The sequence below is a fragment of the Streptomyces sp. NPDC060031 genome, assembly GCF_042736805.1.
Classification (GTDB): Bacteria; Actinomycetota; Actinomycetes; order Streptomycetales; family Streptomycetaceae; genus Streptomyces.
The window spans coordinates 1-55,969 of record NZ_JBHWVM010000040.1; the positions used below are offsets into that span (position 1 = coordinate 1).

Genomic DNA, 55,969 nt, shown 5'->3' on the forward strand with positions numbered 1-55,969 from the left:
GGAAGCGGTCGGGCCGTTCTCGTACGCCGAGGGCGCCCTGGATCAGGCGGCCTTGGTCTCCCAGAAGATGCGGTCGATCTCGGCGATGAGTTCGAGGGCCTTCTGGCCGGTCGCCGGGTCGTTCGACGCCTTGGCGGCCGAGAGGGCCTTCAGGGTGTCGTTGACCAGGGTGTGCAGCTGCGGGTACTTCTCGAAGTGCGGCGGCTTGAAGTAGTCGCTCCACAGCACCGAGACGTGGTGCTTCGCGAGCTCGGCGCGCTGCTCCTTGATGGTGATGGCGCGCGCGCGGAAGTCGGCGTCGTCGTTGGCCTGGTACTTCTCCTGCACGGCCTTGACGGACTCGGCCTCGATGCGGGCCTGGGCAGGGTCGTACACGCCGCACGGAAGATCGCAGTGGGCGGAGACCTTCGCCTTGGGGGCGAAGAGGCGGGAAAGCATGGAGTTTGTCCTCCTCGTGATCGTCTTCTCAAGGGGGAGATTACTCCGTGAGAAAGACGATTTCGCGGTCGCCCCCAGGGGCTTAGGACAAAAGTCCAGCGCCGTGTCGGCACCGGTGAGCGAATGTACGGGAACGTGCGGCAGCATGCGGGAGAGAGGAGGAGGTCGGACATGGTGGAGAACAGGCGCTCGCGGCCGCGGTTCGAGGTGCTGGAGGTGACGGGTCCCTCCATGGTGCCGACGCTGCTCCACGGCGACCGGCTGCTGGTCCGCTACGGGGCCCTCGTGCGACCGGGGGACGTGGTCGTGCTGCGCCACCCCTTCCAGCAGGACCTGCTGGTGGTCAAGCGGGCGGCGGAGCGCCGGCCGGGCGGCTGGTGGGTGCTGGGCGACAACCCGTACAACGAGACCGGCGACAGCACCGTCTACGGGGCGGTGCCCGCGGAACTGGTGCTGGCGACGGCGGTGCTGCGCTTCCGGCCGCGCGCGGTGGATCAGCGCTCGCTCAGGGCCCGGGTCTCCTGGGCGGTGTCGGCGCTGCGGCCGCTGTGGGCGGACGCGTCGGCCTCCAGCCGCTTGCGGGCGCGGTAGGCGGCGACGTTGGCGCGGGTGGCGCAGCGGTCGGAGCAGTAGCGCCGGGAGCGGTTGGTCGAGGTGTCGAGGTAGGCGTTGCGGCACGGCGGTGCCTGGCAGAGGCCGAGGCGGTCGGGGCCGTGCTCGGTGAGGTGGAAGGCCAGCCCCATGGACGCGATCGCGGCGTAGCCGGCGGAGGCGTTGGAGGGGTGGTCGGCGAGGTGGATGTGCCAGTGGGGGCCGCCGTGCTCGCCGAGGGTCTCGTGGCCGGAGACCTGGGGGCTGACGGGGAACTCCATGAGCAGGGAGTTCAGCAGGTCGACGGCGAGGACGTGGTCGCCGCTGTCGGCGGCCTCGAAGACGGAGCGCAGCCGGCCGCGGACGTTGCGGAAGCGGGTGACGTCCGTGTCGGTGACGCGGCGGGCCATCTGCACGCTGGCGCCGAACAGGCCGCGGACGGCGTCCACCGAGGTGAGCGAGTCCTTGTTGCGGGCCGGCTCCTCGGTGTTGACCAGACGCACGGCGTAGTCCGAGTAATGGGCCAGTTCCACTTGTAGTCCTTACGGCTGCGGATTAGTGTTTCCGGTAACGGCTGATACGTATTCGAGGGTATTACGCGTGGAGGGGTGCAGGATGGCAGACGCGGTGACTGCTGCGACCGGGCGGAGCGCCGAGGCGGCTGGCGGACACGACTGGCAGGCCTGGCAGGACAGCTGGGACCGCCAGCAGGAGTGGTACATGCCGGACCGCGAGGAGCGGTTCCGGGTGATGCTGGACATGGTCGAGGCGCTGGTGGGACCCGCCCCCCGGGTACTGGATCTCGCGTGCGGTACGGGAAGTATCACGGACCGGCTCCTGCGGCGGTTCCCGGACTCCACCAGTACGGGAGTCGATCTCGACCCCGCACTGTTGACCATCGCCCGCGGCCACTTCGCGGGGGACTCCCGGGTCACCTTCGTGACGGCCGACCTCAAGGACCCGCACTGGCGCGCGGCCCTCCCGTACGACACGTACGACGCGGTCCTGACGGCCACCGCCCTGCACTGGCTGCACAGCGAGGACCTGGCCGTGCTGTACGGGCAGCTGGCGCCGCTGGTGCGTCCCGGCGGGGTGTTCATGAACGCCGACCACATGCCCGACCCGGCCACCCCGCGGATCAACGCCGCCGAGCGCGCCCACCGGCACGCCGGCATGGACCGGGCCCGCGAGGCCGGTGCGCTCGACTGGGCCGACTGGTGGGCCGTGGCCGCCGCCGACCCGGCGCTCGCCGAGCCGACGAAGCGCCGCTACGAGATCTACGGCGAGCACGCGGACGGCGACACCCCGCCCGCCGACTGGCACGCGGCCACGCTGCGCGGGGCGGGCTTCGCGGAGGCCCGTACGGTCTGGCGCTCCCCCTCGGACGCGCTGGTCCTGGGCCTGAAGTAGGAGACGGCCCCGGACGTGGGTGAGGGGCGGTACGGGAATCCGTACCGCCCCTCACCCGCGTACACGCGGCGCCGGCTAGAGCACCTTGGACAGGAACGCCTTCGTGCGGTCGTGCTGCGGGTTGCCGAGCACGTCGCGCGGGTTGCCCGACTCGACGACCACGCCGCCGTCCATGAAGACGAGGTTGTCTCCGACCTCGCGGGCGAAGCCCATCTCGTGGGTGACCACGATCATGGTCATGCCGTCCTCGGCGAGGCCGCGCATGACGTCCAGGACGTCACCCACCAGCTCCGGGTCGAGCGCCGAAGTGGGCTCGTCGAAGAGCATCAGCTTCGGCTCCATGGCGAGCGCGCGGGCGATGGCCACGCGCTGCTGCTGGCCGCCGGAGAGCTGGGTGGGGTAGTTCCCGCCCTTGTCGCCGAGGCCGACGCGGTCCAGGAGGCGTACGGCGCGCTCGCGCGCCACCGCCTTGGACTCGCCCTTGACCATGACCGGGGCTTCCATGACGTTCTCAATGGCCGTCATGTGCGGGAAGAGGTTGAAGCGCTGGAAGACCATGCCGATGTCCCGGCGCTGGGCCGCGACCTCGCTGTCCTTCAGCTCGTAGAGCTTGTCGCCCTTCTGCTTGTAGCCCACCAGCTGGCCGTCGACCGAGAGCCGGCCGGCGTTGATGCGCTCCAGGTGGTTGATGCACCGCAGGAAGGTCGACTTGCCGGAGCCGGACGGGCCGACCAGGCAGAAGACCTCACGGGGGGCGACCTCAAGGTCGATGCCGCGCAGGATGTGGGCGGCGCCGTACGACTTGTGGACGCCTTCGGCCTTGACCATCGGCTGGGCGGTCACTTCGCCACCTCCGTACGGCGGAACATGTTCAGGTTGGCCTTCAGCCGCTGAAGCGGCGTGGGCGGCAGGCTGCGCAGCGAACCGCGGGCGTAGCGGCGCTCCAGGTAGTACTGGCCGACGCTGAATACGCTGGTCAGAGCCAGGTACCAGATGGAGGCGACGAAGTACATCTCGATCACCGCGCCGGCCGTGCTGCCGATGTTGGAGCTGGCCCGCAGGAGCTCGGTGTACTGCACCGCCGAGACCAGGGACGAGGTCTTCAGCATGTTGATGAACTCGTTGCCGGTCGGCGGGATGATCACGCGCATCGCCTGCGGGAGCACCACGCGGCGCATGGTCTGCGTCCGGGTCATGCCGAGCGCGTGCGAGGCCTCGCTCTGGCCCTCGTCGACGGACTGGATGCCGGCCCGGACGATCTCCGCCATGTAGGCGCCCTCGTTCAGGCCGAGGCCCAGCAGGGCGACCATGAACGGCGTCATGACGTCGACGGTCTCGTTCTTGTAGATCGGACCCAGGTTGATGTACTGGAAGATCAGCGGGAGGCTGAACCACACCAGCAGCTGCACGTAGACCGGGGTGCCGCGGAAGAACCAGATGTACAGCCAGGACACGAAGCTCGTGACCGGGTTGTTCGAGAGCCGCATCACCGCGAAGAGGATGCCGAGCACCAGGCCCAGCGCCATCGAGGTGATGCTGATGATCACGGTGTTGCCGAGACCGGCGATCACCGAGGGGTCGAACAGCTTGTCGCCGACCGTCGCCCAGATGACCTTGCCCTGCGAGAAGGCGTAGATCAGCCAGCCGAGGAGCACGGCGACGACCACGGCGCTGATCCAGCGGCCGTAGTGGCGTACGGGGATTGCCTTGATGGCCTCGTAGGGGGTGCCCGAGGCGCCGGGTCCGGCCGGCGGAGTCGCGGCCGGACCCTTGTCGATCTTGTCAGTCACAACGACTGCCCTTCAGTGGAGCGCTCGGGCTACTTGCCTGCGTTGACCGTCGCGGACTGAACGGCGCTGTCCTTGACGTTCCACTTCTCCAGGACCTTGGCGTAGGAGCCGTCCTTGATGGTGGCGTCGAGAGCTTCCTTGAGGGCGTCGCGCAGCTGCGTGTTCTCCTTGGAGACCGCGATGCCGAAGAGGCCCACGTCGCTCTGCTGGCCGCCGACCTCGAAGTCGTTGCCGCCGCCGGAGGTCTTCGCGATGTATGCGGCGACCGGGAAGTCGTTCATGTCGGCCACGGCGCCGCCGGCCTTGACGCGGGTCTGGGCCTCGGCGTCGGTGTCGAAGGCCTCGATGGTGAGCTTCTTGTCACCGCACTTCTCGGCCTGCGCCTTGAAGGTGTCCTCGTAGATGGTGCCGCGCTGGACGGCGACCGTCTTGCCGCACAGGTCGTCGAGGGACTTGATGTTCTGCGGGTTGCCCTTCTTGACGATGAGCGAGACGCCGGAGGAGAAGTAGTCGACGAAGTCGACGCCCTTGCCGATCTTCTGGCCCTTGTCGTCCAGGCCCTCCTGGCGCTTCTTGTTGTCGCTGATCGACGACATCGCGACGTCCTGGCGGCCGGTCTCCAGCGAGGTGATCAGGCCGTCGAAGGTGCCGGAGGTGAACTGGAACTTCACACCGAGCTGCTTGGCCAGCGCGTCGGCGATGTCGGGGTCGACACCGACGATCTTTCCACCCTCGGTGTACTCCATCGGGGCGTACGCCGCGTCCGTGCCGACCTTGATGACACCGGCCTTCTGGATCTTCTCCGGGAGCTTGGAGAACAGCGGCGCGCTGTTCGCGTTGCCCGAAGGGGTCGAGGAGGAGTTGTCGGTCTGGTCGCCACAGCCGGTGAGGATCAGGGCGCCGGCGACCGCGATCGCACCGGCCGCGGCGATCCGGGACCGGGCGGCGGTCGTACGACGGGTGGTGCTTGCGGTCATGAGCTGGTTCCTCCGGGCTGGTGGAAAAGCATCCGAGAACGGTCGCGGCACGCACCATCGAGTGTCGCGACCTTGTGTGATTACGGCATCTTGCCATTCGGACTGACGCATTCAGGCTGCCCATCAGGTCAAAATCAGATAACGGACACCCCCGGCCTCCCAACAGGACTGCGGACAAGGCCCCTCCAGACCGCACAAACCCGCGTGACCAGGGCTTTTGGGCTCACTATTTGCGGCGCGTCTCGCCCATTGGACAGAGAGGTTTGGACTTTTAGCCAAAACCGGGACAAGCGGCCTATGGTCGAGCAGGAATCGACTCGTCTGGGTGAGCGTTCTTCAGGTAGAACAGATCCTTACACCCCTCATCCGGGGCTCAGGGCGCGCGTGCGGCGCGCCCGCGCGTACGAACCTCCCCTTCGCGGAGACGGGCCAACCGTCGATGCGGAGTACGGACGCGGTGCCCGCCCACCCCTTAACCAGGAGTGGCCACCCTCAACGATTCAAAGGACTTAAGGGGTCACACAAAGTGGCAGCGGAGATCGTCAACCCTCGCAGCGACAGCGTTACGGACAACAACCCGGACGCGGTGTTCGCGCTGCACCGGGGCGGCAAGATGGCAATCCAGGCCACTGTGCCGGTCAACAACTCGGACGACCTGTCCCTGGCGTACACGCCCGGCGTGGCCAAGGTGTGCACCGCCATCGCGGAGCAGCCGGAGCTCGTCAACGAGTACACCTGGAAGTCCAACGTGGTCGCCGTCGTCACCGACGGCACGGCCGTGCTCGGACTCGGTGACATCGGACCCGAGGCCTCCCTCCCCGTGATGGAGGGCAAGGCCATTTTGTTCAAGCAGTTCGGCGGCGTGGACGCGGTGCCCATCGCGCTCGCCACCAAGGACACGGACGAGATCGTCGAGACGGTCATCCGTCTGGCGCCGTCCTTCGGCGGGGTGAACCTGGAGGACATCTCCGCTCCCCGCTGCTTCGAGATCGAGCGTCGGCTCCAGGAAGCCCTGGACATCCCGATCTTCCACGACGACCAGCACGGCACGGCGATCGTGACGCTGGCCGCCCTGCGCAACGCCGCGAAGCTCACCGGGCGCACGCTCGGTGACCTGCGCGCCGTCATCTCGGGCGCCGGTGCGGCGGGCATCGCCATCGCCAAGATCCTGGTCGACGCGGGCATCGGCGACGTGTGCGTCACCGACCGCAAGGGCGTCGTCTCGGCCGATCGCTCCGACCTGACGGACGTCAAGGCGGAGATCGCGGGCCTGACGAACAAGACGGGCCAGAGCGGTTCGCTGGAGAAGGCCCTGGCCGGCGCGGACGTCTTCATCGGCGTCTCCGGCGGCACGGTCCCGGAGGCGGCGGTGGCCTCGATGGCGAAGGACGCGTTCGTCTTCGCCATGGCCAACCCGAACCCGGAGGTCCACCCGGACGTCGCGCACAAGTACGCGGCGGTCGTGGCCACGGGCCGTTCGGACTTCCCGAACCAGATCAACAACGTGCTGGCGTTCCCGGGCATCTTCGCGGGCGCGCTGAAGGTCCGCGCCACGCGGATCACCGAAGGCATGAAGATCGCCGCCGCCGACGCCATCGCCGGTGTCGTGGGTGACGAGCTCGCCGCCGACTACGTGATCCCGTCGCCCTTCGACGCGCGCGTGGCCGAGGCGGTCGCCGCGGCCGTCGCGGCGGCGGCCAAGGCCGACGGTGTGGCCCGCCTGGCCTGAGCGCCGAGCAGAGGTGAGCTGAGCTGTACGGGTGGAGGTCCGGCCGGAGCGATCCGGCCGGGCCTCCTTCGCATTCGGACGGTTGGCGCACCCTCCCCGCCCCCGAGCGGGGAGGGGTCGTGCCGTCCGGAATCGGAGAATGCGGAAAGATGACAGGCTCATGACGAGCGCGCCGCATGGCTTGAATGTTACCCCCGATCGTGGATCGTTCTCGACGTTCCGCTTGTGACTCGGGAGTAGGCAAACCAACTGGTACACCAGGTAGTTGAGGACCGTACGACTCATTCCGTTCGGGCACCCCGCCGGACCGGGGCCCCTGGCCGACTTGGGCTACCGGACGGTAGCCTCTGGCCGCATGTTCGCTGCATATGCCGCCCGAATCGACCGTGACCAGCCGCTGCGCGGCCTTGAGCTGGGCGAGCGCCCGGCCCCCGAGGCCCGTCCCGGCTGGGTGACCGTGAACGTCAAGGCCGCCTCGCTCAACCACCACGACCTGTGGTCGCTGCGCGGAGTCGGCCTCGGCGAGGAGAAACTTCCGATGATCCTCGGCTGCGACGCCGCCGGGATCGACCAGGACGGCAACGAGGTCGTCCTGCACTCGGTGATCGGCCAGAGCGGCCACGGGGTGGGCCCCGACGAGCCCCGCTCGATCCTGACCGAGCGCTACCAGGGCACCTTCGCCGAGCAGGTGACCGTCCCCGCCTGGAACGTCCTGCGCAAGCCCGCCGAGCTGTCCTTCGAGGAGGCCGCCTGCCTGCCGACCGCCTGGCTGACCGCGTACCGCATGCTCTTCACCAACGCGGGCGTCCGCCCCGGCGACTCCGTGCTCGTGCAGGGGGCCGGCGGCGGTGTCGCGACCGCCGCGATCGCCCTGGGCAAGGCGGCCGGCCTGCGGGTCTTCGCCACGAGCCGGGACGAGGCCAAGCGCAAGCGGGCGGTGGAGCTCGGCGCCGTGGAGGCGTACGAGCCCGGCGCGCGGCTGCCGCAGCGGGTGGACGCGGTGATCGAGACGGTCGGCGCCGCCACCTGGTCGCACTCGGTCAAGTCCCTGCGGCCGGGCGGCACCCTGGTCATCTCGGGCGCGACCAGCGGCGACCGTCCGGCGCACGCGGAGCTGACGCGGATCTTCTTCCTGGAGCTCAAGGTGGTCGGCTCGACCATGGGCTCGAAGGACGAGCTGGAGGACCTGCTGTCCTTCTGTGCCGCGACGGGCGTCCGGCCGGTGATCGACGAGGTGCTGCCCCTGGGCCGGGCCCGGGAGGGCTTCGAGAAGCTGGAGTCGGGCGACCTGTTCGGCAAGGTGGTCCTGACCGTCTGACGCCCCCGGATCCATGCGTCAATCGGGGTTGACACCCTCCCGCGTGTCAACCTACATTGACATGCATGACGGAAGCCACCGATCTCGCCGAACGGGCCGGGGACCGCGACCCGCGCGTGGGCCTGCGTGCCGTGGCCGCCCTGCGCAGACTGCTGGAGCAGCTGGAGGGCGTACAGGTACGCAGTGCCCGCGCGCAGGGATGGTCCTGGCAGGACATCGCGGCCGAGCTGGGCGTCAGCCGGCAGGCCGTGCACAAGAAGTACGGGAGGCTTTGATGTTCGAGCGCTTCACCGCCGCTGCCCGTGACACCGTGACGGGCGCGGTCACCGAGGCCCGCCGGGCCCGGGCCGCCACGGTCACCGAGGAACACCTGCTCCTCGCCCTGCTCGCCCAGGGCGTGCTGGACCCCCTGGGCGTGGACCGGGCCGCGATGAGCGCGGACCTGGCCGCCGCCCGCCGCCGGGGCGGCATGTCCCGGGCGGACGAGGAGGCCTTGGCCGGCCTCGGCATCGACCTCGGGGAGATCGTCTCCCGGGTCGAGGAGACCCATGGCGAAGGTGCCCTGGCCTCGGCGGCCCCGCGTCGGCGCACCCTGGGCTCCTCGCTCCGCTCGGCCCTCGGCCGTCCGGAGTCCGACACCCGTCACGTCCCCTTCGCCCAGGGCGCGAAGAAGGCGCTGGAGCAGTCGCTGCGCATCGCCCTGGGCCGGGGGGACCGCCACATCTCGACGCTGCACCTGCTCCTGGCGCTCCTGTCGCGCCCGGGCACCCCCGCCGAGGTCCTGGCGGACCACCGGGTCACCTACGCGACGGCGGAAACGGGCCTGGCGGCCTGACCGGCCTTCGCCCGTGCTGTGGCCGGAGAGGTTCGCCGGCCACAGCACTAAGGCGTGCGCAGGGCGCCGGTGAGGCGGGCCGTCGCGGCGGCCAGGTGGGCGCGGGACTCGGCCAGCTGGGCCGGGGTCACGCCGTGGTCGCGGGCCGCGTCGCGGACCTCGTCGCGGAAGCGGTCCAGCAGCCGGTCCAGGTCCCGCACCGGATCCCCGGTCGGGGTCAGGTCCTCGGCCCAGTCGGCGGCGGGGGCCGCCTCGGGAGTGGACGCGGTCGGCGCGGAGGTGCCCGCGGCGCCGCCGAGCCAGGCTCCGGCCAGGCTGCCCAGGACCCCGCCCGACTTGGCGAACTGCTCCTGGAGCTGGCCGGCGATGCGCTGGACCTCCTCGCGGGCCCGTTCCTGCGCCTCCTTGGCCTGACGGCGGGCCTGCTGGGCCTCCTCGCGGGCCCGGCGGCTCTCGTCCTTCGCCCGCCGCGCCTGCTCCTTCCACTCCTGCCTGGCCTTGCGGAGCTCCTCCTTGGCCGCCTTCCAGGACTCGTCCTCCACCTGCGTCGCCGACGCGCTGGCCGCGGCCCGCATCTCGCGCCGCAGGTCGCCCGCCGCACCGCTCACGTCGGCGCGGATCTCGGCGGCCAGTTCGGAGACCGAGTCGCGGATCTCCAGCTCCAGGTCGGCCAGTTCACCGCCGCGGTCGGCCAGTTCGGCGCGGCCCGCCTCGGTGATGGAGTACACCTTGCGCCCGCCCTCGGTGGCGTACGTGACCAGCCCCTCGGCCTCCAGCTTGGCCAGGCGCGGGTACACCGTGCCCGCGGAGGGCGCGTACAGGCCCTGGAAGCGCTCCTCCAGCAGGCGGATCACCTCGTACCCGTGGCGCGGCGCTTCGTCCAGCAGCTTGAGGAGGTAGAGGCGGAGGCGGCCGTGGGCGAAGACGGGCGGCATGTCAGAGCACCTTCTTGTCGAGTGCGAGCGGGGTTTCGGCGGCCGGGGCGTCGGCCTGCGGCCGGCGGAGCAGCGCGATCGAGCCCGAGACGGTGGTGGCGCGCAGGGTGCCGGTGCCGGCCCCCAGCGTGCCGGTGATCCGCTTGGTGCCCAGCTGGCCGGAGACCCGCAGGTCCTCGAAGGCGTTGGAGACGCCGCCGGTGGCGGTGTTGGCCTCGACGCGGGTGTCTGCGGGGTGCGGCAGCCGGATGGCCACCTGGCCGGAGACGGAGTTCAGGACGATGTCCACCGGACGCGGCTCGGCCTCGTCGAGGGTCAGGTCGATGAGCATGTCGCCGCTGACCGAGTCGGCCCGCACGCTGCCGCCCGCGCCGTCGACCACGGTCAGTCCGCCGGAGACGGAGTGGAAGCCGAGCTTCCCGGTCACGGACTGGGCCTCGACGCCGCCGGAGACGGTGTGCGTCTTGACCTTGCCGGACAGGCCGACCAGCGTGGCGTCGCCGGAGACCCCGTTGACGTCGGTGTCGCCGCTGATGCCGGAGACGAAGACCGTGGCGCTGACGGTGGCCAGCTGTACGCGGGCGGCGGCCGGGACGGTGAGGGTGACGGTGGCGCTGCGCTCCCAGGCCTTGTGGCCGGAGTCGGAGGCGGACCAGGCCTTCCACGGCTTGCCCTCGAACCACTTCTTGAGGCCCTGGGAACCATTCCAGGGCAGGTCCTCGTAGGAGACGGTGAGGACGCCGTCCTCCTGCACGACGTGCAGGGGCGGTCCGTCGACCTCGGCCACCTCCAGGCGGGCCGATCCCTCGTCGGCACCGGCCGCGGCGACGACGTTGACGGTGCCGCCGGCCACGCGGACGTGGACCTCGGTCACCGGCTCCTCGAAGGTGATCTTCTGCGGTTCGGCGACCGACCACGTCTTCTGCTCAGCCATGGTTGCTGATCCTCCTCGGCGTAAGGTCTCGACGCACGCAACATATCGCGTCTTCTGAGGAACACGATATATCGCGGTCGGGGGAAGTCAAGCGGGATGGCGCATCCCTTTACGTCCGACTTACGATGCTCTACGGCGATTTGCCATAGCGTGTGGGCATGCCGATCTCCCAGACCACGGCGGGCGGCCTGCTGCTCTGCCGCACCGAGCCGCTCGTCGCCCGCCCCGCCGCACACCTGCTGCGCGAACGCCTGCTGCTCGCCCCCGCCGGCGAGTGGAGCGCGCTGGTCCCGGAGGGCAAGCCGTGGATCGGCGGTGAGGAGTCCGTGGCCGAGGTGCTGTCGGGCTGGGGCTCGGCGCTCGCGACCGGCGCCAACTGGCCGGTGCTGAGCCTGTGGTGGGAGGGCGGCCACACCGGCTTCGCGCTGGCCTCGGGCTTCCGGCGCCCCGCGGTGTACGAATGGGACGCGGCGGGCCGACCGGTCGGCGAGGCGGACGCCATGCGGGTGCTGGCGGTGCGGCTCGGGCTGGACCCCGTGCTGGACCTGGAGGACCTGGAGCGGCTCACCCGCCCCGACGACGCCGCGGACGGCGCCGCCCGGCTGCTCGGGCTGATCGCGCTCCTGGCCCGGGCCGGCCTGGCACTGCCCGCCGGACTGGCCCCCGGCGAGCCCGCCGACCGGCTACGGGAGGCGGCCCGGGTCGCGCCCGGCACCGAGACGGTGGAGTGGTCGGGCTGGCGCGACGCGGTGCGGGCGGAGCTGGACGTGCTGGAGGGCGGCCCCCTGGGCCCGTGGGTCCGCGGCCCGAAGGCCCGGCGCCTGGGCGCCGCCCAACTGGCGGCGGGCGCCCCCCTGCTGCTCTGGGCGGCCCACCGCCGCAGCCCGGGCTGGCTGACGGCGGGCGCACTGCTGGTCACCCACGGCGCGCTGTCCCTGGCGTACGACCGGGCCCGCACGCCGCGCTGACGAACGGCCTGACGGGCGGCCTGATGAACTGCCTGACGGGTGGCCTGGCGGGCGGCCCGGCGCGCGCCGCCCGCCCGGGGCCCTCCCGATGACGAAGGGGCCCCGCCGCGGGCAGCGGTGGGGCCCCTTCGTCGTGCCGGGCGCCGGGGCCCGGGCCCCGGCTACTCGTCCTCTTCCTCGTCGTCGTCCAGGCGGGCCAGCCAGGTGGCCAGGCGTTCCACCGGGACCTCGAAGTCCGGGTTCAGATCGACGAAGGTGCGCAGCTGCTCGGCGAGCCACTCGAAAGTGACCTCCTCCTCGCCGCGCCGCTTCTCCAGCTCCTCGATGCCGCGATCGGTGAAGTACAAGTCGGGCTCCGTGCCGTACAGGCGGTCGTGATGGGGGTGTTTCCCGCCAGGATAATCCGCCGTGCGAAGACACCTCCCGCGCTCTGCCGCCCGGCGCTAGCCTTGATGGCCACACAGGGCGAGCGGGGGGCGGGCCAGGGGATGCCGGACGGGCGCTCGGAGGGGTCCGCGCGCGCCTACGAGCTCCTGGAGCCCCTCGTCCGGGCGGCGACCGTACGCGTCCACGCCCCCTCCGGCGGGTATGACAGCTCTGGCAACAGCTGGTCCGGACCCACGTGGGGGAGCGGCTTCTTCATCGCCCCCGGCTGGGTCCTGACGTGCGCGCACGTGGTCGGCGAAGGGGGTGCTGCGGTGCGTCTGGTCGGGCGTGAGGTCGCCATCACCTTCCAGTCCGGGAGCGCCGCCGGGAACGGCGCCGCCAGCGGGACCGTCGCCGGGCGCGTGGACTGCGTACTGCCCGAGCGGCTGGAGGGCCGGCGCCCCGGCCGGCGGGCCCTGTGGGACCTGCCCGACCTGGCGCTGGTGCGGGTTCTGGCGCCGGTCTCGCACGCCTGCGCATGGCTGACCGACCGGCCCAGGCCCCGCCTGGCCGAGGTCGCCTACTTCGGCTGCACCGAGGACCTCGGCACCCCGGAGATCACCGGCCGGACGACCCGGCTGCGCGGCTCCGCCGGGAACGGCGCGGCGATCCGGCTCGGCGGCGAGGACGAGATCGAGCCCGGCATGTCCGGCGGCCCGGTGGTGGACCTGGCCACCGGGGAGGTCGTCGGCGTGGTCAAGGCCCGGCGCCACACGGGCGGGGGCGGGCTCGCCGTGTCGGTGGTGCAGTTGCGGACGCTGCCGCTGGTGCCGGCGACCGGGCAGGTCGGGACGTACCGCCGGGTCATGCAGGCCCACGACCTGTACCACTACGACGAACACCGCAGCGATCTGAACAGCCGACGCACCTGGACCGACGTGCACGACGAGTTGCCGGCGCCGGACGCCGACCCGTTCGGCGCGCGCGGGCGCCTCACCGCGGGGGAGCGGACCACGCTGTGCGGGCTGCTCGCCGAACTCCCCGCGCCGGGCTCCTCGGAAGCCGTACGGGCCCTGGTCGAGGAGGCGCGCGGGGAGGAGCCGGACCCTTCGGCGCCGGCCCCGCTGAGCTGGCGCGACGGGCTCGGCCTGCTGCGCGACCCGCCCGGCGGCGAGGGGGAGGCCGCGGCGATGCTCCGGTACGCGACCGGGGTGAGCGTGGCCGTCCACCGCGAGCCACCGTCGCCGGGCGCCGACGAGGAGCTGTGGGACTGGGTACGGACGACCGCGGAGCGGCTGTGGCGCAGGCTGCGGCGGGAGCTGGCCGAGCGCCGGGCCCGGGGCCTGGCGGAGGCGGCGGCGCGCCGGCGCGCCTCGGCCGCCCGAGCCGTCCACCACGCCCACGGGGCTCCGCCGCGGGCCGCCGCAGCGCTGCCGACCGGGCCCTCGGTACTGCTGGAGGCGTGGGCGCACGGCTGGGAGGACGTGTACGACTGGCGGGTCTCGGTGCTCGCCGGGCCGGGCCGGGTGACCCCGGTGGAATCGGGCGTACGGGCAACCCTGGCGGCCCTGCCGGAGGCGCTGCGGGCGCCGCTCGCCGAGGCCTTCCGCCGCTGTGACACGCACGAGGCGGCGGCCCTGCTCGAAGTGGCCGTGGCGCCCGAGCTGTTCGGGCTGGCGGTGGACGAGTGGCCGGGGGCCGGCGGGGTGCCGGTCGGGGTGCAGCGGCCGGTGGTGCTGCGCCACCCCGCGGACGGCCCCGACCCGCAGGAGGCGGCCCGGCGCTGGACGCGGGTCCAGGCGGGCCCGCTGCCTGACGAGCGGGCCGACTGCGCGGGCGGACGGCCGCGCAGCCCCTCCCCGCGGTGGCTGGCGGGGCTCGCGGACAACACGGTGCCGGTGCACTGCCGGGCGCCCTGGCTGGAGCCCACGCTGGGGTCGCTCCTCGCGGTACGGGCGGCCGGGTACGGGGTGGCGGTGTGCCGCCGGCCGCCACCGGACCCGGGGGCGTCGTGCGAGCCGTACCACCGGGGGCTGCGCGAGGAGTTCACGGAGGCGGGCCGGGGCGCGCTGCTGCCGCAGCGCTTCCAGGCGCTGCGGGGCCGGGTGCACGGCGCGGACCCGGACGCCTACTGGGCGGCGGGCGTGGCGCTGATCTGGAACGACCCAGGGCGGCCGCTGCCGGAGGACGAGCCCCTCCAGGGAGACCTGTGAGGGGGCCGGGGCCCGCGCCGGGCCGGCCCGCAGCGGGGCACCTCCGGGACCGACTTGAGGGGAAGGAGCACGCGTGAACGAGGAATGGCTCATCTACCGCGGCGTCGGCGAACCCCACGACGGGATCGACGCCCTGCCCGATCCGCCGCCCTGGCGGGACTTCGACGGCGGACCCGTCGGGGAGACCGGGGCGGCCGCCGCACAGCCCGACGGGAACGTGGCGCGCCGGCTCGGGGCGCACCGGCAGGCCGCCGAGATGCACCGGCCCGAGCCCGAGGAGCTGGAGGCCATCAACGCCGCGCTGTACCTGCGCAGGCCGCTGCTGGTCACCGGGTACCCGGGAACGGGGAAGTCCACCCTCGCGCACGCCGTCGCACACGAGTTGAAGCTCGGGCGCGTCCTGCGCTGGCCCGTGGTCTCGCGGACCGTGCTCCAGGACGGGCTGTACCGGTACGACGCCATCGCCCGTCTCCAGGACGTGCAGCTCGCTGCCGGCTCCGCCGCCGAGGGCCGGGCCGACCCCCCGGGGATCGGGAAGTACATCCGGCTCGGGCCGCTGGGCACGGCGCTGCTGCCCACCGAGCGGCCGCGCGTCCTGCTCGTCGACGAGCTGGACAAGAGCGACATCGACCTGCCCAACGACCTGCTGAACGTCCTGGAGGAAGGGGAGTTCGCCCTTCCGGAGCTGGAGCGGGTCGCCGACACCGAGCCCGAGGTGCAGGTGCTCACCGACGACGGGGCGAAGGTGACCGTCCGGGGCGGTCGGGTGCGCTGCCGGGCCTTCCCCTTCATCATCCTGACCAGCAACGGCGAGCGGGACTTCCCGGCCGCCCTGCTGCGCCGGTGCATCCAGCTCAAGCTCGGGCAGCCCGGGGAGAAGCGGCTCGCCACCATGGTGCGGGCGCACCTGGGCGAGGAGGCGGCCCGGCTGGGGGCCGATCTGATCCGGGAGTTCCTCAGCCGCTCGCAGTCCGAACTGGTCGCCGCCGACCAGCTGCTGAACGCCATCTACCTCACCCACCACGCCGCGCCCCCCACCCGGGAGGACCTGGCGGACCTGCTCATCCAGCGCCTAGACCGCCCGAGGTGACGGGCCGTGCCAGCTGCCGGGCCCGGCATCCGCGAACTGGCCGCCCTGCTCAGGGCCGCCGGGCTCGACCCGTCCACCGAGGAGATCGCCGACGCGCTCTGGCTCGCCGGCCGGACACGCCCGCCGGGCGGCCGGCCGCCGGACGCGGATCCGCCCGGACGGGAGCCGGCCGCCGAGCCGGACGAGGCGCGGCCCGGGCCGGAGCCCGTACGGCCGCCACGGCCGCCGGCCGAGGATCCGATCGGCCTGTACGCGCCGGAGGCCCGCCCGGGAGGCACGCCGGACCCGGCGTTCGGGTCCGGCTCCGGCTCCGGGGCCGGTCCCGGCGGCGGACCGCACGCCGCCGACCCGCCGGAGGCCCTGGACGGCGTGCCCGTACGGGTCCCCGCGGCGGCCGCGCTGCCCCGGATCCTGGACGTCCAGCGGGCCCTGCGCGCCCTCCAGCGCCACCGCCCGCCCTCACCGCCCGGCCGGACGGTGCTCGACGAGCCCGCCACCGCCGAGGCCAGCGCACGGGCGCTCGGGCTGGTCATCCCGGTGTTCCGGCGCGAGAGCCGGCGCGAGGCGACCGTACGGCTGGTGATGGACGCGTCGCCGTCGATGGCGGTGTGGCAGGACATGTTCGAGGAACTGCGCTCCGTGTGCGAGCGGTTGGGCGCCTTCCGGGACGTGCAGGTGTACTACCTGCACCGGCTCGCGGACGGAGGGGCGGCCGTCGGGCGCGGCCCGCTGCCCGGCGCCGGGACGGCCTCCGGGGACCAGCTGCGGGACCCCACCGGGCGGGCGCTGACCATGGTGGTCTCCGACTGCGCCGGGCCGGTGTGGCGCGAGGGCCAGGCGCAGCGGCTGCTGTACCGGTGGGCCGAGTGCACCCCGTGCGTGGTCGTGCAGCCCCTGCCGCAGCGGCTCTGGAGCCGCAGCTGGCTGCCCACCGAGCGGGGCACGCTCTCGCGGGCCGAGGGCGGCGGGAAGCTGAGGTTCCGCCCGGACCGGCCGCCGCGGGCCGGGCGGCCCACCGGCGGCCTGACCGTGCCCGTCCTGCCGCCGAGCGCCACCGCTCTCGGCGCCTGGGCCCGGCTCGTCGCCGGGCTCGGCACCGGACCCGTCCCCGCCGAGGTGGGCCGGGTCCTCGCCCGCCACCCGGCCGCGACCGCGCCGCCGCCGCGGGCCGCCCGGCCGCCGCGCGAACTGGTGCGGCGCTTCCGTGCCTCGGCCGCGCCCCGGGCCGTACAGCTCGCGGTGTACCTGTCGGCGGCCCCGCTGACGCTGCCCGTGATGAGGCTGGTGCAGCGCACGATGCTGCCCGACTCGGAGCCCTCGGACCTGGCGGAGGTGCTGCTGAGCGGGCTGTTGCGGCGCACCTCCGAGGCAGGCTGGTACGCCTTCGTTCCCGGGGTGCAGGACGTACTGCTGGGGCCGCTGGGGCGGGACGAGGCCGCACTGGTCCTCAAGCACTGCTCGGAGTACGTGCTGGCGCACTTCGGGCGGGGCGTACGCAACTTCCCCGCGCTCGCCGTCTCGCAGCTGACCGGGGCCCCCGCGCCGGCCGAGGACGCCGACGAGCGGGTCCCGGCGGCCCGGCTGCCGCAGGCCTTCGCGCAGGTCTCCGCCAAGGTCGTACGCCGCTACCTGCCCGGCCCGCCGCCCGAGGGCCCGGCGGTGGCGGCGAGCAGCCCGCCGCCGCCCGGCCGCGACCAGGCGCTGCGGACCGCGCGGGAGCGGCTCGCGGAGCACGACCGCAGCGGGGACGCGAGCGGCCAGCGCCCGCTGTACGAGGCCGTGACGGTACTGCGGCGGGCGGTGGCCGCCCCCGCCGGACCCGGTGACCCGCCGGGGGAGGCCGAGACCGAGCTGGCCGGGGCGCTGCTGCGGCTGTGGGCGCTCCAGCGCGACCCCGAGCTGCTCGCGGAGGCCGAGCGGGCCCTGGCGGGACTGGGCACCCCCGGGGCGCGGGCGGCGCTCGGCCGGGTCCTGTACGAGCGGGCCCTGGCGGCCCCGGGGCCGTCCGCCCTGGGCGACGCCGGGCTGCTGGCCGCGGCGGAACGGGAGTTCGCCGCCGCCGGGGCCGTGGCGGACCTCGACCCGGAGCTGCGGGTGGACTGCGCGGTACGGCGGGCGCAGGCCCTGATCCGGCTGAGCGGGCTGCGGGAGGACCCGGGGCCCCTGCGGGAGGCGCGGGCCGCGCTGGAGGCCCTGACCGGCCCCGATCCGGACCCGGATCCGGATCCGGAATCCGCCGCCGACGCGGACGCCGGAGTCGACCCCGCGCTGCGGCTCGCGCTCGGCCGCGTCCTGCTGGCGCTGCTGGCGCACACCCCCGAACCGGACGCACGCACCGCCCTGGCCGTGCGGGCAGCCGACCACCTGACCGTGGACCCGGCCGCCGGGCGGGGCGCGCGGGCCCGGGTCCGCGTCGAACGGGCCACGGCCCTGCGGTACCTGCCCGGACGGCTGGAGGAGGCCGCCGGGCAGCTGGAGGCCGCGCTGGCCGAGGCCGCAGGAGACCCCGAACTGCGGGTGTCGGCGCTGCTCTGCCTGGCGCGGGTGCACCGGGCCCGCCACGAACGGGACGCGGACCCCACGGCCCTGGAGGACGCGGCCGGCGCCTACAGCCGGGCCCGGCGGCTGATCCCCCGGGACGGGGACACCTTCGGGGAACTGCTGCCCGAGTGGGGCGAGGTGCTCCTGGCCCGCGCCGGGGCCGCCGAGGCCGACGGGCGAGCCTTCGCCTCCACCGCGGTGCGGGTGCTGCGCGAGAGCCGGGCCGCGGTGCCGCAGTCCGACCCCCGGGCCGCGCACCGGCTGATCCGGCTGGCGGCCGGGCTGCGCCTGCGCCACACGTACGAGGGCGACCTGGTGGACCTGCGCGAGGCGGAGTACCTGCTGGAGCTGGCCGTCCGGCAGAGCCGCAACCCCCTGGAGCAGGCCGGGGCCTGGCGCGACCACGGGGACGTACAGCAGCAGATCCACGCCCAGACACGGGCGCTGGAACGGCTCGACCGGGCCGCGGACTCCTATCGGCGGGCGTGGCGGGCTGCGCTGGACACCGACCGGGGGGAGTGGCGGGACACCGCCGTCGAGCTGGCCGCGCGGGTGCAGGAGCTGCGCGGGGAGGTGCTGGAGCGGCTCGCGCGGCCGCGGGCGGCGCTGGACGCGTATCGCTCCGCGCTGGAGTCGTGGACGCGGCTCGGCGGGGGCGCCGGCACCCGCGCCGCCGCCGTCCGCGCCCGCATCCGCGCCCTGGAGCCGCCGTGACCGCTCCCGGATCCCCGCGCCTCTTGGCTGATGCCGCCAGCGGCTGAGGGGCGGCATCAGCCAAAATCCAGCCCCGTCGGCGTTTGAGGCGCGGGGTCTGGGGCGGGGCCCCAGTAGGGGCGGGGCCGCCGCCGTTTCCGCTTACCCCCCGGAGGGAAAAGGGCGCACATGGTGACCAAGCATCAGGAAGCGGCGGCAGCGGCCCCCGAGTGCCCCGGGCGGTTACCGGACCTCTCCGGGCTGGACCTGGCCGCACTGCGGGGGATCGAGCACCCCGTGCTCGCCCAGGTGATCGAGGGCATGGTCGAGCGGGTGACCCACCCGGCCGAGATCCTGAACGCCTTCGACTCCGGAGTCGTCTGATCTGTCTGCCCTGAAAGGAGTTGACCACTTTCCGCCGTTAGCGCGGGCCCCGGCAAGGGCAGGGATGGACCGTCCCGGGGGAGGGAGGTACAGGCGATGAGGCAGACGAACACGAGTCACGCGCGACACGCCCCCTGGCCCTACACCCGGCTCGACGTCCCCGCCGCCCGGGCCGGCGGCCACCGGCCGTACCCCATACGGCAGTTCGTCCTCAAGACGCGCAGCCGCTGTAACCTCGCCTGCACCTACTGCTACGTCTACGCCATGGCGGACCAGGGCTGGCGCGCCCAGCCCACCGTCATGACCCCGGCCACCGTCACCCGCGCCGCCGCCCGCATCGCCGAACACGCCGCCGCCCACGACCTGCCCCGCGTCGACCTCGTCCTGCACGGCGGGGAGCCGCTGCTCACCGCCCCCGCCGACCTCGCCGCGCCCGTCGAGGCCGTGCGGGACGCCCTGCGCGCGGCCGCCCCGCGCACCCGGGTCACCGCGACCGTCCAGACCAACGGCGTCCTGCTCACCCGCGGCCGGCTCGCCGCGCTCGCCGCCGCCGGGATACGCGTCGGCGTCAGCCTCGACGGCGGGCTGCCCGCGCACAACGCCCGCCGCGTGGACCACGCCGGGCGCCCCGGGTTCACCGCCGCCGCCCGGGGCCTGCGGCTGCTGGCCCGCCACCCCGAGAGCTACGCCGGGGTGCTCTGCGTCGTGGACCTCGCCCAGGACCCGGTGGAGACGTACGAGTCCCTGCTCGCCTTCGCACCGCCCGCCCTCGGCCTGCTGCTGCCCCTGGCCAACTGGAGCACCCCGCCGCCGGGCCGGAGCCCGCGCGAGACCCCGTACGCCGACTGGCTCCTGGCCGTCTTCGAACGCTGGTGGCACGACGGGCAGCGGCGCACCCGGATCCGGATGTTCGAGGAGATCATCGCCCTGCTGCTGGGACTGCCCGCCGCCACCGAGACCCTGGGCCTGGCGCCCGCCGCCACCGCCGTCGTCGAGACCGACGGCGCCATCGAGCAGGCCGATTCGCTGAAGTCCGCCTACGAGGGCGCCGCCGGCACCGGGATGGACCTCGCCACGCACAGCTTCAACGAACTGCTGGAACACCCCGGGCTCGTCGCCCGCCAGCTCGGCCGGGACGCCCTCGCCGCCGCCTGCCGCTCCTGCGAACTGGTCGAGGTGTGCGGCGGCGGCCACTACCCGCACCGCTACCTCGCCGGCGAGGGCTTCCGCCAGCCCTCCGTGTACTGCGCCGACCTCCAGGTCCTGATCCGGCACATCGCCCACGCGCTGCGCGACGCCACCCGGCGGGCCGCGTCGTGAACCCCTTCACCGTCACCTCCGCCACCCTGCGCGCCCTGGCCTCCACCGAGCCCTCGGCCGACGGCACCCGCCTCGTGCGCGACGTACGCCGCTCCAAGCGCCTGGTCCTGCTGCGCGCCGTGCTCGACGCGGCCCCCGGCGGGCGCGCCGGGGAGGCCGCCGAGCACTGGGCCCTGCTGGAGGAGGCCGAACGGCACGCCCCCGACGCGGTGCGCGACGTCCTGCACTACCCGGCCACCGGGGTGTGGGCCGAGGAGACCCTGCGCCGGCTCCACGCCCCGTGCGGACCCCCGGCCGACCTCGCCCACCTCGGGGCGCTCGCCGTCGCCGCCGCCCTGCGCTCCGGGATCACCTTCAAGGCCACCCTGCGGCCCGTGCACGGCCGCCTCGTCCTGCCCACCGTCGGCCTGCTGCGCCCGGCCCGGCCCGGACCGCTCGCCCTGACCGAGCGCTCCTGGGACCCCGCGGACCCGGCCGCGCTGGCCCTGCACACCCTGCCCGGCGGCCGTACCGCCCTCGACGACCTCGACCCCTACCGGGCCCCCGGCCCGGACCGGCCGGCGCCCGTGCGCCCGGCCCGCCGGCTCACCCCCCGGGGCCACAAGCGCTGGGACACCCAGTGGTCCGGCGCCCTCACCCTGCTCCAGCGCTACGACACCGCCCGCGCGCAGGAGATGAGCCTGCTGCTGCGCTCGGTGGTCCCGCTCGGCGGCGGCTCCCGCTCCAGCGGCGCCACCCTGCCCGCCGCCGCGGGCTCCGTACTGGCCCGGGCGCAGGCCCCGCCCGCGCTCGCCGCGACCCTCGTGCACGAGGTGCAGCACGGCAAACTGACCGCCTTGGCCGACGTGGTCACCCTGCACACCGCCGACCGCACGCCCCGGCACTGGGCCCCCTGGCGCGCCGACCCCCGCCCCCTGGACGGGCTGCTGCACGGCGCGTACGCCCACCTGGCCCTCGCCGGGTACTGGCAGCGCGCCGCCCTCTACGGGGCCCGGGGTGCGTGGGCCCAGCACGCCCGGATCCGCGCACAGGTGGCCGCCGTACTGCCCGTCATCCGGGCTCATGGCCAACTGACCTCCCTCGGAAGGGAATTCACCGAGGCGATGGCCGCCGCCGAAGAGGCCATGGACGAGGTGGCGCCCCCTGCGGCCCAGCAGGCCGCCGCCCGCCGCGCGGTGGACCTGGAACGCGGCGCCTGGTGCGCGGAGCACCCCGAACTCGCCCCGTTCGCACAAGGGTGACGGACCGTCCACTGCGGTACCTTTTCAACCCCGTCCACCGCCCGCATCCAGGGAGACGGCAGCATGACCACCGGAAGCCTCCAACCGCAGCGCTTCGTCATCAGCTTCGCGGGCTTCAACCGCCCCTGGGCCGTGTGGATCGCCCACCGCCTGGAGGAGTACGGCCACCGCGTCACCCTCCAGCGCTGGGACCCGCAGAACAGCCCCGGCGTCGGCGAGGCCCTCGACGACCTGGCCCGCGGCGGCGGCCGGGTGCTGCTCGTCCTCAGCGAGCGCTACTTCTCCGCAGGCACCCGCACCGACGCGGAGTGGAACACCGCCCTGCGCGAGGTCACCGACCGCCACCCCGACCGGTTCGCGGCCGTCTGCCTCACCGACGCCCCGCTGCCGAGCGCCGTCGCCGTACTGGAGAAGACCGACCTGTGGGGCCTGGACTCGTACGAGGCCGAGTACCGGGTGCTGCGCCGCCTCGACCTGCCCACCGACCGGGTCGGCGCCGAGACCGGCCGCCGCGGCCCGCGCTTCCCCAACGACCCGCCCGAGATCTGGGGCCGCGTCCCGCGCCGCAACCCCCGCTTCACCGGCCGCAACGACGTCATCGGCAACCTCCGCGAAGCCCTGACGCAGGCCCCGTCCGGCGCCTCCACCGTGACCCTGCTCGGGCTCTCCGGGGTCGGCAAGACCCAGGTCGCCACCGAGTACGCCTACCGCTTCGCCTCCGAGTACGACGTCGTGTGGTGGGTCCCGGCCGAGGACCGGCCCACCCTGCGAGAGCGCCTCGCCGACCTGGCCCCCGCGCTGGGCCTGCCGCGCGGCGCCGGCAGCTACGGCGAGCAGATCCGGGCCGTCCTGGAAGCGCTGCGGCGCGGTTCCCCGTACAACCGCTGGCTGATCGTCTTCGACGGCTGCGACAACCCCGACGACCTCACCGACCTGCTGCCGGCGGGCGCGGGCGACGTGATCATCACCTCCCGCAACCGTGAATGGGCCTCCCGGCACACCAGCCTGGTCGAAGTGCCCCTCTACGCGCGGCCCGAGTCCATCACCTTCATCCGCCGCCGGGCCCTGCGCCTCACCGGCGAGGAGGCCGACCAGCTCGCCGAGGCCCTGGACGACTACCCGCTCGCCCTCGACCAGACCGCGGGCTGGCTCGCCGACTCCCCGCTGTCCGTCGGGGACTACCTGGCGCTGCTGAGGCGCCGGCTCGACTCCCGGGAAGCCGTCACCCTCTCCGACGACTACCCGGTGCCCTTCCCCACCGCCCTCGCGATACTGCTCAACAACATCCGCGAGAACTTCCCCGACGCCCTCGCCCTGCTCCGGCTGTTCGTGTTCTTCGCACCCGGCCGGGTCCCGCTGCGGCTGCTGCGCGAGTTCCCCGCCGACGACGTGCCCGAGGACCTCGCGGGCCTCATCAACGACCAGATCCGGTGGAACGCTGCCCTCAACAAGCTCGTCCAGTTCTCCGTGGTCCGCCTGGAGTACTCCGACCTGCCCGTCGAGGAGGGCGGCGGCCTGGAGACCGTCCAACTCCACCGCATGGTCCACAACATCGTCCGCGAGGACCTCGGCGAGCAGGAGGCCGAGCCGCTCTCGCGCGCCGTGCGCCAGGTGCTCGCCGCCGCCGACCCCGGACGGCCCGCCGACTCCCGGCTCTGGCCCCGGTACGCCGAACTCATCCCGCACCTGGACTCCGCCGGCGTGCTGACCAGCACCAACCCGCGCATCCAGAACTTCCTGCTGCACTGCCTGCGCTACCTGATGCTCGCCGGGGAGTACCGCACCTGCCTGCGGCTCGCCGAACAGACCGACGGCATCTGGCGCGCGATGCTCGGCGACGACCACGACCAGGTGCGCGAGCTCAGCTACCACCACACCGGCGCCCTGCGCATGCTCGGGCACTTCCGCCGCGCCGAGGCCCTCGCCCGCTCCCGCGCCGACCGGCTCCTCGCCGAACGCGGCGACCGGGACCTGGAGACCCTGCGCGCCACCAGCACCTACGCCGGGGTCCTGCTCAGCACCGCCAAGTTCGAGGAGGCCCGGAAGCTGCTGGAGCACGCCTTCGCGACCTATCGCGAACTGCTCGGCGAGGACGACTCCACCACCCTCAACGCCCAGAACAACGTCGCCGTCGTCCTGCGCCTGCTCGGCCGCTTCCAGGAGGCCTACGACACCGACCTGGACACCCTGCGCCGACGCGAACGCGTCCTGCGGGTACGGCACATCGCCACGCTCTCCTCGGGCATCGGCTGTGCGATGGGCCTGCGGCTGATGGGGCGCTACCGGGAGGCGCTGGCCCGCCAGGAGCAGGGCCTCAAGATCCACATCCAGGTGCTGGGCGCCAACCATCCGCAGACCCTGCGCGCCGAGCACAACCTCGGGATGTGCCTGCGCCGCTCCGGGGACATCCCCGGCGCCGGCGCCCGGCTGCGCAGCGTCCTGGAACGCTCCACGCGCGTCTTCGGCGCCGAGTTCCCCTGGACGCTGATGGTCGCCTCGGACTACGCGACGTACCTGCGCGAGTACGGGGACATCGGCGAGGCCCGCCGCATCTCCGAGGACGTCGTACGGGGCTACCAGTCCCAGCTCGGGCTCGCCCACCCGTACAGCATCGGCACGGTCGGCAACCTCGGCCTGGTACTGCGCGCGCAGGGCGAGCGGGTGGAGGCGCTGTCGCTCGCGGAGCAGGCGCTGGTGGGCATGCGGGGTGCGCTCGGCGACCGGCACCCGTGGACGCTGGGCTGCGCCCTGAACGCGACCGGGCACCGCAACATCACCGGGCGGCTCGACTCCGCGGTCGACCTGAGCCGGGAGACCCTGCGCACCGCGGAGCAGGTGCTGGGCCCGGACCATCCGATGGCGCTCAGCGCGCAGATCGCGCTCGCCGCGGACCTCCGGTCGGTCCGTGAGGACGCGGAGGCGGGCAAGCACGAGGACGCGGGCATCAAGGGCCTGATCCGCACCCTCGGCCCCCAACACGTCCACACGGTCTCGGCCCGCCAGCAGACCCGCCCGTACTGGGACTTCGAACCCCAGCCGTAGCCGAACCCGGCTCCCGGCAGCGGTGCCGCAGCCGGAAGGCCCGGCGCCCCCCCGAGGGGGTGCCGGGCCTTCCGGGGGTTACGAAGCTCAGGCTTCGAAGACCTCGTTCAGCAGGAGCTGCTGCTCCGCCTGGTGGCGCTTCGCGGAGCCCACCGCCGGCGAAGAGCCGTGCGGCCGCGAGATGCGCCGCAGGCGCTCGCCCGCCGGGACGTCCGCACCGACCGCCAGGTCGAGGTGGTCGATCAGGTTCAGCGCGATGAACGGCCACGCACCCTGGTTCGCCGGCTCCTCCTGCGCCCAGATGTACTTCGCCGCGTTCGGGAACTTGGCGATCTCCGCCTGGAGCTCCGCACCCGCAAGCGGGTACAGCCGCTCGATGCGGATGATCGCCGTGTCCGTGATGCCGCGCTTCTCCCGCTCGGCCTCCAGGTCGTAGTAGACCTTGCCGGCGCAGAAGACGACCTTGCGGACCGCGTTCGCGTCCACGGTGGCGTCGCCGATGACCGGACGGAACGAACCGCTCGTGAACTCCTCCGCCTTCGACGCCGCAGCCTTCAGACGCAGCATCGACTTCGGGGTGAAGACGATGAGCGGCTTGTGGTGCGGGTTGTGGACCTGCCAGCGCAGCAGGTGGAAGTAGTTCGACGGCAGGGTCGGCATCGCGACCGTCATGTTGTCCTGCGCGCACATCTGGAGGAAGCGCTCGGGGCGCGCGGACGAGTGGTCCGGGCCCTGGCCCTCGTAGCCGTGCGGCAGCAGCAGCGTGACGCCGGAGGTCTGGCCCCACTTCTGCTCGGCCGAGGAGATGAACTCGTCGACGACGGTCTGCGCGCCGTTGACGAAGTCACCGAACTGGGCCTCCCAGAGGACCAGCGACTCCGGGCGGGCCAGCGAGTAGCCGTACTCGAAGCCCATGGCCGCGTACTCGGAGAGCAGCGAGTCGTAGACGTTGTACCGGGCCTGGTCGTCCGACAGGTACAGCAGCGGGGTGTAGTCCTCGCCGGTCTCCCGGTCGATGAGGACCGCGTGGCGCTGGCCGAAGGTGCCGCGGCGGGAGTCCTGGCCGGACAGCCGGACCGGGGTGCCCTCCATCAGCAGCGAGCCGAAGGCGAGGGTCTCGCCCATGCCCCAGTCGATGGTGCCCTCGTCGATCATCGCCGCGCGGCGCTGCAGCTGCGGCAGCAGACGCGGGTGGACGGTGACCCCGTCGGGGATGTTGACCTGGGACTCGGCGATCCGCTTGACGACCTCCGGGGAGACCGCGGTGTCCACGGCGACCGGGAAGTCGGCCTGCGTGACCGGGGCCGGGGCGGCGACGGCGGGCTGCGTGGCGGCCTCGCGGACCTCCGCGAAGACCTTCTCCAGCTGGCCCTGGAAGTCCTGGAGCGCCTGCTCGGCCTCTTCCAGCGTGATGTCGCCGCGACCGATGAGGGACTCGGTGTACAGCTTGCGCACCGAGCGCTTCTTGTCGATCAGGTCGTACATCAGCGGCTGCGTGAAGGCCGGGTTGTCGGACTCGTTGTGCCCGCGGCGGCGGTAGCAGATGAGGTCGATGACCACGTCCTTGTTGAACGCCTGGCGGAACTCGAAGGCGAGCCGCGCGATGCGGACCACGGCCTCCGGGTCGTCGCCGTTCACGTGGAAGATCGGCGCCTCGATCATGCGGGCCACGTCGGTCGCGTACATCGAGGAACGCGAGGACTCCGGGGCGGCGGTGAAGCCGACCTGGTTGTTGATCACGACGTGGACGGTGCCGCCGGTGCGGTAGCCGCGCAGCTGCGACATGTTCAGCGTCTCGGCGACCACACCCTGGCCGGCGAAGGCCGCGTCGCCGTGCAGGGCGACGGGCAGGACGGTGAAGTCCGTGCCGCCCTTGTTGATGATGTCCTGCTTGGCGCGGACCACGCCCTCCAGGACCGGGTCCACCGCCTCCAGGTGCGAGGGGTTCGCGACGAGCGAGACCTTGATCTGCTCGCCGTCCAGGCCCGTGAAGGTGCCGTTGGCGCCCAGGTGGTACTTGACGTCGCCGGAGCCGTGCATGGACTTCGGGTCGAGGTTGCCCTCGAACTCGCGGAAGATCTGCGCGTACGACTTGCCGACGATGTTCGCCAGCACGTTCAGGCGGCCGCGGTGGGCCATGCCGATCGCGACCTCTTCGAGGCGGGCCTCGGCGGCCGAGTCGATGACGGCGTCGAGCAGCGGGATGACGGACTCGCCGCCCTCCAGGGAGAAGCGCTTCTGGCCGACGTACTTCGTCTGCAGGAAGGTCTCGAAGGCCTCCGCCGCGTTCAGGCGGCGCAGGATGCGCAGCTGCTCCTCGCGCTCCGGCTTGGTGTGCGGGCGCTCGATGCGGTCCTGGATCCAGCGGCGCTGCTTCGGGTCCTGGATGTGCATGAACTCGACGCCGGTGGTGCGGCAGTACGAGTCGCGCAGCACGCCGAGGATGTCGCGGAGCTTCATCATCGACTTGCCGGAGAAGCCGCCGACCGCGAACTCGCGCTCCAGGTCCCACAGGGTGAGGCCGTGCTCGGTGATGTCGAGGTCGGGGTGCTTGCGCTGCTTGTACTCCAGCGGGTCGGTGTCGGCCATGACGTGGCCGCGGACCCGGTAGGAGTGGATCAGCTCGAAGACGCGGGCGGCCTTCGTGACGTCGTCGTCGTGCGAGGCGTCGATGTCCCGGAGCCAGCGGACCGGCTCGTACGGGATGCGCAGCGCCTCGAAGACGTCGTCGTAGAAGCCGCTCTCGCCGAGCAGCATGTTCGCGACGATGCGCAGGAACTCGCCGGAGGCCGCGCCCTGGATGACCCGGTGGTCGTAGGTCGAGGTCAGGGTCATGACCTTGGAGATGCCCAGCTTGTTCAGGGTGTCCTGGGAGGTGCCCTGGAACTCGGCCGGGTAGTCCATCGAGCCGACGCCCATGATGACCGACTGTCCGGGCATCAGGCGGGGCACGGAGTGCACGGTGCCCAGGCCGCCGGGGTTGGTCAGCGAGACGGTGACGCCGGTGAAGTCGTCCATCGTCAGCTTGCCGACGCGGGCCCGGCGGACGATGTCCTCGTAGGCCTGCCAGAACTCGAAGAAGTTGAGGGTCTCGGCCTTCTTGATGCCGGCGACGACGAGCTGGCGGTCGCCGTTGGGCTTCACCAGGTCGATCGCGAGGCCGAAGTTGATGTGCTCCGGCTTGACCAGGGTCGGCTTGCCGTCCTTCTCCGCGAAGGAGTAGTTCATCGACGGCATGGCCTTGATCGCCTGCACCATCGCGTAGCCGATGAGGTGGGTGAAGGAGATCTTCCCGCCCCGGGCGCGCTTCAGGTGGTTGTTGATGACGATGCGGTTGTCGAAGAGCAGCTTCACCGGCACGGCGCGCACGGACGTGGCCGTCGGCACCTCCAGCGAGGCGTTCATGTTCTTGACGACGGCAGCCGCCGGGCCGCGGAGCGTCACCAGCTCGGGGCCCGCGGGGGCCTCGGCGGCGGGCGCGGCCTGCTTGGGGGCTACGGGAGACGGAGCGGGAGCGGCGGCGGCCGGTGCGGCGGCCGGGGCCTGGGAGGTGACAGTCACAGCAGGGGCACCAGAGGGGGTGGCAGGAGCAGGGGCAGGAGCTGACACAGGCGTGGGCGCGGGCGCAGAGGACGGTCCGGCGTCGGCCGCCCCCGTGGCGGCGGCGTCGGAGGCCTGCGGGGCCGAGGCGGCGGCAGAGCTGGCGGCCTGTGCGGAGGCGCCCTCCGTCGTCGTCGCGGAGGGTACGGACTGATCGGCCTTCACCGGAGCGGCAGCGCCACCCGGCTTGTAGTCGGCGAAGAAGTCCCACCAGGCCCGGTCGACCGAATTCGGGTCCTGGAGGTACTGCTGATAGATCTCGTCGACGAGCCACTCATTCGCGCCGAAGCCTGAGGCAGGGTTCTTCCCGCCCTCTGCTGCTTCGGTCGTGGTGCTCGAGTTACTGGGGGACTGTGGCGACACGGCGGCAACCGCCCTCTTCCGCTTCACAAGGTATGGACAGCGGGAATAAAGGCTACGCCTCCCGGACGGTCGGATGCAGACCGGGCGGGACTTCCGTCGTGCAGGTCACATCGAACGGCGGGTTTCACTGCCTGGAATGGCGGGAAACAAGCGTGGTTCGGGCAGGAGCCACCGTGGTTGCGGCCCCCGTGGCTTCGCACCCCTGACGGACCTCGGGACGTGTGGCCGAGATCATGTCCTTCCCACTCGAACCCTACGTCAACCCAGCACCTGTGAGCTGCCCGGAAGCGTGACGAGGATGCGGCATCCCCGTGACGATTCGGCCACTCCGATGTGCCCCCCGTGCAGTCCGACGGCCCAGCGGGCGATGGCCAGCCCCAGTCCGGTGCCCCCGTCGCCGCCGCGGGCGCTGCCGCGGTTGAACCGCTCGAAGACCCGGTGGCGCTCCGCCTCCGGGATCCCGGGACCTTCGTCCAGGACCTCAAGGGCCAGGCTCCCGGGCGCGTCGCCGGCCCGCGCCCGTACGGTGACCCGGCCGTGCGGGGGGCTGTGCTTGAGCGCGTTGTCGATCAGGTTGGCCACGACCTGGTGCAGCCGCTCGGCGTCCGCGTAGGCCGACAGGTCGGACGGGAAGACGTCCAGGTGCAGGTGCACGTCGTTGCGGGTGTGCCCGCCCGAGCCCGTGGACAGCCCCGGCCGCCCGGCGGCCGCCAGCCCGGACTCCTTGAGCACCCCCGACAGGTAGGGCCACACCTCGAAGCGGCGGGCCCGCAGCGGCACCACCCCGTTGTCCACCCGGGACAGGTCCAGCAGGGTCTCCACGAGCCGGCCGAGGCGCTCGGTCTGCTTCAGCGCCGTCCGCATGGTCTCCGGATCGGGGTCCGAGACCCCGTCCACCACGTTCTCCAGCACCGCCCGCAGCGCCGCGATCGGCGTGCGCAGCTCGTGCGAGACGTTGGCGACGAGTTCCTTGCGGTGCCGGTCCACCGCCTCCAGGTCGTCCGCCATCAGATTGATGGTCGAGGCCAGGTCGCCCAGTTCGTCGCGGCGCCCGGCGCCGCGCACCCGGCGCGTGTAGTCGCCGTGGGATATCGCACGGGCCACGGTGGTCATGTCGTCCAGCGGCGCGGTCAGGCCGTGCGCGACGAACTGCGTGATCAGCATCGAGGCGATCACCGAGAACACCGTGATGAAGCGGAACTCGGTGTCGGTGCGCACCGCCACCATCAGCAGACCCGTGGTGATGAAGACCGAGACCACGACGAGCGTGCCCAGCTTGGTCTTGATCGAGAACGGCGAGAACGGCCGCAGTCCCCCGCCGTGCGGGCGCCCCGCGCTCACGCCTGCGCCGGGGTCTCCAGGGCGTACCCGACGCCGTGGACCGTACGGATCCGCTCCGCGCCGATCTTCCGGCGCAGCGCCTTGATGTGGCTGTCGACGGTACGGGTCCCCGACGCGTCGGCCCAGTCCCACACCTCCGCCAGCAGCTGCTCCCGCGAGAGCACCGCCCGCGGGGTCCCCGCCAGGCACACCAGCAGGTCGAACTCGGTCGGCGTCAGGTGCACGTCCTCGGTCTGCACCCGGACCCGGCGCTGCGCGTGGTCGATCTCCAGGTCCCCCAGCCGCAGCGTGGCCCCGCGCGGGGCGTGCGCGGCGAGCGTGGCCCGCTCCACCCGCCGCAGCAGTACGTGGACCCGTGCGGCCAGCTCGCGCATGGAGAACGGCTTCGTCATGTAGTCGTCCGCCCCGACCCCGAGGCCGACCAGCATGTCGGTCTCGTCGTCCCGGGCGGTGAGCATCAGCACGGGGACGGGCCGCTGTGCCTGGACCCGGCGGCAGACCTCCAGCCCGTCGAAGCCGGGCAGCATGACGTCGAGGACCAGCAGCTCGGGCAGCCAGCTCTCGGCGGCCGCCACCGCGGCCGGCCCGTCGTACGCCGTCTGCACCTGGAAGCCCTCGGCCCGTAGCCGGGCCGAGATGGCGTCGGCGATGGTGCGGTCGTCCTCGACCACGAGCACGCGCCGCTGGGCGCCGGGGGTTGCCGCGGCGCCGTTGTGGGTGGTGTGTGTCTGTTCCATGTCCCGCCCCTGAAGATCCCGCGTGATAAGGGTGCAGCGTAGAGGAGGCACCGGCCTGCGGCTATGCGTGGTTCGGACAGGGGCGATCGCGGAGCGTGAGGACGCGGGCGCCCTTCCCGCCGGGGGACGGGCACCCGGCACATGCCGGGCCGTCAAGGGCCGCGAAGAAAGTGGAATCAAATCTTCAGCCCGTGACACGGGGGAGGGCCGGGTTCACGGTGAACCTTTTCCGGTGACAGCACTACTCCCCCTCGAAGGGGGGCAGCGCCGTGATGACCTTCTCCAGGCCCGGTGGCAGCGACCCCTGGTCGGCGGCCACCTCGCGGCCGTCGTGCGCGATGGCGTACGCGTACCCGTCGAACACCGTCCCGCCCGTGGAGACGACCCGGGGCAGGTGCGCGAAGTCCGCCTCCCGGAGCGCGCCGCGCAGCTGCTCCAGGGCGGCCGCCGACAGCGTGCCGGTGCCGGTCTGCTTCGCCTGCGCGTCGAGCCGCAGGAACGAGCCGTCGCCCTTGACGACCAGGCTGAGGCTCCGCCCGGCGAAGCCGCCGCTGCGCGTGACCCGGACGAGCGTCTCGTCGGCGTCGGGCGCCCGGGGGGCGGGGCTCGCGCCCGGCGCCGGCGTCCGGCCCGGGCTGCCGCTCGGGCTCCGGCCCTGGTTCTCGCCCGGGCTCCGGCCGGGTGTCAGGTGCGCGGTGACCTCGCCCGGGGCGGTCTTGTCCGCCCCCTGCGAGGAGCATCCGCCGAGCGCCAGGACCACCGGCAGCACCGCCGTCACCGCGGCCGCTCGAAACGCTCGCACACCCCACCCCCGCAGGAAGCCGGACCGAACCACGAGTATGGAGTCCGCACCACCCGCACGGAAAGCACCCGGAGGCCGACATCAGCCGCATCGCCCCCTGGCGCTGGCTGCCGCCGCTCGCCGCCCTCGCCCTGGGCCTGTGGGGTCTGGCGCGCGGCGGCAGCATGTGGCGTGACGAATCAGTCACCTGGCAGGCGGCGCACCGGCCGCTGGGCGGCCTCTGGGAACTGCTCGGGCAGGTCGACGCCGTCCACGGCCTGTACTACCTGCTCCTGCACGGGGTCTTCGCGGTGTGGGACACGGCCGGACTCCCTGGCGGCCTGCCCGGCGGCGGGCTGTGGGCGCTGCGGCTGCCCTCCGTCGCCGCCACCGCCCTTGCCGCGGCCGGCGTGGCCGCCGTCGGGCACCGGCTGGCGGGGGAGCGGGCCGGGCTGATCGCGGGCCTCGCCTACGCCGTGGCGCCGCCGGTGCAGATGTACGCCCAGGAGGGCCGCTCGTACGCCCTCGTCGCGGCGGCCGTGGTCTGGGCGACGTACCTGATGCTGCGCGAGCGCTGGGTGGCGTACGCCGGTGTGCTGCTGCTCGGCTGCTGGCTGCACGAGTTCGCCGTACTGGCCCTGCCCGCGCACGGCTTCGCCGCCTGGCGCTCGCGCGGCTGGCGCTGGAGCGCCGGGGCGGTCGCGGCCGGGCTGCTGCCGCTGGCCCTGGTCAGCGCCCGGCAGGCGCAGCAGCAGCTGGGGTGGCTCGGGCGCCCCGGCTGGCAGGACTGGGCGGCGTACGGGCTGGCCGCGGTGGCCGCGCTGCTGCTCGCGCGGGGGGCGTCGGCCCCGCGGGAACTCGTGCGCATCGCCCTGCCGCTGGCGCTGCTGCCGCCCGGGCTGCTGCTGGCGGTCTCGCTGGTGCACCCCTGGTACGTCGACCGGTACGTGCTCTACGCGCTGGCCGGGCTCGCCCTGCTGGCCGGGGCCCGGCTCGGGGCGGCGCGCGGCCCGCTGCCGTGGCTGCTGGTGGCGGCGCTGCTGGTGCCGTTCGGCTGGTGGTCGGCGTGGCTGCGCACCCCCGAGAGCCGCAAGGACGACGTGCTCGCGGTGGCGGCGGCCGTCCGGGAGCGGGCCCGGCCGGGGGACGCGGTGCTGTTCCTGCCGTCGCGGCGGCGCGAGTGGCTGCTGTCCTCGCCGCGGGTGTACGGGTCCCTGCGCGACGTGGCGCTGGAGCGCTCCCCGGCGGCCTCGCGCAGCCTCCAGGGCACGGAGCGGCCGGCGCCGGAGATCCGGGCGGCGCTGCTGGAGGCGGACCGGGTGGTGGCCCTGCTGGACCCGGCCGGGCAGCCGGTGGACGGCTACCCGGGGGAGGCGGTCAAACGCCAGACCCTGGTCTCGTCCTTCGACCTGTGCTCGGTGACCGAGGTGCGGGGCGCCCGGGTGGCGGTGTTCGCCCGGCCGGACGGCTGCCCGTGAGCCCTGCCGGGGCCGGGGCCGGGGCCGGGGACGGGGCCGGGGCGGTTGCGCGGCCGGGGGAGCCGCACAGGAGGATGAGGCGTCCCGCCGCCGCCCACCGGCGCGGCCGCCGAGCCCCGGAGGTGCCCATGCCCGCGCACGAGAACGCCGAGCCCCGAGACCCCGCCCCGGACGCGCCCGCGACCCTGCCGCCCGGCCCGATCGCGGGGTCCACGCCCGGGCCGCTGCCCGGGCCGTTGGTCGGGGTCGACTGGCTGGCGGGGCGGCTCGGGGCGGCCGGGCTCGTCGTGTTCGATGCCTCCGTCGGGGCCCACCGGGGCGCGGACCGGCGGATCCCCGGGGCTCGGCCCTTCGACCTCGACGGGGTGCTGTCCGACCACGACGCGCCCGCGCCGCACGCCATGCCCGGCGCCGCCGAGTTCGCCGGGGCGATGCGCGGGCTCGGCCTCGACGACACCGACACCGTGGTCGTCTACGACGGCGCCGGGGTCTACTCCAGCGCCCGCGCCTGGTGGATGCTGCGCGCCATGGGCTTCGACCGGGTCGCCGTCCTCGACGGCGGACTGCCCGCCTGGCTCGCCGCAGGGCGGGAGGCCGAGGCCCACGGCCCGGCGTACGAGGGCCCGCGCGGCTCCTTCACCGCCCGGCCGCGCGCCGGCCTGCTGGTGGACAGCGCCGCCGTGGTGGCGGCCCTGGCGGACCCGGCCGCCGCCGTACTGGACGCCCGCACCCGGGAGCGTTTCGCCGGCACCGCCCCCGAGCCCCGGCCGGGCCTGCGCGGCGGCCACATGCCCGGCGCGGTCAACCTCCCCTTCGGGGAACTCCAGGGCGACGGGGGCCTGATGCGGCCGCCCGCGGAACTGCGCGCGGCCTTCGAACCGCTGGTCGGCGGGGTCGGCGAGCGCGACCGGCTGCTGTTCAGCTGCGGCTCTGGGGTGACCGCCTGCGTCCTCGCCCTCGGCGCGACCCTCGCCGGGTACGGGCCCGGGCACGAAGACGGCCACGGCCACGGCCGCGGGCGCGCGCACCTCGCCGTGTACGACGGCTCCTGGAGCGAGTGGGGCATGCCGTCCGACCTGCCGGTGGCCACGGGGGGTTAGCCCCACCCCGTACCCGGGTACCGCCCCCATCGGCCGGGGGCGGTCCGGCGCCCAGGATCGGGGGCATGTCCTCACTCGCCGCCCTCACCGCGTCACCCCGCCCCGCCCGTACGGCGATCGCCGCCCTCGGAGCCGGACTCCTCCTGGCCGTGGCCGGCTGCTCGTTCACGGACGGCGGCCCGAAGAAGACCACGGAGGCCGGCGCCACCATCGGCGAGAGCGTGACCGCGGTCGAGGTCACCGATGCCCGGGCCGGGTCCATCGAGGTCACCCCGGGCAGCGGCCCGGGCGTCACGGTCCGCCGTACCGTCCACTACCGGGGCGACACCGCCCCGGCTCCGGGGCAGCGGGTCTCCGGCGGCGTGCTGACCTTCACCAACGGCTGCTCCGGCAGCTGTTACATCGACTACCGCCTGGAGGTCCCGGCCTCCGCCGCGGTCCGGCTCGACAACAGCAGCGGCCGCATCACGGTGACCGGCGTGGCCTCGGCCGACCTGTCGTCGGACTCCGGCCCGGTCACGGCCGAGCGCATCACCGGCCCGCTGAAGGTCCGTACCTCCTCGGGCCGGATCACCGCCGCCGGCCTGTCCGGCCCGAGCGCGCAGGTGCACTCCGACTCGGGCGATGCCCGCCTGGACTTCACCGCGGCCCCGAAGTCGGTGACGGCCGAAACCGGTTCGGGTGACGTCACGCTCAAGGTCCCCGCGGCCCCGTACGAGATCGCGGTCTCCACCACCTCCGGAGACCGCGAAGTCGCCCTCCCCAGCACCCCGGCGGCCGCCTCCCGCCTCTCGGCGAAGACCACCTCGGGCGACCTCCGCATCTCGGCGGCGGGCTAGCCCGCCGAGCCGCGCTCGGCGGCGCTCCGCTCGACGCAGAACTCGTTGCCCTCGGGGTCGGCCAGGGTCACCCAGCCGGTCCCGTCGGGCTTGCGGTGATCGCCGACGAGGGTGGCGCCCAGCGCCAGGACCCGCTCGACCTCCTCGTCGCGCGACCGGTCCTGGGGCTGCAGGTCCACGTGCAGCCGGTTCTTCGCCGTCTTCGCGTCGGGCACGGTCACGAACAGCAGGGTGGAGCCGGGCGCCGTGACCAGTGCCTCGGGGTCCCCGGGAAAGTCGTCGTCGCCGAGCGAGCCGTCCAGGACGGCGGCCCAGAACTGCCCCAAGCGGTAGGCGTCGGAGCAGTCGAAGGTGAGGTGTCGTACGAGAGAAGCCATGCGGCGCACTATCGGTGAGTCCCGCGACCCCTGTCCAGCGCATTGGGCGACCCGCACCGGCCGCCTGCCGCCTGCCGACGGCTGAGGCGTTGCGAGGCATTGCGAGGCGTTGCGAGCCCCTCACCGGTCGCGCTGCCACCGGCCGCGAAATCCGAGCGCGCCCGCGCCGCGGCCCCGGCAAGGTCGGCCGCATGGACTGCACCTTCTGCCGCCTGATCCGGGACGGCGCGGCCCGCTGGGTGCACCGCGGGCCCGTGGCCTGCGCGTTCGCGCCGCTGGACCCGCTCGCGCCCGGGCACACCCTGGTGGTGCCGACCGCGCACTACGCCGACGTCTTCGATACGCCCCCGCGAACCCTGGCCGACACCATGGGCCTCGTGCAGCGCCTCGCGGGTGCGATGCGCGGCGCGCTGGGTGCCGGCGGCGTGGACATCCTCAGCGCCAACGGGCCCGGCTCCGAACAGTCGGTGCCCCACCTCCACTTCCACGTGGTGCCCCGCTGGGCGGACGACGGCTTCTCCACCTGGCCCGCCCGTCGCTCCGCCCACCCCGCCACCGGCGACCCCGTCGCCCGCCTCGCCGCCGCGCTGACCGGAGCGGGCTGATGCCCGCCGCACCGTGGACGGGCGGCGAACTCGGCCGGGACCGGGGCGCCTGCACGCACCCGGCCTCGGCCTTCGACGGACGGGCCCGCTTCGAGCACGACGGCTGCGCCGCCTTCATCCCTCGCGAGGACGGCCTTCGGCTGAGGCGCGGCGGGCACACCGGCCCGGTGCGCCTGCCGCAACCCCGGAACCGGCGTTCGCCGGGGGCGAACGGGGGTTGGGGAACAATGGCGGGCGCACGTGCATTGAGTCGGCATAGCTCAACTTGACTGCCGGAGGGAAGATCATGGGTTCGACGTCCGTAACGCTCACTTTGCCCGTGCTGCCGCTCGACGACGAGGTCGTGCTGCCTGGGATGGTCGTTCCGCTGGATCTGTCCGACGCCGAGGTGCGCGGGGCCGTCGAGGCCGCCCAGGCCGCCGTCGGGAGCGGAAAGCCCCGGGTGCTGCTCGTGCCGCGGGTCGAGGGCAAGTACGCCGGCACCGGTGTGCTGGGGACCGTCGAGCAGGTGGGCCGGCTCTCCGACGGGGATCCGGGCGCGCTGATCAGGGGCCGGGGCCGGGTCCGCATCGGGGCCGGGACCACCGGGCCCGGGGCCGCGCTCTGGGTCGAGGGCGAGACCGTGGAGGAGACCCTCCCGGACCCGCTGCCGGGGGCCGTCACCGAGCTCGTCAAGGAGTACAAGGCGCTCGCCACCAGCTGGCTCAAGAAGCGCGGGGCCTGGCAGGTCGTGGACCGGGTCCAGCAGATCGAAGGGGTGTCGGCCCTGGCCGACAACTCCGGGTACTCGCCGTTCCTGAGCGTGGCCCAGAAGGTCGAACTCCTGGAGACCGCCGACCCCGTCGCGCGGCTGGGGCTCGCCGTCAAGGCGCTCAGCGACCACCTCGCCGAGCAGGACGTCGCCGAGTCCATCGCCAAGGACGTACAGGACGGCGTGGACAAGCAGCAGCGGGAGTTCCTGCTCAGGCGCCAGCTGGAGGCCGTCCGCAAGGAACTGCGCGAGCTGAACGGGGAGAAGGACGGCGAGGAGTCCGACGACTACCGGACCCGGGTGGAAGCCGCCGACCTGCCCGAGAAGGTACGGGAGGCCGCGCTCAAGGAAGTGGAGAAGCTGGAGCGCGCCAGCGACCAGTCGCCCGAGGGGTCCTGGATCCGCACCTGGCTCGACACCGTGCTCGAACTGCCCTGGAACGAGCGGACCGAGGACGCGTACGACATCCGCGGAGCCCGCGCGGTGCTCGACGCCGAGCACGCCGGGCTGAGCGACGTGAAGGACCGGATCACCGAGTACCTCGCCGTGCGCAAGCGGCGCGGCGAGCGCGGCATGGGCGTCGTCGGCGGCCGCCGCGGCGGGGCCGTGCTGGCCCTCGTCGGACCGCCCGGGGTGGGCAAGACCTCCCTCGGGGAGTCCGTGGCGCACGCGATGGGGCGCAAGTTCGTACGGGTGGCCCTGGGCGGCGTACGCGACGAGGCCGAGGTCCGCGGCCACCGCCGGACGTACGTCGGCGCCCTGCCGGGGCGGATCGTCCGCGCCATCAAGGAAGCCGGGTCGATGAACCCGGTGGTGCTGCTCGACGAGATCGACAAGGTGGGGTCCGACTTCCGGGGAGACCCGGCCGCGGCCCTGCTGGAGGTCCTGGACCCGGCGCAGAACCACACCTTCCGCGACCACTACCTGGAGGTCGAGCTCGACCTGAGCGACGTGGTGTTCCTGGCCACCGCCAACGTGCTGGAAGCCATTCCGGAGGCGCTCGCCGACCGCATGGAGCTGGTCCGGCTCGACGGGTACACCGAGGACGAGAAGGTCGTCATCGCCCGCGACCACCTGCTGCCGCGTCAACTGGAGCGCGCCGGGCTGGGCGTGGAGGAGGTCGTCCTGCAGGAGGAGGCGCTGCGGAAGCTGGCGGGCGAGTACACCCGCGAGGCGGGCGTGCGCACCCTGGAGCGCTCCATCGCGCGGCTGCTGCGCAAGGTGGCCTCGCAGCACGAGCTGGGCGAGCGGGAGCTGCCGCTGAGCATCGGCGCGGGCGATCTGAGGGCGCTGATCGGGCGGCCGCACCACGTGCCGGAGTCCGCGCAGGACCCGGCCGAGCGGCGCACCGCGGTGCCCGGCGTGGCCACCGGCCTCGCGGTGACAGGGGCGGGCGGCGACGTGCTCTTCGTCGAGGCCTCGCTGGCGGACCCCGAGACCGGCGCCGCCGGGCTCACGCTGACCGGACAGCTCGGCGACGTCATGAAGGAGTCGGCGCAGATCGCGCTCAGCTTCCTGCGCTCGCACGGCGCGGAGCTGGAGCTCCCGGTGGCCGACCTGAAGGACCGGGGCGTGCACATCCACTTCCCGGCGGGCGCGGTGCCCAAGGACGGCCCGAGCGCGGGCATCACCATGACGACGGCGCTTGCCTCGCTGCTGTCCGGGCGGCAGGTCCGTACGGACGTGGCCATGACCGGCGAGGTCTCGCTCACCGGCCGGGTCCTGCCGATCGGCGGCGTGAAGCAGAAGCTGCTCGCCGCGCACCGGGCCGGACTGACCACCGTCATCATCCCGAAGCGCAACGAGGCCGACCTGGATGATGTCCCGGCCGAGGTGCTGGAGGGGCTGGAGGTGCACCCGGTGACGGATGTACGCCAGGTCCTGGAGCTCGCGCTCGCCCAGCGGGAGGTGTCCTTCACCACGGCGGCCTGACCGCGGCCCCCGCCGCCCGGCCTCCGCCCGCCCTTCGCCCGACCTGCGCCGCAGGGGCCCGGGGACCCCCACGGCGGGGCCCCGGGCCCTCGGTGTGCCCGCTGCGAAATACTGGGGGCCGACGCGGCCGGAGCGCCGCACCCCACCGAAGGAGCAGGACGTGCACGGGAGCGAAGACCAGGAGTTCCTAGCCCTGGAGCGGGAGCTGTCCGTCTTCCTCCGGCGCGCCCGGGCCTCCTCCGGGGAGATGGCTCGCGCCCTGCACCCCGAGCTGGAGCCGGCCGCGTACGGGCTCCTCACGCGCCTGGAGGCCGCGGGCCGCCAGCGCGCCACCGAACTCGCCGCCTACTTCGGGGTCGGCAAGGCCACCATGAGCCGCCAGCTGCGCGCCCTGGAGCTGCTGGGCCTGGTGGCCCGCGAGCCGGACCCCGCGGACGGCCGGGCGTTCCTGGTCGGACTCACCGACGAGGGCCGCGAGCGGTTCCTGCGGGTACGGGGCGCGCGGCGCGAGCAGTACATGCGCAAGCTCGCCGACTGGGACCGGGGCGAGGTCGCCGAACTGGCCCGGCTGCTGAACCAGTTGAACGCGGGGGCCGAGTAGCCGCCGCCTGCCGCTCCGCGCCCGGCCTGCCGCCCCGCCTACAGCTCCGCGTACACCGCCGACGCGTCGTCGTGCCGCTTGCCGCGCGCCTGCGGCCGGGCCGGGTCCGACTCCAGTGCCCGGACCCGGCCGATCAGGCTCTGCGCGCCCTCCTTGCGGAGCACGGCCAGGCACTCGGTCCAGTCGCCCTCCCCGAACGTGTCCGTCCACCGGCTGGCCCCGTCCGTGAGCGCCGCCAGCGCCCGCACGTCCGCCCGCGGGGTGCGCCCGGTGACCGCCCGCGCGGCCACCGCCGGGTCCGCGGCCGCGGTGAAGAAGCCGCCCTCGGCGTTGCGCAGTGCGTCCGCCCCGGCCACCGTGCGCAGCGCCTCGCGCGGGATCCGGTCCAGCCGGTCGTCGAGCACCGCCGTCACCTCGCCGCCGGGCGCCTGGAGGAGCAGGACGGAGTCCGAGAGCACCAGGTGCTCGACCCAGTCCTCGTCCCAGCGCACCACGACCACCGTCGCCTGCGGGGTGCGCACGTGAGAAAGGTCACAGGTGTCGCGGTGGGCCTCGGCGGTGGCGCCGATGGCCTCCGCCAGGATCCGGCTCAGCGGCATGTCCCGCCGCGATCCGGACAGTTCGGTCAATCGGCCGCCGAGCCGGGTCGCGAACCAGGGCACTCCGTGCGCGCACCCCACCTCCCCGCGCGGCGGGGTGACCCCGTCCAGGGCGACGAGTACGCCGCCGCCCGACGCGGGTATCGCGGCCGACAGCCAGTCCTCATTGGGGCGTTCCGGGCTGCCGGGGGCCGAGGCCAGGTCGATGCGCATACGGACATTCTGCCCGGCGGGCCCTGCCGGCGCGGCTCCGCCCGCGAAAAGTCCGTACCAATTCCGGAGACGGGTGGGGCGCGTGGGGCCGCAGCGAGACCGCGGGGCCACCCGGATGTGGGCGGGCATACTGCCAAAAGCCGCATCGATCTTTCAACCACCCGTCCACGGCCGCGCTCTGACGCCCGCTCGCCGAGTTGGCCGCCAACTCATCCGTGATGTTCACTCCTTCGAGTGGCCGGGTGGGCGATGGGCGGCTCTCTCCCCAACACACTGCGATGGTCTGTGGCGGTACGAGGGGGCAAGGAGCGTTTACTTGTTGACCGGCCGTTACCTCGGCCACACGAGTAGACGAGCAGCACGAGCCACACGTACAGGATTGCGAGCACCGGTGCAGAAGAAGCGGTCTCGACAGAACGGCACCGCCCCCGACGGGCCCGCCCCCGCAGGACGCCGTGTCCGCGTGCGCAGCCGGCTGGTCGTCGGCGTCGCCGTCGCCGGACTCGCCGTCCTCGCGGCCGGCGCCCCCGCCGCCGTCTCCGCCTCGGCGGACCTGAACGACTCCCAGCGCCTGGTCACGCTCGCCGAGCAGACCCGGCAGACCCTCACCCTCTCCCACCTCCTCGGCGACGAGCGCGACGCCGTCATCGAGTACGTGGCCGAGGGCCGCCCCGGCGCCGCCGCCAAGGGCCCCGTGCAGGAGCGCGCCGCCCGTACCGACCGGCAGCTCGCCGAGGTCCAGGCCGTGGCCGACGAGGAACTCGCCCGCGCCATCGGCCGCGTCCGGGCCGTGCGGACCGAGGCCCTCGACGGCAAGGGCACCGCCCTCGCCGCCCACCAGGCCTACGCCGGGGTCATCGCGCAGCTCCTCGCCCCCGGCGACCGGATCGCCGAGCTCACCCCGCCGCGCGCCGGGGCCGCCCTCGCCACCACCCGGCCGCTCGCGCCCCTCGGCCAGGCCGTGGAACAGGCCGCGGCCACCCGTGGACTGCTGCTCGCCGCGCTGGCCGTCCCCCGCGGCGAGCAGCCCCCCGGCTCGGCGGTGATGGACGAACTCACCACCGCCGCCCAGCGTGCGCGCGTACGGGAGCAGGCCGCCCTCGACGACTTCGCCCGCGCCGCGCGCCCCGACGTACGCCAGACCCTCGCCGCGACCGTCACCGGCCCCGAGGTCAAGACGGCCGACGACTACCTCAGGCGGCTCACCGAACGGCCCACCCTCACCGGCGCCGACCGCAGGCTCGACGGACCCACCGTCGGCTCCGCGCTCACCGCCCGCATCGACCGGATGAGGTCGGTGGAATCCACCCTCGCCGGCCAGCGGGCCACCGCGCTCGCCGCGCTGCGGGACGACGACGTCACCTCGCTGGAGACCCTCGTCGCCTTCCTGGGCGTGCTGTTCCTGGTCACCATCGCCGTCTCCACGGCCGTCGCCCGCTCGCTGACCCGGCCGCTCTCGGTGCTCCGGCGCGGCGCGGCCCGGCTGGCGACCCCGGAGGGCTCGGTGGAACCGGTGCGGTTCACGGGCCGCAACGACGAGTTCGCCGAGGTCGTGCGCCACCTCAACGCCGTGCGCGACCAGACGGTCTCCCTGCACACCCGGATCGCCGGGCTCGACGCCGACCGGCGGCGGATCATCGGCCGCAACGAGGCGCTGGCCTCGGGCCGCGAAGCGCTGGAGGGCGAGCTCGCGCAGCTGCGGGCGGGGCTGGAGGAGCACCGCCGCATCATGTCGACGACCTCGGTCTCCCTCTCGCTGCGCACGCTCGGCCTGGTGGAGCGCCAGCTCGCGGTCATCGAGGAGCTGGAGTCCGAGGAGCAGGACCCGGACCGGCTGGCGACCTTGTTCAAGCTGGACCACCTGGCGACCGTCATGCGCCGCCACAACGAGAACCTGCTGGTCCTGGCCGGGCAGGAACACGGCCACGGGCAGGCCGCGGCGGTGCCGCTGGTCGACGTCATGCGGGCGGCGGTCAGTGAGATCGAGCGCTACGACCGGGTCGACCTGGCCGCACTGCCCTCGTACACGCAGGTCGCCGGGCACGCGGCCGACGACATCTCGCACGTGCTGGCGGAGCTGCTGGAGAACGCGACCACCTTCTCGCCGCCGGACGCCAAGGTGAAGGTGTCCGGGTGGCTGCTGGCCTCCGGCGACGTGGCGCTGTCCGTCCTGGACGAGGGCATCGGGGTCACCGGGGACCGCCTGGAGTCGCTGAACTCCCGGCTGTCCACGCCGCAGGCCTACGACGAGGAGCCCGAGTCGGAACACGGCCTGGGCCTCGGCCTGTACGTGGCCGGGCGGCTCGCGGCGCGGCACGGGGTGACGGCGGAGCTGCGCGCGGCGCGGCACGGCGGGACCGAGGCGCTGGTGGTCGTCCCGGCGGCGCTGCTGCCGGACACCCCGCCGGTGTCGCCGATCCACATGCTGGGGGCGCCGGGAGCGCCGGCCCTGCACCTGCCGGGCGCGATCGCGGAGGCGAACCAGAACACGCTCCAGGGCCGGACCCGCGGCCTGACGGAGCAGGAGCCGGAGCAGGAGCCCGAGCCGGAGCAAGAGCCGGAGCCGGAGCCGGAGCCGACGTCCGAGGCCGCGCCGACCACTGACCCGCTGCCTTTGCCGCAGCCGCGGGCGGCGGATTCCGCGCCCGAGCCGACGCGGGAGCGCGAGTCTGCGGCCGAGCCGGACCGGGAGCCGCAGCCGGAGTCCGGGTTCCCCGCCGGGGGCGGGCAGTTGCCGCCCGCGGACCAGGTGTTCACCGTCCCGGCCCAGGGGGACCCCGGGCAGGAGCTGCTCGCGCGGGTCGTGCCCGAACCCGCGCCGGAGGCCGAGCCGCACGGCCACGCCCCCGCCGCCGACGACGACTGGCTGCCCCGCCAGGGCAGCCACCCCGCCCCCGGTTACCAGGCCGAGGCCGAAGCCGAGCCCGTCACCGACAAGGGCCTGCCCAAGCGGACCCCCCGGGTGGTGGCCGCCGGGCGCGGGGACGACGTACGGACCGAACCGCGCCGGGTGGACGCCGACGAACTGCGCCGCCGGCTCGGCGGGTTCTACCGGGGCGCCCAGGACGGGCGGCGCGTCGCCGCCGCCGAGACCGCACAGCACCAGGGGCAGACCGACCGGGGGGACACCGCACAGGAGGCACGCACATGACCGCGCCCAGTACGTACGGACTGAGCAGCCAGGCTCGCAACCTGCAGTGGCTGCTGACCGACCTGGTCGAGGAGGTGCCCGGCGTCGACTCCGTGGCCGTCGTGTCCTCGGACGGGCTGCTGCTGCTCTCCTCCGACCCCGTCCCGGAGCCGGACCGGCCACCCGCCGGACGGCCCAAGGGCCCGCGCGGCGCCTCCGCCGACCTGGCGACCATCGTCTCCGGCCTCGGCAGCCTCACCGCGGGAGCCGCCGCCCTCATGGACGGCGGCGCGGTGAAGCAGACCATGGTGGCCATGGACCACGGCTCCGTGTTCGTCATGGCCATCAGCGACGGCTCGCTCCTCGGCGTGCACGCCGCCCCCGACTGCGACATGAGCGTCGTCGCTTACCACATGGCCCTGTTCGTCGGTCGCGCCGGCCACGTCCTGACCCCCGAAGTCCGCAGTGAGCTGCGCCAGTCGATGGAGAGAACAGCGTGAGGAGTCCGGCCACCGACCGGCTGCCGATACGCGGCGCCGACCGCCGCCCCGCCCGCGTCCGCCCGTATTCCCTCACGGGCGGCCGCACCCGCGTCACGCAGGTCCTGCTGGTGGAGACCTTCGTCGCCGCCCTGGATCCCCACGCGTCCCGGCCGCAGAAGCCCGACCGCATGCCCGAGATGCCCGCCATCGTCGAGGTCTGCCGACGCATGCGGACGATCGCCGAGATCGCGGCCCTGCTGAAGCTGCCCCTCGGGGTGGTCCGCGTCCTGGTCAGCGACCTCGCCGACCAGGGAAGGCTCCGCGTCTACGGGACCGGGCACGGCGCCGGCCGTCCCGAACGCGCGCTGCTGGAAAGGGTGCTCAGTGGTCTTCGCCGTCTCTGAAACCCCCACGGCCGAGGACGACGAGGCGGTGCAGCCCTGGCAGTACGACCGCTCCCGTGCGCCCGTCGCCGTCAAGGTGCTGGTCGCGGGCGGCTTCGGCGTCGGCAAGACCACCTTCGTGTCCTCCGTCTCCGAGATCACCCCGCTGCGTACCGAGGCGGTGATGACCCAGGCCAGCGTCCCCACCGACGACCTGTCCGCGACCCCGGACAAGAACACCACCACCGTCGCGATGGACTTCGGGCGCGTCACCCTCGACGACGACCTCGTCCTGTACGTGTACGGGACGCCAGGGCAGGAGCGCTTCTGGTTCATGTGGGACGACCTGGTCCGCGGAGCCATCGGCGGCATCGTGCTCGCGGACACCCGCCGGCTGCGCGACTGCTTCCCGGCCCTCGACTACTTCGAGAGCTGCGGGCTGCCGTACGCCGTCGCCGTCAACCACTTCGAGGGCACGCGCTCGTACGAGCCCGAGGACGTGCGCGAGGCGCTGACCATCCCGCCCCGCGTACCCGTAGTGATCATGGACGCGCGGCGCCGCACCACCGTCGTCGAATCCCTGCTGACCCTGGTGGGCCACGCACTCGACGCCACTCCCGAATAGGGCCCCCTCCCGAACAGAGAACGTGAGAGATGCGCAAGATACTCGTCGTCGGCGCCGGCCAGTCCGGCCTCCAGCTCGCCCTCGGACTCCAGTCCAAGGGGTACGAGGTCACCCTCATGTCCAACCGGACGGCGGACGAGATCCGCACCGGGCGGGTCATGTCCACGCAGGTCATGTTCGACACCGCGCTCCAGCACGAGCGGGACCTCGGGCTGAACTTCTGGGAGCAGCAGGCCCCGAAGATCCAGGGCCTGGGCGTCTCGGTCGCCGCCCCCGACGCCGGCCGCGCCGTCGACTGGCTGGGCCGTCTGAAGGGCCACGCGCAGTCCGTCGACCAGCGCGTGAAGATGGCGGGCTGGCTGGACACCTTCGCCCAGCGCGGCGGCCAGTTGGTCATCCACGGCGCGTCCGTCGCCGACCTGGACTTCTTCTCCCGCACGTACGACCTCGTGCTGGTCGCGGCCGGCAAGGGCGAGCTGGTGTCGATGTTCGGGCGGGACGCGGCGCGCTCCCCGTACGACGCCCCGCAGCGGGCCCTGGCCGTCAGCTACGTGCACGGCCTCGGGCCGCGCCCCGAGCACCCCGGGACCGAGGCCGTGCGCTGCAACCTGGTGCCGGGCGTGGGCGAGCTGTTCGTGATGCCGACGCTGACCGCCTCGGGGCGGGCGGACATCCTGTTCTGGGAGGGCCTCCCGGGCGGTCCGCTGGACGTGTTCAACGGGGTGAAGGACCCGGCGGAGCACCTCGCGCTGACGCTGGAGCTGATGGAGAAGTTCACGCCGTGGGAGTACGCGCGGGCGAAGGAGGTGGAGCTCACGGACGCGGGCGCCACGCTCGCCGGCCGCTACGCACCCGTCGTGCGCAACCCCGTCGGCCGGCTGCCGGGCGGCGGCCTGGTGCTCGGCGTGGCGGACGTGGTCGTGGCGAACGACCCGATCACCGGGCAGGGCTCGAACTCCGCCGCCAAGTGCGCGGCCTCGTACCTCTCCTCGATCCTCATGCACGGGGACAAGCCGTTCGACGAGGCGTGGATGAAGGCGACCTTCGACAAGTTCTGGTTCACCACCGGCAAGCCGGTGACCCAGTGGACCAACGCGATGCTGGGCGTCCCGCCGGAGCACGTGCTGAACCTGATCGGGGCGGCCGGGCAGCTCCAGCCGGTGGCGGACCGTTTCGCCAACGGCTTCGACAACCCGGCCGACTTCGACGCGTACTTCTACGACCCCGAGGACGCGGCGGGCTACCTGGCCGAGGTCGCGGGTTCGGCCTCCGCGGAGTAGCCGGTGTCGTCCCCCGCCGCGGCCGCCTCGGGCAGCGGCGGCGGGGTGAAGTCCGCGAGCGGGGCACCGTCGGGATCGGGCCGTACGGCCCCCAGCAGCGGATTCGCGGCGATCGGCGAGACCTTCACCCGGGCCCCGGGCCGCGGGGCCTGGATCACCTTCCCGTCCCCGACGTACAGGGCCACGTGGGTGGCGGTGGGGAAGTACACCACCAGGTCCCCGGGCCGCAGCTTGTCGAGCGGCACCTTGGGCAGCCGCGCCCACTGCTCCTGGCTGGTACGGGGGATCGCGCGCCCGGCGTGCGCCCAGGCCTGCGAGGTCAGCCCCGAGCAGTCGAAGGACCCCGGCCCCTCGGCGCCCCAGACGTACGGTTTGCCGAGCTGCGCGGCCGCGTACGTCAGGGCCGTGCCACCGGCGGCGGTCGGCGTGCGGAGCGTGGTGCCGAGCTTGCCGGAATCGAGCAGCTCCCGCTGCGCGGTGGCGGTGTTCTCGGCCTCCCGGGTGCCGAGCCGGGTGAGCTCCTCGGGGGTGAGCGAGGCCAGTACCTTCTCCACCTCCTTGAGCTGGAGCGCGACTTCGTCCTGGTGGCGCTTGCGCTCCTTCGTGAGCTGCTGCTCGGAGTCCAGGGCCTTGCGGGCGGCGGTGGCGAGGGCGTCGGCCTGCCGCTCGCCCCGGGTGAGGCGGGCCAGAACGCCGGCCCGGCGGGCGCCCTCGCGGGCAGCGAGGCGGCGCTGGTCCAGGGCGCTCTGGGGGTCCCCGGAGAACAGCATCCGGGCGTACGGGGAGAACCCGCGGGCCCCCCGGTACTGCTCCCGTGCCAGCCGCCCGGCGACGGCCTGCTCGGCCCCGACGGCGCCCCGGGCCCTGCCGAGCTCGACGCCGAGCCGCCGCTCCTCGCCCTGCCGGGCGGTGAGCGCGACCTCGGCGGCGTTGTACGCCTCGGCGGCCTGCTCGGCCTTCTGGTAGAGCCCCTGGAGCCGGGTGAGCAGGACGCCGACGGGTTCGGCGGGCGCGGCCGGTTCGGCGCGGGCGCCGGCCGATGCGGTCGCGACGAGCACCACGGCAACGCAGGCGGCGCGGAACAGCCGACCTGACATGTGATCACCTCCGGCACGCGATGCTGCCACGCCCGGTATGACAAATCCCCCACCCGAACCCCCGGCCCACCCCGAGGCCACCCGTCCGGCGTATCCCGCGCCGGGAGCCGCCGCGCCGTCCCGCGCCGCCCGGGCGCTTCCGCCCGGCAACCTTCAGCCTCGCCGGGGAATCCAGCCCCGCCGGCGTCTGAGGCGCGGGTCCGGGCGGAGCCCGGCGTGTGCCCGCGCCCGTCCGGCCTCGCCGGGGAATCCAGCCCCGCCGGCGCTTGAGGCGCGGGGTCCGGGGCGGAGCCCCGGCTACGGGTGGAGGAGGCGGGCCTTGGCCGTGGTGAACTCCTCCGGAGTGAGCAGGCCCTCCCGGGCCAGGTCGGCCAGCTGGCGCAGCTCCACCGCCAGCCCGCCGCGCGGCGGCTCCGCAGGCCCCGCCTCCGGGGGCTCCACGGGCTCGGGCTCCACGGGCTCGGGCTCCCGGGGCTCCGGCTCCCCGGGCTCCGGCTCCCAGGGCGCGGCCGGTTCCGGCTCACCCGGCTCCGGCTCGGCCGGTTCGACCGCCCCCGCCGGAATCCACCGCACCCCGCGCCGCGGCGCATCCGCCCGTACCGTGCCCTCCGCCGCGCCCGCCGCCCGCGCCAGCAGCCCCCGCAGCAGCGGGCTGCCCGCGGGGCGGTCCGCCGACCGCACCGTGACCCGCACCGGCCGGATGAACATCAGACCGCGCCCATCCGGGGATCGGCCGGGACCCGGTCCACGGGGATCCGGACCGAGCCCACGATCCGCCCGCCCGCCGCCCGTACCGCGATCGCCGCGTCCTCGGCCCACACGTGCTCGACCACCAGCAGCAGCGCGCAGCTCCCGCGCTCCAGCAGCCCCGCCGACTCCTGTACGTCCTCCGGCCCGATCAGCCGGGCCGCGTCACGACCCGTCAGCAGGCCCCGTAGCTCCACGAACTCGTCGAACTCGGCGGCCAGGACCTCCCCCGCCGCCGTCCTCGTCACCACGAGCCCGTCGATGAGCCGCACCACCCCGGTCTTGCGCAGTCCCATCACCGCCTCGACCGCCGGCACCCGCAGCTGCTCCTCCGGAAAGGCCAGGACGATGAATTCCACAGGTCCCATGAGGCTCGGCTCCTGATTCCGACCGGTTCTGACGACTCTTCGGCACACTATGACATAACCGGACATAGAGGCCGCCTGCTTGCTACGTTTCCCCGTATGACCGCTCTGACGGCAAAGGTCGCGGACCCCGCCCCGCCGCCACCCCCCGACGCCCGCGCCCCCAGGCGTCGCGGCGTCGAGCTGTCGCTCCTCGCCGGCGCCGTCCTGATCGCCGTCCTCGGCCACCTCTACGTCGGCCTCGCCACCACCGGCCGCGTCCCCCGCGAGGCCGCCCACTACGCCGGCGGCCTCGCCGTCGCGGCCCTGGCCGCGCACCTCGCCGTGCGGCTGCGCGCCCCGTACGCCGATCCGCTCCTGCTCCCGATCGCGGTCCTGCTCAACGGACTCGGCCTCGTCCTCATCCAGCGCCTCGACGCGACCACCCCCGGCCACCTCACCGCGGGCGGGCAACTGCGCTGGTCCGCCCTCGGGCTCGCGCTCTTCGTCCTCGTCGTCGCCGCCCTGCGCGACCACCGCGTGCTCCAGCGCTACGCCTACCTCTCGGTGGCCGCCGCCCTCGCGCTGATGCTCGTACCCGTCTTCTTCCCGGCGGTCAACGGCGCCCACATCTGGATCCGGTTCGCCGGACTCTCCTTCCAGCCGGGGGAGTTCGCCAAGATCCTGCTCGCCGTCTTCTTCGCCGCCTACCTCGCGGCGAATCGCACCGCGCTCGCGCTCACCGGCCGCCGGCTGTTCTGGAAGCTCAAGCTCCTGCCCGGGCGCGTCCTCGGTCCGATCCTCGCGATCTGGCTGCTCAGCGTCGGCGTGCTCGTGCTGGAGCGCGACCTCGGGACCTCGCTGCTGTTCTTCGGACTGTTCGTGATCATGCTGTTCACCGCCACCGGGCGGATCGGCTGGATCGCGATCGGACTGCTGCTGGCCGCCGTGGGCGCGTACGCCGTCGGGACCTTCGAGCCGCACGTGCACAGTCGTGTGAACGACTGGCTGAATCCTTTCGCCTCCATCGAACGGGGCGTCGGCCCCGGCCAGCTCGCCCAGTCCCTCTTCGCCTTCGGGGCCGGCGGCCTGCTCGGCGCCGGACTCGGCCACGGCCAGTCCTTCCTCATCGGCTTCGCCGCCAAGTCCGACTTCATCCTCGCCACCGCCGGCGAGGAGCTCGGCTTCGCCGGCCTCACCGCCATCCTGCTCCTCTACGGGCTCCTCGTCTCCCGCGGCTTCCGCGCCGGCCTCGCGCTGCGCGACCCCTTCGGGCGGCTCCTGGCGACCGGGCTCGCCTCGATCGTCGCCCTCCAGGTGTTCGTCATCGCGGGCGGCGTCACCGGGCTCATCCCGCTCACCGGCATGGCCATGCCCTTCCTGGCCCAGGGCGGCTCCTCCGTCGTCACCAACTGGATCATCGTCGCCCTGCTCATCCGGCTCAGCGACAGCGCCCGCCGACCCCGACCCGCCCAGGAACCCGCGACGGAAGGCGGTGCGGCGTGATCCGCTACATCCGCTGGTGCGCGTACTTCTGCGCCCTGCTGCTCGTCGCCCTGCTGGTCAACGTCGCCCGCGTGCAGGTCTGGGAGGCCGCCGCCTATGGAGCGAACCCGGCCAACAAACGCCCCGCCATCGAGCGCTACGCCGAACCCCGCGGAGACATCCTGGTCGACGGCCGGCCCGTCACCGGCTCCCGCGACAGCCGCCAGCTGCTGCGCTTCGAGCGGACGTACAAGAACGGCCCGCTCTACGCCCCGGTCACCGGCTTCTCCTCGCAGACCTACGGGACCAGCTTCCTGGAGCGCGCCGAGGACGGCATCCTCTCCGGCACCGATCCCGGCCTCTCCGCCTTCCCGCTCTGGTACGAGCTGTCGCGCGGCCGCCCCGGCGGCGGGAACGCCGTCACCACCGTCCGGGGCGCCGTGCAGGCCGCCGCGTACACCGGGCTCGGGGGCAAGCGGGGCGCGGTGGCGGCCGTCGAGCCGGCGACCGGCAGGATCCTCGCGCTCGTCAGCAGTCCCTCGTACGACCCGGCGCTGCTCTCGGGGACGGGCCCCGGGGTCAAGGCGGCCTGGGAGCGCCTGAACGCGGACCCGGCCAAGCCGATGCTCAACCGGGCGCTGCGCGAGACCTACCCGCCCGGCTCCACCTTCAAGATCGTGACGGCAGCGGCCGCGCTGGACGCGGGCGTGGTCACCGACGTGGACGCGCCGACGCAGACCCCCGACCCCTACCCGCTGCCCGGGACCAGCACCCTGCTGCCGAACGCGGGCACCGGCTGCCAGGACGCCTCGATGGCGGACGCGGTGCAGTGGTCCTGCAACACGGTGATGGCGAAGATCGGCGTACAGGTGGGCCTGCGCGGGATGGTGGAGGCGGCGCGGCGCTTCGGCTTCGACGACGAGACGCTGCGGGTGCCGTCCTGGGTGTCGCGGTCGAACTTCGACACCGACATGAGCCCGGACCAGCTGGCCCTGTCCTCGATCGGGCAGTTCAACACCACGGCCACGCCGCTGCAGATGGCGCTGGTGGCGGCGGCCGTGGCCAACGGCGGTGAGCTCAAGTCGCCCCGTCTCGTGGACCGTACGACGCAGGACGACGGCGACCAGGTCCGCCGCTCCGACCAGCGCAGCAGGGGCCGGGCCATGAACCCGGGCACCGCGATGCGGCTCCAGGACCTGATGGTCCGGGTGGTGGAGAACGGCACGGGCCGCAACGCCGCCATCCCGGGCGCGGTGGTCGGCGGCAAGACCGGCACCGCCCAGCACGGGGTCGGCAACGCGGGCACCCCGTACGCGTGGTTCATCTCCTGGGCCAAGGCCGAGGGCGCCCCGCTGCCGGCCGTCGCGGTGGCGGTGGTGGTCGAGGACGCGGCGGCCGACCGCGGGGGCATCAGCGGCAACAGCGCGGCCGCGCCGATCGCGCGGGCGGTGATGGAGGCCGCGCTGTACGGGGCCGGGCCGTCCGCTCCGTGAAACGCCCGGCGGCCAGGGCGGCCCGGGTGGTATCGCTGGCGGCATGACCCACGAACTGGCCCAGGCGAACATGTCCCGACTCAAGTACCGGCTCGACTCGGCGGAGTTGAAGGGCTTCGTGGACGGGCTGGAGCCGGTCAACGCGGTGGCCGACGCGGCGGACGGCTTCCTGTGGCGGCTCCAGGGCGAGGGCGGCGACGCGACCGACGTGCTGTTCTTCGGCGACGAGTGGATCCTGGTGAACATGTCGGTGTGGCGGGACACCGACGCCCTGACGGCCTTCATGTACCAGGGGCGGCACCGCGAGCTGATGGCCCGCCGGCGGGAGTGGTTCGAGCAGATCGCCGAGGCGGCGACGGTCCTGTGGTGGGTCCCGGCGGGCGAGCGCCCGACGGTGGCGCAGGCCGAGCGGCGCCTGCTGCACCTGCGCGAGCACGGGCCGACGCCGTACGCCTTCACCCTGCGCACGCCCTTCCCGGCGGCTCCGACGCCGGAGCCGCAGCCGGAGCCGCAGCCGCAGCCGCAGCCGCAGCGGTCGGCGTAGGCGCTGCTGCCGGGCGGGCGGACCCGCCCGGCCTCCTGCCCCGGCCGGGGCTCCCGGCCGGGCTCAGGCCTCGGACCCCTCCGCGATGGCGGCCCGGACCTCCGCCACCCGTTCCTCCTCCTCGGCCCTGAAGCGCTCGCGGTCCAGGGCCTCGGCGATCTCCTCGTCCTGGCTCATGAGCAGGTCCAGGTTGGAGTCGCCCATGTCGAAGACGCCCATCTCCAGGTACGCCTTCTGCAGCCGCTCGCCCCACAGTCCGATGTCCTTCACGCACGGCACGATCCGGCTGAACAGCAGCTTGCGGAACAGGTGCAGGAACTCCGACTCCTCGCTGAACTGCTCCGCCTCCCGCTTCGGGATGCCGAAGTTCTCCAGCACCTCCACCCCGCGCAGCCGGTCCCGCATCAGGTAGCAGCCTTCGATCACGAACTCCTCGCGCTCCCGCAGTTCTGCGTCCGTCAGCTGCTTGTAGTAGTCCCGCAGCGCCATCCGCCCGAAGGCCACGTGGCGGGCCTCGTCCTGCATCACGTACGCGAGGATCTGCTTCGGCAACGGCTTGTCGGTCGTGTCGCGGATCATCCCGAAGGCGGCCAGCGCCAGCCCCTCGATGAGCACCTGCATGCCCAGGTACGGCATGTCCCAGCGGGAGTCGCGCAGGGTGTCGCCGAGCAGCCCCTGCAGGCTGCCGTTGATCGGGTAGAGCATCCCGACCTTCTCGTGCAGGAAGCGCCCGAAGATCTCGGCGTGCCGGGCCTCGTCCATGGTCTGCGTCGCGGAGTAGAACTTCGCGTCCAGGTCCGGCACCGACTCGACGATCCGCGCCGCGCACACCATGGCGCCCTGCTCGCCGTGCAGGAACTGGCTGAAGTTCCAGGCGGTGTAGTGCCGGCGAAGCTCACCCTTGTCCTTCTCGGTGAGTTTGGCCCAGTGCCGGGTGCCGTAGAGGGTCAGGGCCTCGTCCGGGGTGCCGAGCGGGTTGTACGGGTCCACTTCCAGGTCCCAGTCGATGCGCTTGGCACCGTCCCACTGCTTGTCCTTGCCCTTCTGGTAGAGCGCGAGCAGCCGCTCGCGGCCCCCGTCGTACTCCCAGCTGAAGCGGGCGGATCCGGACGCGGGGACGGGCCAGACGCCCTCGCCCGGGTCGTTGGTGTAGAGCTCGTGCGTCGACACTGACGCCCCCCTCGGTCACGTACTTCCGTACAAGACTGGACAGTTGGCAGCGTCACATGTTGGTAGACGCGCGGTCAACAAGTCGTGCGCGGGGGATTGACGACCTTGCTGACAGGCAGTCTCATAAGGAGTGACCGCTGGTAACCCCGGCTGTATCCATCCAACGAATGGGCGAGGTGCCCCGCCATGACGACCACGACCGACCCCACGGATCGCCGGGTCCTGCAGGACGCGCTCGGCATCCTCAAGGACCGCGAGCAGATCGCCGAGCGACTGCTCGAATCCTCGGCCAAGCACTCCTTCGACCCCGACAAGGAACTCGACTGGGACGCCCCGCCGATCGAGGGCAAGTACTACTGGCCGCCCGAGCTGCTCTCCCTCTACGACACCCCGCTCTGGAAGAAGATGGGCGAGGAGCAGCGCATCGACCTCTCCCGCCACGAGGCGGCGGCGCTCGGCTCGCTCGGCATCTGGTTCGAGATCATCCTCATGCAGCTGCTGGTCCGGCACATCTACGACAAGTCCCTGACCAGCAATCACGTCCGCTACGCGCTCACCGAGATCGCCGACGAGTGCCGCCACTCGATGATGTTCGCCCGCATGATCCAAAAGGCCGGCGCCCCCGCCTACCCGGTCTCCCGCCTCAACCACAACCTCGCCCGGGTGCTGAAGACCATCTCCACGACCCCGGGTTCCTTCGCCTGCACCCTCCTCGGCGAGGAGATCCTCGACTGGATGCAGCGCCTCACCTTCCCGGACGAGCGCGTCCAGCCCCTCGTGCGCGGCGTGACGCGCATCCACGTCATCGAGGAGGCCCGGCACGTGCGCTACGCCCGCGAGGAGCTGCGCCGCCAGATGCTCACCGCCCCGCGCTGGGAGCAGGAGCTCACGCGGATCAGCTGCGGCGAGGCCGCCCGCGTCTTCTCCCTCGCCTTCGTCAACCCGGCCGTCTACGACAACGTGGGCCTCGACCGCCGCGAGGCGCTCGCCCAGGTCAAGGCGAGCGGGCACCGCCGGGAAGTGATGCAGAGCGGCGCGAAGCGCCTCACGGACTTCCTCGACGACATAGGCGTCCTGCGCGGGGCCGGCCGGAGGCTGTGGAAGAGCTCGGGGCTCCTGGCCTGATGAGCTGATGCCCCGATGACCCGAGGGGCGTGGGGTTACCCTGCGGACATGACCGTACGCGCGTACCGCAGGTTGAGCGTCGAGGAGCGGCGGGCCCAGCTCCTCGACGCGGCCCTGTCGCTGTTCGCGCACCGGGTGCCGGAGGAGGTCTCCCTCGACGACGTCGCCGAGGCCGCCGGGGTCTCGCGCCCGCTCGTCTACCGCTACTTCCCGGGCGGCAAGCAGCAGCTGTACGAGGCGGCCCTGCGCTCGGCGGCGGACCTCCTGGAACTGTGCTTCGCAGAACCCCAGGAAGGCCCGCTCACCCAGCGGCTGTCCCGGGCGCTGGACCGCTACCTCGCCTTCGTCGACGAACACGACGCCGGCTTCGCCGCCCTGCTGCAGGGCGGCAGCGTCGTCGAGACCTCCCGTACGACGGCCACGGTCGACGGCATCCGCCGCGCGGCCGCCGAACAGATCCTCTTCCACCTGTCCGTTCCGACGCCCGGGCCCCGCCTGCGCATGATGGTCCGCACCTGGATCACGGCGGTCGAGGCGGCCTCCCTCATCTGGATCGACGAGGGCAAGCAGCCGCAGGTCGACTCGCTGCGGGACTGGCTGGTGGACCAGTTCATCGCCCTCCTGACGGCCACCGCCGCCACGGACCCCGAAACGGCCGCCGCCGCGCGGGCCGCGCTCGCCCTGGAATCGGCGGACGGCCCGGTCGGGGTCCTGGCCCGCCGCGTGATCCCGGTGGTCTCCGAGGCCGCTCACCTCCTGTGACACTGGAGGGGTGAGAAGCCAACCCACCCCCTTCGAGGGCGGCCCGATGGACGGCCGGGTCCTGCCGATCCTCCTCGGCCCGACCGGCCACCCCCCGAAGTGGTACGAGATCCCGGTCCCGCCCCCGGACGGCGGCCCGCCGACGGTGCTGCTGTACGAGCGGGTCCCGTCGGGCTACTCGAAGCGGCTGGGCCTCCAGAAGGGCTGGAAGTACGCCTACACCCCGTCGGGCACGAAGCCGAAGCCCCGCTGGCCGTGGTCGAAGCCCCCGACCCCGCGGCCCTGACGCAGGCGGCCTCAGCCGAATCCGGCCCCGCCGGCGCTTGAGGCGCGGGCGCGGGCTACGGAACGGCCGCCGGAGCCTCCGGGAGGGTGAGGATCGCCACCGCCCCGCCCCCCTCCGCCGCGCCGAACTCCAGCCGCGCTCCGATGACCTCCGCCTGGCCCACCGCGATGGTCAGCCCCAGCCCGTGCCCCTTCCCGCCACTGCGGAAGCGCTGCGGCCCGTGCGCCACCAGGTACGCCGGGTACCCGTCCCCGTGATCCCGTACCGTCACCACCGGCCCGTCCACCGTCACCACCACCGGCCCCCGCCCGTGCTTGTGCGCGTTGGCCACCAGGTTTCCCAGCACCCGCTCGAGCCGCCGCCGGTCCGTCTCCACGTGCGCGTCCCGCAGCACGACGACCTCCGTCTCCGTCTCCGCCCCCGCCGCCCGCACCACCCGCCGCGCGAGCCGCCCCAGCTGGTGCAGGTCCGTCTCCACCACCTCGCTGCCCGAGTCCAGCCGCGAGATCTCCAGCAGGTCCTCGGTCAGCCCGCGCATCGTCCGTACCCGCTCCTGCACCAGCTGCGTGGCCCGGCTTTCCGGCAGCAGCTCCGAAGCCGCCTGCAAACCGGTCAGCGGAGTGCGCAGCTCGTGCGCGACGTCCGCCGTGAACCGCTGCTCGCTCAGCAGCTTCGCCTGCAGGCTGCCCGCCATCGTGTCCAGCGCGGCCGCGACCGTCGCCACCTCGTCCTGGTGCCGCGAGGGGTCCTTCGTCCGCGCGTCCCCGACCCTGGCGTCCAGATCCCCCTGCGTGATCCGCCGGGCCACCGTCGCCGTCTGGTGCAGCCGCCGCGTCACGCGGGTCACGGCGAACGCGCCGACCAGCAGCGTCCCGCCGATCGCC

Annotated in this window: 50 protein-coding genes (1 of these 50 cut by a window edge); 31 read left to right on the top strand and 19 right to left on the bottom strand. The window is 73.6% G+C overall.

Annotated features, from left to right (window positions below):
* Positions 1-42: 42 nt before the first annotated feature.
* Positions 43-438 carry a superoxide dismutase, Ni gene (gene sodN / locus ACFWB8_RS19325; RefSeq protein WP_136215065.1) on the bottom strand — a complete coding sequence of 132 codons (396 nt, stop codon included), beginning with the start codon at positions 436-438 and terminating at the stop codon, positions 43-45.
* Positions 439-609: 171 nt separating this feature from the next.
* Between sodN and sodX the strand changes: the two genes are divergently transcribed.
* Entirely contained in the window at positions 610-1,029 is a 420-nt protein-coding gene (gene sodX / locus ACFWB8_RS19330; RefSeq protein WP_385228035.1) for a nickel-type superoxide dismutase maturation protease, read from the top strand.
* Here the strand turns inward: sodX and ACFWB8_RS19335 are convergent.
* Positions 933-1,562 (bottom strand): CGNR zinc finger domain-containing protein, encoded by a 630-nt coding sequence (locus tag ACFWB8_RS19335; protein WP_385228038.1) that lies wholly within the window; start codon positions 1,560-1,562, stop codon positions 933-935. The genes sodX and ACFWB8_RS19335 overlap by 97 nt on opposite strands.
* Positions 1,563-1,644: 82 nt before the next feature.
* Between ACFWB8_RS19335 and ACFWB8_RS19340 the strand changes: the two genes are divergently transcribed.
* The gene (locus tag ACFWB8_RS19340) at positions 1,645-2,439 is read left to right on the top strand and encodes a class I SAM-dependent methyltransferase (RefSeq protein ID WP_385228041.1); all 795 of its coding nucleotides are present in this window, start codon (positions 1,645-1,647) and stop codon (positions 2,437-2,439) included.
* A gap of 75 nt (positions 2,440-2,514) precedes the next feature.
* On the opposite strand, the gene ACFWB8_RS19345 is transcribed toward ACFWB8_RS19340, so the two are convergent.
* From ACFWB8_RS19345 to ACFWB8_RS19355, 3 genes are read right to left on the bottom strand one after another with little or no spacing between them, the layout of a single operon-like run.
* A complete protein-coding gene (locus ACFWB8_RS19345; protein WP_272263541.1) occupies positions 2,515-3,267 on the bottom strand; it encodes an amino acid ABC transporter ATP-binding protein in 753 nt (250 codons plus the stop codon).
* An 11-nt stretch (positions 3,268-3,278) separates the two neighbouring features.
* Positions 3,279-4,229: an amino acid ABC transporter permease gene (locus ACFWB8_RS19350; protein ID WP_385228044.1), complete on the bottom strand. Its 951-nt coding sequence runs from the start codon at positions 4,227-4,229 to the stop codon at positions 3,279-3,281.
* 29 nt (positions 4,230-4,258) lie between these two features.
* A complete protein-coding gene (locus tag ACFWB8_RS19355; protein WP_385228047.1) occupies positions 4,259-5,206 on the bottom strand; it encodes an ABC transporter substrate-binding protein in 948 nt (315 codons plus the stop codon).
* 526 nt (positions 5,207-5,732) lie between these two features.
* On the opposite strand from ACFWB8_RS19355, the gene ACFWB8_RS19360 reads away from it, so the two are divergent.
* The 4 genes from ACFWB8_RS19360 (at position 5,733) to ACFWB8_RS19375 (ending at position 9,088) form a co-directional block, all read left to right on the top strand.
* A complete protein-coding gene (locus ACFWB8_RS19360; RefSeq protein ID WP_385228050.1) occupies positions 5,733-6,935 on the top strand; it encodes an NADP-dependent malic enzyme in 1,203 nt (400 codons plus the stop codon).
* A gap of 355 nt (positions 6,936-7,290) precedes the next feature.
* Positions 7,291-8,253 (top strand): zinc-binding dehydrogenase, encoded by a 963-nt coding sequence (locus tag ACFWB8_RS19365; protein ID WP_385228053.1) that lies wholly within the window; start codon positions 7,291-7,293, stop codon positions 8,251-8,253.
* Positions 8,254-8,318: 65 nt separating this feature from the next.
* Positions 8,319-8,528, top strand: a complete 210-nt coding sequence (locus ACFWB8_RS19370) for a helix-turn-helix domain-containing protein (RefSeq protein WP_385228056.1) — start codon at positions 8,319-8,321, stop codon at positions 8,526-8,528.
* A complete protein-coding gene (locus ACFWB8_RS19375) occupies positions 8,528-9,088 on the top strand; it encodes a Clp protease N-terminal domain-containing protein (protein ID WP_385228059.1) in 561 nt (186 codons plus the stop codon). Before ACFWB8_RS19370 ends, ACFWB8_RS19375 begins: the two co-directional genes overlap by 1 nt.
* Before the next feature lie 47 nt (positions 9,089-9,135).
* Here the strand turns inward: ACFWB8_RS19375 and ACFWB8_RS19380 are convergent, their stop codons facing one another.
* Together ACFWB8_RS19380 and ACFWB8_RS19385 are read right to left on the bottom strand one after the other, a co-directional pair.
* A complete protein-coding gene (locus ACFWB8_RS19380; RefSeq protein WP_385228062.1) occupies positions 9,136-10,023 on the bottom strand; it encodes a helix-turn-helix transcriptional regulator in 888 nt (295 codons plus the stop codon).
* Position 10,024: 1 nt separating this feature from the next.
* Positions 10,025-10,957 (bottom strand): DUF4097 domain-containing protein, encoded by a 933-nt coding sequence (locus ACFWB8_RS19385; protein WP_385228065.1) that lies wholly within the window; start codon positions 10,955-10,957, stop codon positions 10,025-10,027.
* Between the two features lie 158 nt (positions 10,958-11,115).
* On the opposite strand from ACFWB8_RS19385, the gene ACFWB8_RS19390 reads away from it, so the two are divergent.
* Complete coding sequence (locus ACFWB8_RS19390) at positions 11,116-11,925, top strand: hypothetical protein (RefSeq protein ID WP_385228068.1); 810 nt, start codon at positions 11,116-11,118, stop codon at positions 11,923-11,925.
* Positions 11,926-12,086: 161 nt separating this feature from the next.
* On the opposite strand, the gene ACFWB8_RS19395 is transcribed toward ACFWB8_RS19390, so the two are convergent.
* Positions 12,087-12,272 (bottom strand): DUF6104 family protein, encoded by a 186-nt coding sequence (locus ACFWB8_RS19395; protein WP_328719461.1) that lies wholly within the window; start codon positions 12,270-12,272, stop codon positions 12,087-12,089.
* 105 nt (positions 12,273-12,377) lie between these two features.
* Between ACFWB8_RS19395 and ACFWB8_RS19400 the strand changes: the two genes are divergently transcribed.
* The 7 genes from ACFWB8_RS19400 (at position 12,378) to fxsT (ending at position 24,815) form a co-directional block, all read left to right on the top strand.
* Positions 12,378-14,504, top strand: a complete 2,127-nt coding sequence (locus ACFWB8_RS19400) for a trypsin-like peptidase domain-containing protein (RefSeq protein ID WP_385228071.1) — start codon at positions 12,378-12,380, stop codon at positions 14,502-14,504.
* 73 nt (positions 14,505-14,577) lie between these two features.
* Positions 14,578-15,594 (top strand): AAA family ATPase, encoded by a 1,017-nt coding sequence (locus ACFWB8_RS19405; RefSeq protein WP_385228073.1) that lies wholly within the window; start codon positions 14,578-14,580, stop codon positions 15,592-15,594.
* A 6-nt stretch (positions 15,595-15,600) separates the two neighbouring features.
* Positions 15,601-18,849 carry an SAV_2336 N-terminal domain-related protein gene (locus tag ACFWB8_RS19410; protein ID WP_385228076.1) on the top strand — a complete coding sequence of 1,083 codons (3,249 nt, stop codon included), beginning with the start codon at positions 15,601-15,603 and terminating at the stop codon, positions 18,847-18,849.
* 168 nt (positions 18,850-19,017) lie between these two features.
* Entirely contained in the window at positions 19,018-19,212 is a 195-nt protein-coding gene (gene fxsA / locus ACFWB8_RS19415; RefSeq protein WP_385228079.1) for an FxSxx-COOH cyclophane-containing RiPP peptide, read from the top strand.
* A 96-nt stretch (positions 19,213-19,308) separates the two neighbouring features.
* Entirely contained in the window at positions 19,309-20,532 is a 1,224-nt protein-coding gene (locus ACFWB8_RS19420) for an FxsB family cyclophane-forming radical SAM/SPASM peptide maturase (RefSeq protein WP_385228082.1), read from the top strand.
* Positions 20,529-21,773, top strand: a complete 1,245-nt coding sequence (locus ACFWB8_RS19425; protein WP_385228085.1) for an HEXXH motif domain-containing protein — start codon at positions 20,529-20,531, stop codon at positions 21,771-21,773. The genes ACFWB8_RS19420 and ACFWB8_RS19425 overlap by 4 nt, the downstream gene beginning before the upstream one ends.
* 63 nt (positions 21,774-21,836) lie before the next feature.
* Positions 21,837-24,815 carry an FxSxx-COOH system tetratricopeptide repeat protein gene (gene fxsT / locus ACFWB8_RS19430; protein WP_385228088.1) on the top strand — a complete coding sequence of 993 codons (2,979 nt, stop codon included), beginning with the start codon at positions 21,837-21,839 and terminating at the stop codon, positions 24,813-24,815.
* Positions 24,816-24,902: 87 nt separating this feature from the next.
* On the opposite strand, the gene ACFWB8_RS19435 is transcribed toward fxsT, so the two are convergent.
* The 4 genes from ACFWB8_RS19435 to ACFWB8_RS19450 all read right to left on the bottom strand — a co-directional run bounded on the left by ACFWB8_RS19435 (position 24,903) and on the right by ACFWB8_RS19450 (position 31,658).
* Positions 24,903-28,778, bottom strand: coding sequence for a multifunctional oxoglutarate decarboxylase/oxoglutarate dehydrogenase thiamine pyrophosphate-binding subunit/dihydrolipoyllysine-residue succinyltransferase subunit (locus tag ACFWB8_RS19435; RefSeq protein ID WP_385228091.1), 3,876 nt, complete (start codon positions 28,776-28,778; stop codon positions 24,903-24,905).
* Between the two features lie 258 nt (positions 28,779-29,036).
* Positions 29,037-30,119, bottom strand: coding sequence for an ATP-binding protein (locus ACFWB8_RS19440; RefSeq protein WP_385228094.1), 1,083 nt, complete (start codon positions 30,117-30,119; stop codon positions 29,037-29,039).
* Positions 30,116-30,856, bottom strand: a complete 741-nt coding sequence (locus ACFWB8_RS19445; protein ID WP_214944275.1) for a response regulator transcription factor — start codon at positions 30,854-30,856, stop codon at positions 30,116-30,118. Before ACFWB8_RS19445 ends, ACFWB8_RS19440 begins: the two co-directional genes overlap by 4 nt.
* A 241-nt stretch (positions 30,857-31,097) precedes the next feature.
* Positions 31,098-31,658 carry a hypothetical protein gene (locus tag ACFWB8_RS19450; RefSeq protein ID WP_385228097.1) on the bottom strand — a complete coding sequence of 187 codons (561 nt, stop codon included), beginning with the start codon at positions 31,656-31,658 and terminating at the stop codon, positions 31,098-31,100.
* A gap of 164 nt (positions 31,659-31,822) precedes the next feature.
* Here ACFWB8_RS19450 and ACFWB8_RS19455 point away from each other — a divergent pair, with 164 nt between their 5' ends.
* From ACFWB8_RS19455 to ACFWB8_RS19465, 3 genes are all read left to right on the top strand, one after another.
* Positions 31,823-33,115 (top strand): hypothetical protein, encoded by a 1,293-nt coding sequence (locus ACFWB8_RS19455; RefSeq protein WP_385228100.1) that lies wholly within the window; start codon positions 31,823-31,825, stop codon positions 33,113-33,115.
* 128 nt (positions 33,116-33,243) lie between these two features.
* Entirely contained in the window at positions 33,244-34,215 is a 972-nt protein-coding gene (locus ACFWB8_RS19460) for a sulfurtransferase (protein WP_385228103.1), read from the top strand.
* 65 nt (positions 34,216-34,280) lie between these two features.
* Complete coding sequence (locus ACFWB8_RS19465; RefSeq protein ID WP_385228106.1) at positions 34,281-35,054, top strand: DUF4097 domain-containing protein; 774 nt, start codon at positions 34,281-34,283, stop codon at positions 35,052-35,054.
* On the opposite strand, the gene ACFWB8_RS19470 is transcribed toward ACFWB8_RS19465, so the two are convergent.
* The gene (locus tag ACFWB8_RS19470; protein WP_385228109.1) at positions 35,051-35,431 is read right to left on the bottom strand and encodes a VOC family protein; all 381 of its coding nucleotides are present in this window, start codon (positions 35,429-35,431) and stop codon (positions 35,051-35,053) included. The two genes, ACFWB8_RS19465 and ACFWB8_RS19470, sit on opposite strands and share 4 nt — an antisense overlap.
* A 191-nt stretch (positions 35,432-35,622) precedes the next feature.
* Between ACFWB8_RS19470 and ACFWB8_RS19475 the strand changes: the two genes are divergently transcribed.
* The 3 genes from ACFWB8_RS19475 to ACFWB8_RS19485 all read left to right on the top strand — a co-directional run bounded on the left by ACFWB8_RS19475 (position 35,623) and on the right by ACFWB8_RS19485 (position 39,320).
* Positions 35,623-36,036 (top strand): HIT family protein, encoded by a 414-nt coding sequence (locus tag ACFWB8_RS19475; protein ID WP_385228112.1) that lies wholly within the window; start codon positions 35,623-35,625, stop codon positions 36,034-36,036.
* 286 nt (positions 36,037-36,322) lie between these two features.
* The gene (gene lon, locus ACFWB8_RS19480; protein WP_385228115.1) at positions 36,323-38,719 is read left to right on the top strand and encodes an endopeptidase La; all 2,397 of its coding nucleotides are present in this window, start codon (positions 36,323-36,325) and stop codon (positions 38,717-38,719) included.
* A 160-nt stretch (positions 38,720-38,879) separates the two neighbouring features.
* Positions 38,880-39,320 carry a MarR family winged helix-turn-helix transcriptional regulator gene (locus ACFWB8_RS19485; protein ID WP_385228118.1) on the top strand — a complete coding sequence of 147 codons (441 nt, stop codon included), beginning with the start codon at positions 38,880-38,882 and terminating at the stop codon, positions 39,318-39,320.
* 38 nt (positions 39,321-39,358) lie between these two features.
* Here ACFWB8_RS19485 and ACFWB8_RS19490 read toward each other — a convergent pair whose 3' ends face one another.
* Positions 39,359-40,132 (bottom strand): protein phosphatase 2C domain-containing protein, encoded by a 774-nt coding sequence (locus ACFWB8_RS19490; RefSeq protein ID WP_385228121.1) that lies wholly within the window; start codon positions 40,130-40,132, stop codon positions 39,359-39,361.
* Between the two features lie 463 nt (positions 40,133-40,595).
* Between ACFWB8_RS19490 and ACFWB8_RS19495 the strand changes: the two genes are divergently transcribed.
* From ACFWB8_RS19495 to ACFWB8_RS19515, 5 genes are read left to right on the top strand one after another with little or no spacing between them, the layout of a single operon-like run.
* Complete coding sequence (locus ACFWB8_RS19495) at positions 40,596-43,283, top strand: nitrate- and nitrite sensing domain-containing protein (RefSeq protein WP_385228124.1); 2,688 nt, start codon at positions 40,596-40,598, stop codon at positions 43,281-43,283.
* Positions 43,280-43,762: a roadblock/LC7 domain-containing protein gene (locus ACFWB8_RS19500; protein WP_385228127.1), complete on the top strand. Its 483-nt coding sequence runs from the start codon at positions 43,280-43,282 to the stop codon at positions 43,760-43,762. Before ACFWB8_RS19495 ends, ACFWB8_RS19500 begins: the two co-directional genes overlap by 4 nt.
* Complete coding sequence (locus ACFWB8_RS19505; protein WP_385228130.1) at positions 43,759-44,148, top strand: DUF742 domain-containing protein; 390 nt, start codon at positions 43,759-43,761, stop codon at positions 44,146-44,148. Before ACFWB8_RS19500 ends, ACFWB8_RS19505 begins: the two co-directional genes overlap by 4 nt.
* The gene (locus ACFWB8_RS19510) at positions 44,129-44,752 is read left to right on the top strand and encodes an ATP/GTP-binding protein (protein WP_385228133.1); all 624 of its coding nucleotides are present in this window, start codon (positions 44,129-44,131) and stop codon (positions 44,750-44,752) included. Before ACFWB8_RS19505 ends, ACFWB8_RS19510 begins: the two co-directional genes overlap by 20 nt.
* Positions 44,753-44,781: 29 nt before the next feature.
* Positions 44,782-46,032, top strand: coding sequence for a styrene monooxygenase/indole monooxygenase family protein (locus tag ACFWB8_RS19515; RefSeq protein ID WP_385228136.1), 1,251 nt, complete (start codon positions 44,782-44,784; stop codon positions 46,030-46,032).
* Here ACFWB8_RS19515 and ACFWB8_RS19520 read toward each other — a convergent pair.
* The 3 genes from ACFWB8_RS19520 to ACFWB8_RS19530 form a co-directional block, all read right to left on the bottom strand.
* Complete coding sequence (locus tag ACFWB8_RS19520; protein WP_385228139.1) at positions 45,993-47,129, bottom strand: NlpC/P60 family protein; 1,137 nt, start codon at positions 47,127-47,129, stop codon at positions 45,993-45,995. The genes ACFWB8_RS19515 and ACFWB8_RS19520 overlap by 40 nt on opposite strands.
* A 297-nt stretch (positions 47,130-47,426) precedes the next feature.
* Positions 47,427-47,837, bottom strand: coding sequence for an SHOCT domain-containing protein (locus ACFWB8_RS19525; protein ID WP_385228142.1), 411 nt, complete (start codon positions 47,835-47,837; stop codon positions 47,427-47,429).
* Positions 47,837-48,244, bottom strand: a complete 408-nt coding sequence (locus tag ACFWB8_RS19530; RefSeq protein ID WP_385228145.1) for a DUF6325 family protein — start codon at positions 48,242-48,244, stop codon at positions 47,837-47,839. Before ACFWB8_RS19530 ends, ACFWB8_RS19525 begins: the two co-directional genes overlap by 1 nt.
* Before the next feature lie 96 nt (positions 48,245-48,340).
* Here ACFWB8_RS19530 and ACFWB8_RS19535 point away from each other — a divergent pair, with 96 nt between their 5' ends.
* Genes ACFWB8_RS19535 through ACFWB8_RS19545 form a run of 3 tightly spaced genes read left to right on the top strand, consistent with a single transcriptional unit; the run spans position 48,341 to position 51,742 of the window.
* Positions 48,341-49,726, top strand: coding sequence for an FtsW/RodA/SpoVE family cell cycle protein (locus tag ACFWB8_RS19535; protein WP_385228148.1), 1,386 nt, complete (start codon positions 48,341-48,343; stop codon positions 49,724-49,726).
* Complete coding sequence (locus ACFWB8_RS19540; RefSeq protein ID WP_385228151.1) at positions 49,723-51,198, top strand: penicillin-binding transpeptidase domain-containing protein; 1,476 nt, start codon at positions 49,723-49,725, stop codon at positions 51,196-51,198. Before ACFWB8_RS19535 ends, ACFWB8_RS19540 begins: the two co-directional genes overlap by 4 nt.
* A 43-nt stretch (positions 51,199-51,241) precedes the next feature.
* The gene (locus ACFWB8_RS19545; protein WP_385228154.1) at positions 51,242-51,742 is read left to right on the top strand and encodes a DUF3291 domain-containing protein; all 501 of its coding nucleotides are present in this window, start codon (positions 51,242-51,244) and stop codon (positions 51,740-51,742) included.
* 63 nt (positions 51,743-51,805) lie between these two features.
* On the opposite strand, the gene ACFWB8_RS19550 is transcribed toward ACFWB8_RS19545, so the two are convergent.
* Positions 51,806-52,912, bottom strand: a complete 1,107-nt coding sequence (locus ACFWB8_RS19550; RefSeq protein ID WP_385228157.1) for a ferritin-like domain-containing protein — start codon at positions 52,910-52,912, stop codon at positions 51,806-51,808.
* A 186-nt stretch (positions 52,913-53,098) separates the two neighbouring features.
* Between ACFWB8_RS19550 and ACFWB8_RS19555 the strand changes: the two genes are divergently transcribed.
* From ACFWB8_RS19555 to ACFWB8_RS19565, 3 genes are read left to right on the top strand one after another with little or no spacing between them, the layout of a single operon-like run.
* Positions 53,099-54,037: a diiron oxygenase gene (locus ACFWB8_RS19555; RefSeq protein WP_385228160.1), complete on the top strand. Its 939-nt coding sequence runs from the start codon at positions 53,099-53,101 to the stop codon at positions 54,035-54,037.
* 48 nt (positions 54,038-54,085) lie between these two features.
* Positions 54,086-54,799: a TetR/AcrR family transcriptional regulator gene (locus ACFWB8_RS19560; protein WP_385228163.1), complete on the top strand. Its 714-nt coding sequence runs from the start codon at positions 54,086-54,088 to the stop codon at positions 54,797-54,799.
* 10 nt (positions 54,800-54,809) lie between these two features.
* Positions 54,810-55,085 (top strand): hypothetical protein, encoded by a 276-nt coding sequence (locus tag ACFWB8_RS19565; protein WP_385228166.1) that lies wholly within the window; start codon positions 54,810-54,812, stop codon positions 55,083-55,085.
* 55 nt (positions 55,086-55,140) lie between these two features.
* Here ACFWB8_RS19565 and ACFWB8_RS19570 read toward each other — a convergent pair whose 3' ends face one another.
* Positions 55,141-55,969, bottom strand: the 3' portion of a protein-coding gene (locus ACFWB8_RS19570; RefSeq protein WP_385228169.1) for an ATP-binding protein. 425 nt of this gene lie beyond the right edge of the window; the window shows 829 of its 1,254 coding nt (coding positions 426-1,254); its start codon lies beyond the right edge, outside the window; the stop codon is at positions 55,141-55,143.

What these genes read in the sequence shown, in the direction of transcription:
- ACFWB8_RS19390 (WP_385228068.1), top strand. Translation starts at nt 11,116, where the DNA reads ATGCCGATCTCCCAGACCACGGCGGGCGGCCTGCTGCTCTGCCGCACC.
- ACFWB8_RS19520 (WP_385228139.1), bottom strand. Translation starts at nt 47,129, where the DNA reads ATGTCAGGTCGGCTGTTCCGCGCCGCCTGCGTTGCCGTGGTGCTCGTC.
- ACFWB8_RS19460 (WP_385228103.1), top strand. Translation starts at nt 33,244, where the DNA reads ATGCCCGCGCACGAGAACGCCGAGCCCCGAGACCCCGCCCCGGACGCG.
- ACFWB8_RS19525 (WP_385228142.1), bottom strand. Translation starts at nt 47,837, where the DNA reads ATGTTCATCCGGCCGGTGCGGGTCACGGTGCGGTCGGCGGACCGCCCC.
- ACFWB8_RS19465 (WP_385228106.1), top strand. Translation starts at nt 34,281, where the DNA reads ATGTCCTCACTCGCCGCCCTCACCGCGTCACCCCGCCCCGCCCGTACG.
- ACFWB8_RS19355 (WP_385228047.1), bottom strand. Translation starts at nt 5,206, where the DNA reads ATGACCGCAAGCACCACCCGTCGTACGACCGCCGCCCGGTCCCGGATC.
- ACFWB8_RS19345 (WP_272263541.1), bottom strand. Translation starts at nt 3,267, where the DNA reads ATGGTCAAGGCCGAAGGCGTCCACAAGTCGTACGGCGCCGCCCACATC.
- ACFWB8_RS19545 (WP_385228154.1), top strand. Translation starts at nt 51,242, where the DNA reads ATGACCCACGAACTGGCCCAGGCGAACATGTCCCGACTCAAGTACCGG.
- ACFWB8_RS19380 (WP_385228062.1), bottom strand. Translation starts at nt 10,023, where the DNA reads ATGCCGCCCGTCTTCGCCCACGGCCGCCTCCGCCTCTACCTCCTCAAG.
- ACFWB8_RS19500 (WP_385228127.1), top strand. Translation starts at nt 43,280, where the DNA reads ATGACCGCGCCCAGTACGTACGGACTGAGCAGCCAGGCTCGCAACCTG.
- ACFWB8_RS19530 (WP_385228145.1), bottom strand. Translation starts at nt 48,244, where the DNA reads ATGGGACCTGTGGAATTCATCGTCCTGGCCTTTCCGGAGGAGCAGCTG.
- ACFWB8_RS19445 (WP_214944275.1), bottom strand. Translation starts at nt 30,856, where the DNA reads ATGGAACAGACACACACCACCCACAACGGCGCCGCGGCAACCCCCGGC.
- sodN (WP_136215065.1), bottom strand. Translation starts at nt 438, where the DNA reads ATGCTTTCCCGCCTCTTCGCCCCCAAGGCGAAGGTCTCCGCCCACTGC.
- fxsA (WP_385228079.1), top strand. Translation starts at nt 19,018, where the DNA reads ATGGTGACCAAGCATCAGGAAGCGGCGGCAGCGGCCCCCGAGTGCCCC.
- ACFWB8_RS19560 (WP_385228163.1), top strand. Translation starts at nt 54,086, where the DNA reads ATGACCGTACGCGCGTACCGCAGGTTGAGCGTCGAGGAGCGGCGGGCC.
- fxsT (WP_385228088.1), top strand. Translation starts at nt 21,837, where the DNA reads ATGACCACCGGAAGCCTCCAACCGCAGCGCTTCGTCATCAGCTTCGCG.
- ACFWB8_RS19370 (WP_385228056.1), top strand. Translation starts at nt 8,319, where the DNA reads ATGACGGAAGCCACCGATCTCGCCGAACGGGCCGGGGACCGCGACCCG.
- ACFWB8_RS19515 (WP_385228136.1), top strand. Translation starts at nt 44,782, where the DNA reads ATGCGCAAGATACTCGTCGTCGGCGCCGGCCAGTCCGGCCTCCAGCTC.
- ACFWB8_RS19490 (WP_385228121.1), bottom strand. Translation starts at nt 40,132, where the DNA reads ATGCGCATCGACCTGGCCTCGGCCCCCGGCAGCCCGGAACGCCCCAAT.
- ACFWB8_RS19385 (WP_385228065.1), bottom strand. Translation starts at nt 10,957, where the DNA reads ATGGCTGAGCAGAAGACGTGGTCGGTCGCCGAACCGCAGAAGATCACC.
- ACFWB8_RS19400 (WP_385228071.1), top strand. Translation starts at nt 12,378, where the DNA reads ATGGCCACACAGGGCGAGCGGGGGGCGGGCCAGGGGATGCCGGACGGG.
- lon (WP_385228115.1), top strand. Translation starts at nt 36,323, where the DNA reads ATGGGTTCGACGTCCGTAACGCTCACTTTGCCCGTGCTGCCGCTCGAC.
- ACFWB8_RS19555 (WP_385228160.1), top strand. Translation starts at nt 53,099, where the DNA reads ATGACGACCACGACCGACCCCACGGATCGCCGGGTCCTGCAGGACGCG.
- ACFWB8_RS19340 (WP_385228041.1), top strand. Translation starts at nt 1,645, where the DNA reads ATGGCAGACGCGGTGACTGCTGCGACCGGGCGGAGCGCCGAGGCGGCT.
- ACFWB8_RS19535 (WP_385228148.1), top strand. Translation starts at nt 48,341, where the DNA reads ATGACCGCTCTGACGGCAAAGGTCGCGGACCCCGCCCCGCCGCCACCC.
- ACFWB8_RS19475 (WP_385228112.1), top strand. Translation starts at nt 35,623, where the DNA reads ATGGACTGCACCTTCTGCCGCCTGATCCGGGACGGCGCGGCCCGCTGG.
- ACFWB8_RS19375 (WP_385228059.1), top strand. Translation starts at nt 8,528, where the DNA reads ATGTTCGAGCGCTTCACCGCCGCTGCCCGTGACACCGTGACGGGCGCG.
- ACFWB8_RS19470 (WP_385228109.1), bottom strand. Translation starts at nt 35,431, where the DNA reads ATGGCTTCTCTCGTACGACACCTCACCTTCGACTGCTCCGACGCCTAC.
- ACFWB8_RS19365 (WP_385228053.1), top strand. Translation starts at nt 7,291, where the DNA reads ATGTTCGCTGCATATGCCGCCCGAATCGACCGTGACCAGCCGCTGCGC.
- sodX (WP_385228035.1), top strand. Translation starts at nt 610, where the DNA reads ATGGTGGAGAACAGGCGCTCGCGGCCGCGGTTCGAGGTGCTGGAGGTG.
- ACFWB8_RS19420 (WP_385228082.1), top strand. Translation starts at nt 19,309, where the DNA reads ATGAGGCAGACGAACACGAGTCACGCGCGACACGCCCCCTGGCCCTAC.
- ACFWB8_RS19455 (WP_385228100.1), top strand. Translation starts at nt 31,823, where the DNA reads ATGTGGCGTGACGAATCAGTCACCTGGCAGGCGGCGCACCGGCCGCTG.